This is a genomic window from Microbacterium sp. LMI12-1-1.1, assembly GCF_040676455.1.
In the GTDB taxonomy this organism is placed as follows: domain Bacteria; phylum Actinomycetota; class Actinomycetes; order Actinomycetales; family Microbacteriaceae; genus Microbacterium.
Map to the genome: position 1 here is coordinate 284,770 of NZ_JBEGIA010000001.1, position 57,671 is coordinate 342,440.

At 66.2% G+C, this 57,671-nt stretch carries 46 protein-coding genes (1 of these 46 running past the window's edge); 18 read left to right on the forward strand and 28 right to left on the reverse strand.

Annotated elements, in window-relative coordinates:
* Window positions 1-22: 22 nt before the first annotated feature.
* Window positions 23-1,534: a hypothetical protein gene (locus tag MRBLMI12_RS01315; protein WP_363353224.1), complete on the reverse strand. Its 1,512-nt coding sequence runs from the start codon at window positions 1,532-1,534 to the stop codon at window positions 23-25.
* Window positions 1,535-1,979: 445 nt separating this feature from the next.
* On the opposite strand from MRBLMI12_RS01315, the gene MRBLMI12_RS01320 reads away from it, so the two are divergent.
* Window positions 1,980-3,155, forward strand: coding sequence for a Mur ligase family protein (locus MRBLMI12_RS01320; RefSeq protein ID WP_363353226.1), 1,176 nt, complete (start codon window positions 1,980-1,982; stop codon window positions 3,153-3,155).
* Between the two features lie 63 nt (window positions 3,156-3,218).
* On the opposite strand, the gene MRBLMI12_RS01325 is transcribed toward MRBLMI12_RS01320, so the two are convergent.
* From MRBLMI12_RS01325 to MRBLMI12_RS01340, 4 genes are all read right to left on the reverse strand, one after another.
* The gene (locus tag MRBLMI12_RS01325) at window positions 3,219-3,449 is read right to left on the reverse strand and encodes a hypothetical protein (protein WP_363353228.1); all 231 of its coding nucleotides are present in this window, start codon (window positions 3,447-3,449) and stop codon (window positions 3,219-3,221) included.
* A 237-nt stretch (window positions 3,450-3,686) separates the two neighbouring features.
* Window positions 3,687-4,577, reverse strand: coding sequence for a hypothetical protein (locus MRBLMI12_RS01330; RefSeq protein WP_363353230.1), 891 nt, complete (start codon window positions 4,575-4,577; stop codon window positions 3,687-3,689).
* A gap of 878 nt (window positions 4,578-5,455) precedes the next feature.
* A complete protein-coding gene (locus MRBLMI12_RS01335; RefSeq protein WP_363353232.1) occupies window positions 5,456-5,926 on the reverse strand; it encodes an HIT family protein in 471 nt (156 codons plus the stop codon).
* Window positions 5,907-6,386, reverse strand: a complete 480-nt coding sequence (locus tag MRBLMI12_RS01340) for a TIR domain-containing protein (RefSeq protein WP_363353234.1) — start codon at window positions 6,384-6,386, stop codon at window positions 5,907-5,909. Before MRBLMI12_RS01340 ends, MRBLMI12_RS01335 begins: the two co-directional genes overlap by 20 nt.
* A 58-nt stretch (window positions 6,387-6,444) precedes the next feature.
* Here MRBLMI12_RS01340 and MRBLMI12_RS01345 point away from each other — a divergent pair, with 58 nt between their 5' ends.
* From MRBLMI12_RS01345 to MRBLMI12_RS01360, 4 genes are all read left to right on the forward strand, one after another.
* A complete protein-coding gene (locus MRBLMI12_RS01345) occupies window positions 6,445-6,885 on the forward strand; it encodes a GNAT family N-acetyltransferase (protein WP_363353236.1) in 441 nt (146 codons plus the stop codon).
* A 215-nt stretch (window positions 6,886-7,100) separates the two neighbouring features.
* The gene (locus MRBLMI12_RS01350) at window positions 7,101-7,856 is read left to right on the forward strand and encodes a GNAT family N-acetyltransferase (protein ID WP_363353238.1); all 756 of its coding nucleotides are present in this window, start codon (window positions 7,101-7,103) and stop codon (window positions 7,854-7,856) included.
* Window positions 7,857-7,913: 57 nt separating this feature from the next.
* Window positions 7,914-8,147 (forward strand): hypothetical protein, encoded by a 234-nt coding sequence (locus MRBLMI12_RS01355; RefSeq protein WP_363353240.1) that lies wholly within the window; start codon window positions 7,914-7,916, stop codon window positions 8,145-8,147.
* A gap of 36 nt (window positions 8,148-8,183) precedes the next feature.
* A complete protein-coding gene (locus MRBLMI12_RS01360; protein WP_363353242.1) occupies window positions 8,184-8,990 on the forward strand; it encodes a nuclease-related domain-containing protein in 807 nt (268 codons plus the stop codon).
* 138 nt (window positions 8,991-9,128) lie between these two features.
* On the opposite strand, the gene MRBLMI12_RS01365 is transcribed toward MRBLMI12_RS01360, so the two are convergent.
* Window positions 9,129-9,308 carry a helix-turn-helix domain-containing protein gene (locus MRBLMI12_RS01365; protein WP_301113677.1) on the reverse strand — a complete coding sequence of 60 codons (180 nt, stop codon included), beginning with the start codon at window positions 9,306-9,308 and terminating at the stop codon, window positions 9,129-9,131.
* A 116-nt stretch (window positions 9,309-9,424) separates the two neighbouring features.
* Between MRBLMI12_RS01365 and MRBLMI12_RS01370 the strand changes: the two genes are divergently transcribed.
* Window positions 9,425-10,039 (forward strand): hypothetical protein, encoded by a 615-nt coding sequence (locus MRBLMI12_RS01370; protein ID WP_363353244.1) that lies wholly within the window; start codon window positions 9,425-9,427, stop codon window positions 10,037-10,039.
* 707 nt (window positions 10,040-10,746) lie between these two features.
* Here MRBLMI12_RS01370 and MRBLMI12_RS01375 read toward each other — a convergent pair.
* From MRBLMI12_RS01375 to MRBLMI12_RS01415, 9 genes are all read right to left on the reverse strand, one after another.
* Window positions 10,747-14,475, reverse strand: a complete 3,729-nt coding sequence (locus MRBLMI12_RS01375) for a heparinase II/III family protein (RefSeq protein ID WP_363353246.1) — start codon at window positions 14,473-14,475, stop codon at window positions 10,747-10,749.
* Window positions 14,476-14,685: 210 nt separating this feature from the next.
* Entirely contained in the window at window positions 14,686-15,690 is a 1,005-nt protein-coding gene (locus tag MRBLMI12_RS01380; protein WP_363353248.1) for a LacI family DNA-binding transcriptional regulator, read from the reverse strand.
* Window positions 15,691-15,736: 46 nt separating this feature from the next.
* Entirely contained in the window at window positions 15,737-16,600 is an 864-nt protein-coding gene (locus MRBLMI12_RS01385) for a carbohydrate ABC transporter permease (RefSeq protein ID WP_363355697.1), read from the reverse strand.
* A 73-nt stretch (window positions 16,601-16,673) separates the two neighbouring features.
* Entirely contained in the window at window positions 16,674-17,633 is a 960-nt protein-coding gene (locus tag MRBLMI12_RS01390; RefSeq protein WP_363353250.1) for a carbohydrate ABC transporter permease, read from the reverse strand.
* 93 nt (window positions 17,634-17,726) lie between these two features.
* Entirely contained in the window at window positions 17,727-19,025 is a 1,299-nt protein-coding gene (locus MRBLMI12_RS01395; RefSeq protein WP_363353252.1) for an ABC transporter substrate-binding protein, read from the reverse strand.
* A 44-nt stretch (window positions 19,026-19,069) separates the two neighbouring features.
* Window positions 19,070-20,296 (reverse strand): polysaccharide pyruvyl transferase family protein, encoded by a 1,227-nt coding sequence (locus tag MRBLMI12_RS01400; protein WP_404907086.1) that lies wholly within the window; start codon window positions 20,294-20,296, stop codon window positions 19,070-19,072.
* Window positions 20,297-21,220: 924 nt separating this feature from the next.
* Entirely contained in the window at window positions 21,221-22,756 is a 1,536-nt protein-coding gene (locus MRBLMI12_RS01405; RefSeq protein ID WP_363353256.1) for a DUF5597 domain-containing protein, read from the reverse strand.
* Window positions 22,753-25,167, reverse strand: coding sequence for a glycoside hydrolase family 3 N-terminal domain-containing protein (locus MRBLMI12_RS01410; RefSeq protein WP_363353258.1), 2,415 nt, complete (start codon window positions 25,165-25,167; stop codon window positions 22,753-22,755). Before MRBLMI12_RS01410 ends, MRBLMI12_RS01405 begins: the two co-directional genes overlap by 4 nt.
* Entirely contained in the window at window positions 25,157-26,470 is a 1,314-nt protein-coding gene (locus MRBLMI12_RS01415; protein WP_363353260.1) for an MFS transporter, read from the reverse strand. The genes MRBLMI12_RS01410 and MRBLMI12_RS01415 overlap by 11 nt, the downstream gene beginning before the upstream one ends.
* 278 nt (window positions 26,471-26,748) lie before the next feature.
* On the opposite strand from MRBLMI12_RS01415, the gene MRBLMI12_RS01420 reads away from it, so the two are divergent.
* A complete protein-coding gene (locus tag MRBLMI12_RS01420; RefSeq protein ID WP_363353262.1) occupies window positions 26,749-29,187 on the forward strand; it encodes a glycoside hydrolase family 2 TIM barrel-domain containing protein in 2,439 nt (812 codons plus the stop codon).
* A gap of 33 nt (window positions 29,188-29,220) precedes the next feature.
* Here MRBLMI12_RS01420 and MRBLMI12_RS01425 read toward each other — a convergent pair whose 3' ends face one another.
* The 7 genes from MRBLMI12_RS01425 to MRBLMI12_RS01455 form a co-directional block, all read right to left on the reverse strand.
* Window positions 29,221-30,654: a DUF5605 domain-containing protein gene (locus tag MRBLMI12_RS01425; protein WP_363355699.1), complete on the reverse strand. Its 1,434-nt coding sequence runs from the start codon at window positions 30,652-30,654 to the stop codon at window positions 29,221-29,223.
* Between the two features lie 319 nt (window positions 30,655-30,973).
* Window positions 30,974-32,485: a glycoside hydrolase family 43 protein gene (locus tag MRBLMI12_RS01430; RefSeq protein WP_363353264.1), complete on the reverse strand. Its 1,512-nt coding sequence runs from the start codon at window positions 32,483-32,485 to the stop codon at window positions 30,974-30,976.
* Window positions 32,478-35,333 (reverse strand): alpha-L-rhamnosidase, encoded by a 2,856-nt coding sequence (locus tag MRBLMI12_RS01435; RefSeq protein WP_363353266.1) that lies wholly within the window; start codon window positions 35,331-35,333, stop codon window positions 32,478-32,480. The genes MRBLMI12_RS01430 and MRBLMI12_RS01435 overlap by 8 nt, the downstream gene beginning before the upstream one ends.
* A 38-nt stretch (window positions 35,334-35,371) precedes the next feature.
* A complete protein-coding gene (locus tag MRBLMI12_RS01440; RefSeq protein ID WP_363353268.1) occupies window positions 35,372-36,226 on the reverse strand; it encodes an ATP-binding cassette domain-containing protein in 855 nt (284 codons plus the stop codon).
* Window positions 36,219-38,015 carry a dipeptide/oligopeptide/nickel ABC transporter permease/ATP-binding protein gene (locus MRBLMI12_RS01445; RefSeq protein WP_363353270.1) on the reverse strand — a complete coding sequence of 599 codons (1,797 nt, stop codon included), beginning with the start codon at window positions 38,013-38,015 and terminating at the stop codon, window positions 36,219-36,221. Before MRBLMI12_RS01445 ends, MRBLMI12_RS01440 begins: the two co-directional genes overlap by 8 nt.
* The gene (locus MRBLMI12_RS01450) at window positions 38,012-38,953 is read right to left on the reverse strand and encodes an ABC transporter permease (protein WP_363353272.1); all 942 of its coding nucleotides are present in this window, start codon (window positions 38,951-38,953) and stop codon (window positions 38,012-38,014) included. The genes MRBLMI12_RS01445 and MRBLMI12_RS01450 overlap by 4 nt, the downstream gene beginning before the upstream one ends.
* A gap of 19 nt (window positions 38,954-38,972) precedes the next feature.
* Window positions 38,973-40,364 (reverse strand): ABC transporter substrate-binding protein, encoded by a 1,392-nt coding sequence (locus MRBLMI12_RS01455; RefSeq protein ID WP_363353274.1) that lies wholly within the window; start codon window positions 40,362-40,364, stop codon window positions 38,973-38,975.
* A gap of 446 nt (window positions 40,365-40,810) precedes the next feature.
* Here MRBLMI12_RS01455 and MRBLMI12_RS01460 point away from each other — a divergent pair, with 446 nt between their 5' ends.
* Window positions 40,811-41,851: a LacI family DNA-binding transcriptional regulator gene (locus MRBLMI12_RS01460; RefSeq protein WP_363353276.1), complete on the forward strand. Its 1,041-nt coding sequence runs from the start codon at window positions 40,811-40,813 to the stop codon at window positions 41,849-41,851.
* Between the two features lie 53 nt (window positions 41,852-41,904).
* Here MRBLMI12_RS01460 and MRBLMI12_RS01465 read toward each other — a convergent pair whose 3' ends face one another.
* Window positions 41,905-43,620: a PKD domain-containing protein gene (locus MRBLMI12_RS01465; protein WP_363353278.1), complete on the reverse strand. Its 1,716-nt coding sequence runs from the start codon at window positions 43,618-43,620 to the stop codon at window positions 41,905-41,907.
* Window positions 43,621-43,994: 374 nt separating this feature from the next.
* Window positions 43,995-44,597 (reverse strand): DUF998 domain-containing protein, encoded by a 603-nt coding sequence (locus MRBLMI12_RS01470; RefSeq protein ID WP_363353280.1) that lies wholly within the window; start codon window positions 44,595-44,597, stop codon window positions 43,995-43,997.
* Between the two features lie 297 nt (window positions 44,598-44,894).
* Here MRBLMI12_RS01470 and MRBLMI12_RS01475 point away from each other — a divergent pair, with 297 nt between their 5' ends.
* The 5 genes from MRBLMI12_RS01475 to MRBLMI12_RS01495 all read left to right on the forward strand — a co-directional run bounded on the left by MRBLMI12_RS01475 (window position 44,895) and on the right by MRBLMI12_RS01495 (window position 50,987).
* The gene (locus MRBLMI12_RS01475) at window positions 44,895-45,698 is read left to right on the forward strand and encodes an alpha/beta fold hydrolase (protein ID WP_363353282.1); all 804 of its coding nucleotides are present in this window, start codon (window positions 44,895-44,897) and stop codon (window positions 45,696-45,698) included.
* 193 nt (window positions 45,699-45,891) lie between these two features.
* Entirely contained in the window at window positions 45,892-46,269 is a 378-nt protein-coding gene (locus MRBLMI12_RS01480) for a YciI family protein (RefSeq protein WP_363353284.1), read from the forward strand.
* A 211-nt stretch (window positions 46,270-46,480) separates the two neighbouring features.
* Entirely contained in the window at window positions 46,481-47,086 is a 606-nt protein-coding gene (locus MRBLMI12_RS01485; protein WP_363353286.1) for a hypothetical protein, read from the forward strand.
* Between the two features lie 79 nt (window positions 47,087-47,165).
* On the forward strand, window positions 47,166-48,641 hold the full coding sequence (locus tag MRBLMI12_RS01490; RefSeq protein WP_363353288.1) for a DUF1254 domain-containing protein: 1,476 nt from the start codon (window positions 47,166-47,168) through the stop codon (window positions 48,639-48,641).
* 108 nt (window positions 48,642-48,749) lie between these two features.
* Window positions 48,750-50,987 (forward strand): helix-turn-helix transcriptional regulator, encoded by a 2,238-nt coding sequence (locus MRBLMI12_RS01495; protein ID WP_363353290.1) that lies wholly within the window; start codon window positions 48,750-48,752, stop codon window positions 50,985-50,987.
* A gap of 19 nt (window positions 50,988-51,006) precedes the next feature.
* Here MRBLMI12_RS01495 and MRBLMI12_RS01500 read toward each other — a convergent pair whose 3' ends face one another.
* Entirely contained in the window at window positions 51,007-51,408 is a 402-nt protein-coding gene (locus MRBLMI12_RS01500; protein WP_363353292.1) for a hypothetical protein, read from the reverse strand.
* Window positions 51,409-51,562: 154 nt separating this feature from the next.
* Between MRBLMI12_RS01500 and MRBLMI12_RS01505 the strand changes: the two genes are divergently transcribed.
* On the forward strand, window positions 51,563-52,021 hold the full coding sequence (locus MRBLMI12_RS01505; protein ID WP_363353294.1) for a DUF6325 family protein: 459 nt from the start codon (window positions 51,563-51,565) through the stop codon (window positions 52,019-52,021).
* A gap of 1 nt (window position 52,022) precedes the next feature.
* A complete protein-coding gene (locus MRBLMI12_RS01510; RefSeq protein WP_363353296.1) occupies window positions 52,023-52,226 on the forward strand; it encodes a hypothetical protein in 204 nt (67 codons plus the stop codon).
* A 58-nt stretch (window positions 52,227-52,284) separates the two neighbouring features.
* Here MRBLMI12_RS01510 and adhP read toward each other — a convergent pair whose 3' ends face one another.
* Window positions 52,285-53,346, reverse strand: a complete 1,062-nt coding sequence (adhP, locus tag MRBLMI12_RS01515) for an alcohol dehydrogenase AdhP (RefSeq protein WP_363353298.1) — start codon at window positions 53,344-53,346, stop codon at window positions 52,285-52,287.
* A 131-nt stretch (window positions 53,347-53,477) separates the two neighbouring features.
* Window positions 53,478-54,341: a GAP family protein gene (locus tag MRBLMI12_RS01520; protein WP_363353300.1), complete on the reverse strand. Its 864-nt coding sequence runs from the start codon at window positions 54,339-54,341 to the stop codon at window positions 53,478-53,480.
* A 115-nt stretch (window positions 54,342-54,456) separates the two neighbouring features.
* Here MRBLMI12_RS01520 and MRBLMI12_RS01525 point away from each other — a divergent pair, with 115 nt between their 5' ends.
* Window positions 54,457-55,851 (forward strand): glutamate decarboxylase, encoded by a 1,395-nt coding sequence (locus tag MRBLMI12_RS01525; RefSeq protein WP_363353302.1) that lies wholly within the window; start codon window positions 54,457-54,459, stop codon window positions 55,849-55,851.
* A gap of 155 nt (window positions 55,852-56,006) precedes the next feature.
* A complete protein-coding gene (locus MRBLMI12_RS01530) occupies window positions 56,007-56,459 on the forward strand; it encodes a pyridoxamine 5'-phosphate oxidase family protein (protein ID WP_363353304.1) in 453 nt (150 codons plus the stop codon).
* A gap of 19 nt (window positions 56,460-56,478) precedes the next feature.
* Here MRBLMI12_RS01530 and MRBLMI12_RS01535 read toward each other — a convergent pair whose 3' ends face one another.
* Window positions 56,479-57,018 (reverse strand): pyridoxamine 5'-phosphate oxidase family protein, encoded by a 540-nt coding sequence (locus MRBLMI12_RS01535; RefSeq protein ID WP_363353306.1) that lies wholly within the window; start codon window positions 57,016-57,018, stop codon window positions 56,479-56,481.
* 182 nt (window positions 57,019-57,200) lie between these two features.
* On the opposite strand from MRBLMI12_RS01535, the gene MRBLMI12_RS01540 reads away from it, so the two are divergent.
* Window positions 57,201-57,671, forward strand: the start of a protein-coding gene (locus tag MRBLMI12_RS01540; protein ID WP_363353308.1) for a GAF domain-containing protein. It continues 1,257 nt past the right edge of the window; the window shows 471 of its 1,728 coding nt (coding positions 1-471); the start codon lies at window positions 57,201-57,203; its stop codon lies beyond the right edge, outside the window.

The following is a 57,671-nucleotide window of genomic DNA, read 5'->3' on the forward strand; positions in this document are numbered from 1 at the left end:
AACTTCGGTCACCACATACGCCCTAGCCTCTTGCATCCGGGTAGTACGGCGGTTCTCCGCCGTCCGCGTTGTAGGCGGCACCTCCCGCATCAGGGTAGTACGGCGGTTCTCCGCCGTCAGGGTAGTAGGCGGCGCCTCCCGCGTCAGGGTAGTAGGGCGGTTCTTCGCCGTCGGCGTTGTAGGCGGCGCCTCCCCCGTCGGCGTTGTAGACGGCGCCTCCCCCGTCAGGGTAGTAAGTAGGCTCACCTTCACCTTGGTTCCACGCCGCAGCCATGGGATCCATCCGATGGACAAGCCCCTTCCAAAACTCCAACCGCCGGACGGGGGCACCTTCGTTCACCGAGAGTTCGACAACAGTGGTTCGCGGGTCGAAGTCGATCTCCCACGACCACCACGAGCCCGAAGCGGCGCTCTCGGGACGTGCGGCCGTCGAGATATCGATCGCTTCAGCATCAACGTAAGCCCTCAAGGTGACGGAGCGAGCCGGGGTCAGGCCGCGCAGCGCTATCCGTCCCGCGTATCGTCTGGATTCGAACACGAGCCCGAGTGCAGGATCGGGTTGGCCGAACGAGTTACCGAACTCGAGCAACATCCTTCCCACGTCCGTGACGGAGTCGAAGTACGAAAGATCTGGATTCTGTTTGGTGAGTACCGCCCATTCCTCACCCCAGTCGATTGACCACCTCCAGCCGGATCCCAGCCCTTCCTGTCTTAACTGCCACTTGCCGGCGTACCGCAGGGCTGCCGCCTGTATCGAATCCAGATCGCTCAAGGGCCGTTTGCTGGGCATCTGCATTACACCGGAGGTTTTTGCGGGTCCGAGCCAAACGCCTACGTTCTCAATCTGACGAAACCATCTCGGCCGCTGAGCGGACTCAGCAATGAGAATCGCCCGCAGAAGGATGGGGTTTCCCCCTGCGAGCATCGCGGATCTGTATGCCCAGTCGAAGGCCTCAACGCCCACGTCTCGAACCGCACGATCCGCGAGATAGTGTGGGCCGTCTGCTGGTGCGCTCGCTGGCCGCTCCTTGAGAAGCAGGTACAGAGTTCCGCCAAGCGCGGCCGTGAGCACCCCCGACCAGAGCGCGTTCAGGAGTTCCTTTGGGCTTGGCACGACGGGTGCCCACAGGGGCCAGATCAACCCCGACACCACGACCGCTGCGGTCAAGACGGATGCCATCCAGAGGTGATATCCAGTGTGATTCGCCTCGCCATTGCGCGAAACGACGTTCTTCACGACCACCCGTCCGTGCGTTAGACCAACGCTAAGGAGCCAGATCACCCCTGCCGCGATCCAGATGTATCCGTGAAGCCGATCCACCGTCACGAAAGTCGTTGCAGCCACGATCAGCGTCGGAACCAAGCGGAACGACGCGAATCTGAGCAGCGTCTCCTGCGATGTTAGGCCGAAGGTCTGAGTCATGCCGATGTAGCGCTCAGGCCACCGCCACTCGACCGCACGGTAGGCGCCCCAGAGTAGGCCGGAAGCCACAGCGGATACCCACAGGGAGTTCCAGAGTCCCTCGAATTGCACCGACCACTCCTTGCTATTCCACGACGGGTACCGAGACGGCATAGCAACGCCTTGACGCCACCCCACACCTCGGCCCGTCGTATCGAGAGCTACCTCGAGAGGACCGGTCGCCACGCCTAGCATCTTCGCTGCGTCCCAGCGGAATCTAGCGGTGGAGACCGCGCGTCGTCGGCATCCATCGGGGTGTGTCGCATGGCTCATTCCGGTGTGGCACCATACGGCACCCAAGGCGTTAGACAGTAATCATCTCGATCGCTGCTCGGACCGGCACGTGCACACCCTCGGGCCACCGGCTCCTTAGCGACCGTGTTCGCACACGCCCTGGACCCATCCGTGCATCACACGTGCTGCACAGATGGGGTGGTTTGCGAGCCCACGCGCGGTGGATCACATGTGGTGGGATGAATGCGCACGGCCGAGGCCGCCGAGACTCTCGAGGAGCAGAATGATCCAGCCCGTTACTACGCCCCAGGGCCGCCCGCTCATCTCGGCTGTCACAGGCACCAATGGAAAGACCAGTGTCGCGACTGCAACTCTGCAGCTGATGAAACTTACAGGTTGGCGAGCCGCCAGCTACGACTCGACCGGGATCACCGACGTTCACGGCGTGCTGCACGAAGCGAAAACGCGCCGATCCGCGGACTACTTGCCGGACCTCATCGGCTCCCAGGCGCGCGCAGGGGCACAAGCGATCTCGATCGAGGCGTTCGTCGGGATTCTTGCCGACGGACTCTTCGAGCGGGTGGCGGTCGATACCGCCGTCTCCACGGGCTTCGAACGCGACCACTTAGATGTGCACGGCAGCGTCGACGCCTACTGGAACGCAAAGCTCAGATTGTTTGACGAGTATCTCCGACCTGACGGCATCGCAATCCTAGCGAGCGATTCCGCGCAGGGTAGCCTCGTTCGAGCAGTCGTCGAGAGGCGTGGAGCCCGCCTAGTCACGGTCGGTGATGGTGGAGAAGTTCAACTCCTCGGGGCGGAAGAGATCGACGGCCAGCTTCGCGGTCGGTTAGCAATCGGCGCCGTGTCTTACCCTGTCACACTCCCCACGGTGCACTCCATTGCAGTTACAAATCTCCTCCTCGCCGCCGCCGCCGTGACAGGAATCGGCGCGGAGCCGGAGGCCGTGGCGGATGCGCTCAGGAATGTCACCCCGCCTCCGGGCCGGCTCCAAGTCATTGCCGAGCGCGCCGGCATCACCGCCATGGTCGATACCGCACACAATCCCGGAGCGCTTCGTATAGCCCTCCTGGCTGTCCGTGCGCGCACGCCGGGACGCCTCCTGCTGGTGATCGGAGCCGGTGGTGAGCGAGATCGCGGAAAGCGGCGCGAGATGGGGCAGATCGCACAGAGCCTCGCTGATCTCGTCGTGTTGACGGATGACAACCCGCGACGCGAGCCGCCGGAACGGATCAGGCGCGAGGTGCGCGCAGGAGCTCCGGATAGCATCGAGATTCCCCTGCGAAAAGACGCAATCCTCGCCGCTCTACAGATGGCTCGCCCGGGCGACACCGTGCTCGTGGCAGGGAAAGGCGACGAGAGTAGCCAGCTGGTAGGGACGCAGCGTCTACCACACGATGACCGCGACGTCATTCGAACTGCAATGTCCAAGGCTTGACCCCGAAGCCGCGGCAGACGAGCGCGGCGCCCACACCGTGTGGACGCCGCGCTTGCGGGTCAATTAGGAGCGCCCGCCGTCGGGGTCGTATCCGCCGTCCGGGTCGTGTCCGCCGTCCGGGTCGTGTCCGCCGTCCGGGTCGTATCCACCATCGGGGTCGTATCCACCATCGGGGTCGTATCCACCATCGGGGTCGTATCCACCATCGGGGTCGTATCCACCATCGGGGTCGTATCCACCATCGGGGTCGTATCCACCATCGGGATCATACCCCGGGTCAATCTCGCCACTCATAACAACGCCTCTCTAATCGTGTGTCGGCGACACCCTATCGGCTCAACGCGGGTCCTGGGGCCTGTGCAATTCGGGAGCAGAGCATGGCGACAAGGCCGCCCTGTTACGTCAGCGAGATGCAGCTCGTTCGTCAGCGGGACACCATCAAGGGCCGATGTCGCGTGCGGGTGCAACGCGGCGGATGGGGGCGGACCGGATGCGGTTCATTCCACTGGTCAAGTCGGAGGTGAGCGGACACTAGCCCACTCCATCGTCCGCTGACGCGCTCATGCCAAAGTACTCGGCATCATCCTTTAGGAATCCTCGTTCGACGCGTCTGAAGGTAGCGCCCACCTGTCGGTCAATCAGCGCCAGTAGGTTCCACACGTCGCGGCGCTGTCCTTTATCCTCAACCATCAGCACGAGCGGCAACTCCTCAATCTCTGCCAGCCGAACAGGACGCGAGAACCGCATGACGGCTACGGGGTCACCGTCCTGAATTGTGCGATCCGGAGCTATCCATTCCGGCTCGCAACCGTCGTCGACCCCGTCCGCTTTGGTCTCGTATGACACCTTCAGCGCATAGCTCGTCTTGTCTGCGGCAACGGCGCGCATCTCAATCGCAGAACGATGCTTGTCCTGGATGTCAAGGTCGTGAAGCGTTAGTCCGATGGCGTCGTTGACCCGAGCACCGTGATAGGGCTGAACACTCTGCATACGGTCTAGTACGTCCTCAGGAACGCTTGACAGCGACGTACTCGCTAGCTTGTCGAACTCGGTGCGAGAACGAGTCAGCGGAAAGTAGATGCGCTTCTCATGCCGTGGATGCGGACGTTTGCCATCGAGGTGAGCCATCGACCACGCGAGAGAATCCAGAGCCGAACGATAGTTATGGACGATGTCACCGAAACTGAGGGACCACTCATATGTCGGCGGCTGATTCGCTATCGTCGCGAAGAAGGTGACCGTTCGACGATCCGCCGAGTACTCGGCCCGCGTCTCGGCGGCCAGGCTGCCTCGCCAGAGATTGTAATCGTTTGCAAGGCGCTGATGCATTCGAACTGCGTGCCCCCACTTTAAGTAGGGCCAGACTGGATAGTCGCGTCCAGCCCTAAGCTCTCGCTGCGGTGGGATGGGATCAGTCGTCATGGAGGCGACGATATCGCTCTCCTTTGCGCCCTCCCACACGGTTACGCCAGGCCAACGAGCGGGTCTGGGAGCGCTCAGGCTGCGCAAGCACTCGAGCCCGGAGGTCCCCGCCAGGACGTCGTTACTGCCCGATAGGCGAAGGCCCTGGGGCTAGACCCGGGTGTCAGTGCGGTAGCTGCGTCCCATGCCGGAGGAGTTCGCCGGACTCGGAATGCACGCGTGATCACGCGCAATGACAACGGTTGCCAACCGAACGGCGGTCCCGCAGCGTATCAGCCTCGCTCAAGCGCGTCGCCTCGCTGGGGTGACCGGCCCCGCCGGCACAGGCAAGACGACGATGCTGGGTTATCGCCGCGAGTGCCCCGACTTTGCAAGAGTCAACGCGACTCCAGAGTTACTAAGCGGTATGGCCAGCGCCATCAAGTCGGACTTGCTCGTGGCACTCTCAGCAGGGCATGGTTGTCGTCGTGTCCACAGCTGACTATTCCCCGGAGGATCGACGAAAGCACTTGGAGATGATCCAAGCGGCAATCAGCCGTATGGCGTCGTCATCTGCCACATCGAAGGGCTGGCTGCTTCCCGTGGCTACCGCTGCATTCGGCTACTCATTGGTGCAAGGAAGCATCCTAGTTGGTCTCTTGGGTTGCGTTGCTGTCGTCGTGTTCGCCATCCTGGATGCTCACTACTTGCGACTTGAGCGTGCCTTTCGTGAGCTCTTCAAAGCCGTCGCCGCTGGTACGGCACGCGACTACGACATGAACCCCGGTCGGTACATCGGGGTCAAGAGTGCCTCACCCAGTTCGTCTTGCCGTTGGGGTGCGGTCATCTGGTCATGGTCAATCGCGGGATTCCACGGACTCCTTCTGGCTGCGGGAGTTTTAGTTGTGGGAATTGCTGGCATTCGGCGGCTTGCCGAGGTTTTGGTCAGCGTCTCTCAAACGCTGCAATGTGGCATCTTTGGCTGACTCCGAGAAATTCGTAGTCGCTGGCCAGATCTCATCGAACGCGTCGCGGCCCCACCGTGGCACGACATGCACATGCACGTGAGGGACGGTTTGCTCGGCCGCCCGTCCGTTCGACTGGATAATATTGAGGCCCTCTGGTTGCAGGGTCGAGTAAACCAGATTCGACACACGAAGGGCTCCGGCGCCCAGGTCTCGCGCTTCCATCTCGGTAAGGTCCATGAATCGCGGCACGTGACGAAGTGGCACGACCATCGTGTGGCCGAGCGTCGCTGGTTCGGTCGGGAAGAATGCGACATACTCGCCGGTTCGAAGGACCTCACGCGCTGTAGGATCCTCTTCGCGCACTATCGCGCAGAACGGGCAATCACGATCGGACGTATCCACGCGCTACCCAGCTGGACAGGTTCGCCCGGATATCGTTATAGACGTCGGCGCTCGTGCGCCCCGTGGGTGTGAAAATGGGTAAGTACTCGGACAAAGCGTGCCCATCTTTAGTCTTGATCTGCGCGAAGGGGTTCGCGCCCCGGGGATCAGGCGAGAGATTCAGTGGTGCAAGCCTATTGATCTCGATGCCGAGAAGCGGCCGCTTCTCGTTCCAAGCCTTAATGATTTCGTGATTGACCCAGCGGCGGCCAGCGGTCTCAGCGCCGATCAGGACTACCACGGCAGACTTATTCTTCATCTGCGCATCGATCCACTCCTCGACAGCGGCGTTCCCGCGCCCCCGAACCGTTTCCCATTCCTGCGAATTGAGAAGCGTCTGGCCTCCAACCGCTCCCATCTGCATGATCTGCTGCACGCGTGCGGCATCACGTTCGTAGTGAAAGCTGTAGAAGACGGCCATTCATACTCCTGGAGATCGGACTTCAGATACGGGTCAGACGCTAGGGCATCAGATGTGTATGGGACAAGCGTTCTCCGCTGAGGCAGTCGTTGTTTCACCGATCACGAGCAGGTCGGGCGGCGATAAGGTGCGCGTGCCCAAGCACGCTTGGAGCTGGCATCCTTGCGCCATGGAGCGATTTGAGGTCCACACGAACACCGCGAACGCAGAGGAGCTTGCCTACGTCGAAGCCGAGTGCTTCGACGAGACTCCCGCTGGCGGCGTACGCAAGGCCGAACTTAGGGCCGACCTCTACCGCGACCGCACTCTGTATGTCGGCTTCATCGAGACCAATGAGGAATGGCGCGGCACCGGCGTCGCTAGCCGGCTTCTCTTGCACGTAATCGACCTGCTCAAACCGACGACCGTTGCGGCGCAGACGGTCAATACCACCGCCGACGCGCTGTTTGCTTCAGTAAAGCGCGCCACCGGTGCCGGCGTCCGCTTCGACATCGACTGACGTGTCCCACCGGTGTCGGAGCCGGATTCGGACCATTCTGCGAGGCTGGCACCCGCTGCGTAGGCGGCTGCTCGGTCATTGTCGAAAGCCATCATGGCGCGCAGGATGGAACGGATGGCGCGCTGCCGGCACCGCCTTCGTGCGCCGCGCGGTACGGGCTCGTCCGCCGCCACGTGGGCAGCATCTGTATCGGTGGGATGCGGGACGATAGGCGCGTGTCATTCAGTTATCGCCCCAAGCCGGCAGCGCCAACCGATCTTCCCTCCGTCCTCGCGCTGGCCCGAGCGGAGTTCGATGACGCGAGCGCCGTGACCGCTCGTGAGCTTGCGGAGTGGGTCGCGGACAAGACGCCCACAATGGTCGTTCATGATGACACAGGGGAGGTAATTGGCTACGCCCGCGCAAAGCCGAATGCGGCGTTCGGCGTATCTCGATCGGCCGGCCAGACTGCCATATTGGCTCACGTCACGGTCGTCCCCGAGTACCGCCGCCTCGGGATCGCGCGATCACTTCAGGATCGAACGATTCGGACGCTGGGGATGCTCGGCTTCAGTCGAGTGTTCGCGCAGGTGCCGACCGACTTGGCGCCCTGGTACACCGCTCTTGGTTGGACGGTTCACCCACCAGGCGAGGTCGTCGCCTGGGTCGAACCGCCCAACGTCCAGGATGATGCGCTCATGCCCAGCGCCACACCGAGGACCTACTCACCCATCTTGTGCATACAGCTTCTCTCGGACTATCCAGTGCTCGCCGAGCGTTGGATCGGCGATCCGCGACCTCTCTTGAACTGGACTCTTGATGGACGCGTCAGTTCAGAAATGCTCCAACCACGCGTTGGAGAGGCGCTGGCTGTATTACTCGCCCGCCAGCCAGGGCTGGCCGAGCGATTGCCAAACGCGCTATGCGACGCCGTCATCGATGCCGGTCCCGACAGCCCACTGGCGATGACCCTGATTGCGCTTGGACGCTGAGGAGGGCCGATCGCGCATCGCTCGCCTGAGAATCCGGCTGTGCGGTGTATGCGGACCATGATCGTCAGCATGTGGGTGGGAGTTGAGCGGGGTGATGGACATGAGTGCCGCGGGTGCTGGCAGCTGCAGGAGGGCACGTTCGAGAACGAGCTCGAGGAGATTGTCGCCCATGAGGATCCACGCGGGAGGTTCATCGTTATCACGAATGCGCGCGGCGGCACCGAGCGTTATGCGATCGACGACCCGATGACGAAGATGTACTTAGAAACTCGCGGCCTCGACTGGCGATAACGCACTTCCGGCGAACCGGGCTGGTACGTTCGCGTCGTGACGCTGGAACTGGGGCCAGACGACAAACGCATGCGGTTGCGGTACGCCGGGACGTGCCGGCTCTGCGCCCGACAGCTCTCCGCCGGAGAGGAAGCGGTCTACGAGCGGGGCTCGAAGACCGTCCGCTGTGTCGACTGCGCGGTCGGGGCGATGGAGTCCGACCCGGGCTCGGCGGGCGTGTCCGCGCGACGCGAATACGAGCGCCGTCGAGACAACCGGGAACAACGGATCCGTACCGACCATCCAAAGCTCGGCGGGCTGATCCTCGCGCTCACCGATGACCCGCAGAGCACGAGAGCGTGGGAACGCGGCGCCCTCGGTGAAGAGCTCCTGGCGCGCCGTCTCGCCGACCTGCCCGACACTTTCCGGGTCTTGCACGACCGCCGCATCCGAGGCACCCGCGCGAACATCGACCACATTGTGATCGGCCCGACCGGGGCTTGGGTGATCGACGCGAAGCGGTACGTGGGCAAGCGTCCCGCCCTGCGGGTGGAAGGAGGCATCATCCGGCCGCGCGTCGAGTCTCTGCGCATCGGCGGACGAGACGGAACCAAGCTGGTCCAAGGAGTGCAGTCGCAGGTCGAACGAGTGGCTGCGGCGCTCGGAGAAGCGGCACCTCCGGTGACCGGCGTGCTGTGCTTTCTCGAAGCCGACTGGCCGCTGATCGGCGGCTCCTTCAGCGTCGATGGTGTCGATGTTCTGTGGCCGCGCCTGCTTGTCCAGCGCGTGACGGATGCGACGCCGCAGCTCCTCGACGTCGACCTCATCCACACTCAACTTGCCAGCGCCTTTCCCAGCGTGTAGAGCGGCCACCCGGCTGTAGCGAGCGCGTTGAGCCATGCCCAACGAGGGATCGCCTCCCGCTCACCGCACGCTTGGGGATTGCGCCGTGCGCCTGCCCGCTGCGTAGACGTTTGGCTACACGCCGTCCGTGGCGCGCTATCAGGCGTCGACGCCGAAGGCACGCAGCAGCGGCACGCGGGGAATCATCCGGCGCGGGCCGAGCTGGATCGTGGGGATGGTCCCGCTCTCGATGCCGAGCTTGATAGTGCGGTAGTCGACGCCGACGAGCTTTGCGGCGTCCTTCATCGTCAGTGCGAGCGAGTTCGCGGACTTGTTCATTGCCTTCTCCTTCCCGTGAGCAATGCGTGACATCGCTTGCGCACACCGTACTCCCTCTGTGAGCAAAGCGCGACATGAATTGCTCAGAACCTCCGAGTCGTGGGACACTCGCCGTTGTGAGCGAGCTCTTCCTCGAAGCGATCGACCCCGAACGAATCCATGTCGGAGACGGCGTCCACATGCCGTCAAGATGGGACGCCGTCGCGACCGGCGAGCTCGACAATCTGGGTGCGATCCGTGTGGGCGTGGTCTACGACCAGCAGCTACGACGGTCGGTCGCCGCATCCGTCCGTGTGGATCGACTGGGCGAGGGCGAGGAAGTCACCGCCGCGTTGCTGCGGGATGTGAGCGTGCTGCAGATCGTCCAGCGGTCCGCACTCCGCGTGGTGACGGTTCAACGGAGCGAAGGGGAGCCGATGTTCCTGAGCGAGTACTTCGCCGACGTGCGGGCTCAAGCACCCGATCGAGAGTTCGGCGACACGGTCCTCGAGGCCGTGAGGCTGTACCGGATCGCGACAACGGTGAACATCGCGCCGCTCAAGCTCGTCTCGGACCAGCTGGGCGTGAGCGTCAGCACGGCGACGCGGATGATGGCGCGGGCTCGCGGTGCCGGTCTCGCGGAGGACCTCATCACCCGCGAGACGTACAACCGAATGCGCGCCGACGAAGAGGAGCGGACCCGCCCGCACCAGCTCCCGGGCTCTCCGTCCGGCCCCTCGCTAGGACGCTGACGTCAACGAACCGCATCAAACTGCATCTGTGCACATTGCCAAGCAAGTCGTGTTCGTGGGCGCAAATCGCGCAAAATCGTCCCCTTCACGGCATGGTCAATACCGTCTTGCCCGCATTCGTTTCTGGCATGGGTCGGAGAGCCGCTCCACGTCTGGCAACTCTTGCCCGCATTTTGGCCGCATTCCATTCGCCGTTGGCTGTTTTCGGACGTCGCGCAATGCGGTTCGACTCTCGAAAACCCGCGTAATTCCGCGGAAGTTGTCGTTCCATGTCGCGATGCAGAATGCTCAAAACGTGTTCGAGTCCCTCCAGGGGCATTGCGCTTTTGGATGTGAACCGACTGCGCAATGAACGACTATTCACGCCTTTGCTGCGTCGCGCGGCACCGGCGCGCAGCCCGTCCCGACCTAGCGCGATATTGCTGGCGCCAGGTACACGCCGCGGTGCGACGGAACTGCGAGGACGCGTAGCGCACGTTCAGGGACTGCCGACTGCACGCGCTGTTCGCGCGCCGCACGCTGTAGCTCTGTCTGGGAAGCTCGGACTGAGTCGTAGATCGTAACCTCAGTGCTACCGCGGAGCACCGTGGTTACGAAGTGCTCGCGCGATGCCGCGCCCGTGCGACCGATGGTGATCGCCTCCTTGTGGTTCAACTTTCGTCGCGTCTCCACGAGACGAGTCCTCGTGGTGTCAACTCGTCGAGGCGTCACCCGATCTGCTGCCACGGCCCGTCGGAGTCGCCCGGCGCCTGGTTTCTGGTCCACCACTTCGCCTCGTAACGGTGGTCGTGATACTCCACGACATCACCGGCGATGAAGATTCTGGAGGGCCGCCACAAATCCGTGCCGTCGGCCGAGATGCCGATCTCCTGCCACGGGCCGTACGGGTCGCCCGGTTCCTGGTTCTGCGTTCGCCAGGAGGCGAACCACCACGAACCGCCCTTGGTGACCAGGTCGCCCTCCCGGTACTCGGTGGAAGCGTCCCACTGCGGGGGCGTCGGCACGGCGTCGATGGGGTCGCTGCCGCACGACCGCGCGACCGTGAGGTCCTCGAACTCCGCCTCCGTCGAGGCATAGAGTCCGACGCCACCGCTGCGGACGACGGTGTCGCGCCCTTCCATGATCTGCTCGCCGTTCAGCGTCACCGTGATGCGGTCCCCGTGGACGGCCGCGCCCAGGCGGACCGGTCCGGTAAGCCGGTCGCTGAGCGCGGTGGTCGCCACGGTGACGGGTCCCGACCGGTGCGCCTCGCGGATGATGCTCGCGTACTGGGTGCCCTGGTTTGTCCGACCGACGTGGATGCGGTACCCGTAGGCGTCCGTGGTGTCGCGCAGCGAGACGCCGGCGGTGCCGACGCCGGAGAGCGTGAGCTCGGACTCGACGACGAAGTCGCACGCCTCCGAGAACCGATCCGGCAGGGTCGACGCGGCGAGGACATGTGCCCGACCGTCGACCGGTGACAGGGTGAGGCGGCCGTTGCCGACGGACACATCGCCTCCGATTCCCCGCCAGTTCGACTGGTCGAGCGCCTCCGCGATCGTGACGTCGTCGAACGTCGCGGCCCGACCGTTCGCCACGAGGGCGGCTCCGCCGTTCGGGAGCTGGGTGTCGTTCGCCGAAACTGACACGTCACCGACGCCGGCCGACACGTGCCGTCCGACGGCGGACACCGCCATTGTGTACGCCGCGCCGGGGGCGAGCTCCAGGGCGGCCTCCGCGAGCAGGGTCGTGGTCCCGTTGTAGACCTTGACGAGCCGCAGCATCGAACCGGTCGAAGTCGGCACGACGTCAGCGCGGTAGTGGTTGAGCGGCGACTGGTAGCGGAACGCCAGGCCGGTTCGACCGGCCGACTGCTCCTCAGGCCCAGGCGCAATGTCCGCCGACACGGTCACGTCGTTCGGTACGTCCTGCTGCACCGCAAGCGCCTCGGTGTCCCCAGTCGCGGTCAGTGCGAGGTGCGGATTCGACGGCTCGCCGCCGAGCTCCCAAATGCCCTGCAGCGGCACCCAGCCCCCGAGCCCGTTCTCGAAGCCGTAGACCGCGCGGTCCAGGGTCGCGTCGTCGAAGTGCTCGTCGAGCACCGGCATCGTGGCGACCGTCGGCTCGAGCGCCACCGTGACGAGATCGCCCGCGCGGGTGAATGCGGTTGGGATGTTGTTCACGGTCACCAGCGCCGCGTCCGGCGCGGCGAACGTGAGGGTCCCTGTGAAAGGGTCTCCGAGCGACACCCTGGCGGTCCCGCCATGCAGCTCCACGCTGACGTCGGACACGACCCCGGACGCGTCGACGACGATATCCCCGTCATCGACCAACGACGTCCCGCGGGTGAGCGCAACCCGCGTGAGCCCGCCGCCCTCGGCACGCTCGAGGTACGCGGTCTCGGCGTCGGTCGTGGCAGCCCCGAACGCCCGGGACGACGGCGTCTCCTCGCGCGAGAGGTAGAACCGGCCGGTACCGTCCGGCAGGGCGATCTCGAGCGCGGTCGCGACGGAGTGGTCGACGCCGGGTAGAGCGATGCGAGTCGCCGCCACCGATGGGGCAGCGCCGGCCGGTCCCGGGAACAGGACAGTGTCCAGCCCGGTGGAGCCGGTAGCGGACCAGTCGTACGACAGGTATTCGACCTCCGTGAGGATGTCCTCGCCCACGCGCACAGCGCCGTTGTCGTGGACGCTCGGCGAGAGGTCGGCACCGGACGCGGGCACAGGCATGAGTTGCACGCCCGAGACCGGCGCGACACCGGCCGTGGTGTCGAAACCGACGGTCGCGACGTTCGTGTCCGGGTCGACAGAGACCGGATCACCCGGGAAGTGCCAGAGTTGGCGGTAGTCGTGCGCGGCCGTGTCTCCGGTGAGGTCGTCGGAGACCACCCAGAACCCGGGCTTGACGAAGTAGACGACCCGGTCGTGCGCGACCGGCTGGTAGCCCATAGCCCGGCCGCGGTAGACGTCGAGGCCCGCATTGGACCGCCAGAGCGACATCGCACGGGTGGCTCCCGCGGCCTGCGGTTCCCGGTCGACCTCGATCGTGTTGTGCGCCTCGGTCGTGCGGCGCATCCAGTCGTTCGTCGGAGTCGCGCTGTAATCGGCAGCGCCTGGGTCGACGATCAGCGGACGCCCATACGCCGCCATGACGATGCTGAGGTCGTCCGGGTGCCGGTGCGAAGCTGTGTAACTGCTGTTGTGGTTGTTGATCAGCAGATAGCGGGCGTCTGCGTCCCACCCCGAGCGCTGCACGGCGAAGCTGATGGGGTAGAGCGTCGACCCCAGAGTCGGTGTGGTCCCCTGGGCCCGGCCCGAGGCGACCCACGTGAAGTCGGGCCAGGCGTTTCGCGCACCGGTCGCCCGGATGGCGCTCGCACCGGCGTCGACGTTCGGGGTGTCGCCGATCAGCGCGGCGTTGAGGTCCGGCTGCCGGGTCGCGAACAGCACGTCCGCGATCCAGTCCGCAGCCTGGATCAGCGCCTCGGGAAGCTTCCGCCCGTTGGCATCGGCGATGCGGATCATGGTGTTGATGAGGTCCGCCACGTAGGCCTGGTAGTTGAACGTCGGCTCGCGGTAGACGCCGTCGCCCTGGAGGTACGCGCGGAGGAACCGCTCGACGGCCCTCACCGCGAACGTCTCCCAGCCGAGGGCGTCCTTGAACTCGGGCAGGTACACCCCAGCGGCGAACATCGACCGCGCCATCGACACATACCAGTTGTTCCCGACGTGCGTCTGCAGCACGGATGCAAGGAAGCCGCTCGTCGCATGAACCGCTGTCAGGTAGGCCACGAGGTCGGCCGCGTCGATGCTCGGCTCGGCGCGGAACACGGAGAACGAGCTGACGAGCTGGGCGAGCCGCTTGGCGGCCGACAGGTTGCGGTTCTGAGGCCAGCTCGGGTTGTCCGCGACGAAGTCCAGCGAGATGTCCATCCACGCCGCCGCGTACGCCGCGCGCTTGTCGGGGTCGCTCTCCCGCAGGTATGCGCTCGCCAGCGTCGGCATGAACGTGAAGTCGCTCATCAGGGTCTGCGCGCCGCCGGGGGCCGCGTCGGTCCCACCCCACAGGTCCGCCCAGTCAACGTCGATCCTGTGCTCGGACGCGTCGTAGAAGTCGCGGGTCTCGTCGCCGAACCGGAAGATGCCGGCCACGAGCTCGTCGGCGGTGGCGTCGCCGCCTCCGCCCCCCGAAGACGGGAACTCGACGCCCGTCCGCGTCGCGTAGTACTCCTTCAGCGCATCGGCAGCGCCGGCGTCGTCGCCGGCCGCCAGCTCCGCCGCGACGCCGGCCAGCTCCGGACGCGTGAGGTCCAGGAGCTGGCCGAGTTCCGACGCGTCCGACGCGGCAGCCGGCACCGACGACACGCCGGTCAACGCCAGGGCCAGCGTGACTGCCGCAACGGTGGCCGCCTGGGCGCGACGGCTGGGGCTCCGTCGGCGGGACAAGGACTGCTGCATCTCCGTGACTCCTCTGTCAATCGGCGGGCGTGGCCCCAGGCGGGCGGGCCGTCGCTTCAGCTCGTGAGCGAACATAGTCGCTGACGTATCGTTACGTCAACATGCAAGCTACGGATTGCCCACAACTAAGAGGCATGGTCGGCGCGGTCAGGAAGTCGCGCCACTGCCGCAGAACCCGCCGGCCCAGCGCTCAGCGAGCACCCGGAGACGTCAACCGGTCGGAGGCTTCACACTCTCGCGCGGAATGACGTACGGCGGCGGTTCGGAGATGACTCCACGTTGTGGAGCCTCTCCCGAGAGCAGGGCGGACACCTGCTCGACGGCCCGAATCCCCACCTCTCGCATCGGCAGGTGGACTGTCGTCAGCCGTGGCCGAACCAACTCAGCGATCTCGGCGTCGTGCACTCCGACCACCGAGAGTTCCCGGGGAACATCGATTCCTCCATCGGCTGCGGCTGCCAGCAACCCCAGCGCCGAGACGACGTTGTTGACCACGATCGCCGTCGGCATCGCATCGCCAGATTGAAGCATCGCCAGTCCTGCAGCTCCGGCCTGAGCGCCGTAGCCGGTGAACAGAGGGGGACGAGGGACCAACCCCGCGCGCGTCAAGGCGCTGACATACCCGTCATGCCGTGGGTTCACCGGATGGATGTCTTGACCCCCGACGAACGCGATGTTCGTGTGTCCAGCCTCGATGAGGTGCTCAGTCGCCACTCGTCCCGCCGCTGTCTCGTCCGCGGAGACCCACGCGCCATCGTGGTTTGACTGATACTCCACCAGCACGACCGGAGTCGGGTGTGAACGGAGCGAACTCATCACCGCCTCATCGAGCAATTCGCCTGTCCGCAGCACGATCGCATCGACAGAGCCCTGGCCCAGCAGTCGCGCGAGGAAACGGCTGCCGGACTTCATCCACATCGTGTCGCCGAGCATGATCGCCCATCCACGTTCCTCGGCGGCTTCGTAGATCCCCTCCAGCAGTTCCTTGTACACCGGATTCTCGAGGTTCTCCACGACGACTGCGATCGTCCCGGCGTGCCGACGGCGCAACGCACGGGCGGCATCGTTGGGCACATACGCCAACTCGGCAACCGCTGCTTCGACGCGGGTTCGAGTGTCGGCACTCATTCGGGTGTGAGTGGTTCCGTTGAGCACCGCAGAGACCGTGGATACAGATACCCCGGCTAGGCGGGCGATGTCCTTCTGCGTCGCCATCTTGCTCACTCTAGCGGCGATAGGAGGTCACTTTTGGCAAGGACGGCTACTTCAGACCGGTCGTGGCGATCCCGCGTACGAGGAATCGCTGGCCCAGGAGGAACATCACGAAGAGAGGGACAAGCGAAAGGATCGACATCGCGAACATCGCGCCCCACGACGATTCGCCTGTGGAGTCGAGGAAGGCACGCAGGGCGATGGGGACGGTGTAGAGGTCCGGATCGGTGAGGAAGATCAGCTGAGAGAAGAAGTCGTTCCACGTCCAGATGAACGTGAAGATCGCCGTCGTCGCGAGCGCAGGGGCTGCCAGCGGAAGCATGATGTTGACGAAGATCCGTGCATGGCCCGCGCCGTCGATTCGGGCAGCCTCGTCGAGTTCCTTGGGGACACCACGGAAGAACTGAACCATCAGGAAGATGAAGAAGGAATCGGTGGCCAGTAGCTTCGGGACGATCAAGGGCAGGAAGGTGTTAAGCCATCCCAACTGAGAGAAGAGCACGTACTGGGGCACGATGATCACGTGGATCGGCAGCATGATCGTGATCAGCATGACCGCGAACCACAACCTCCGGAGCGGGAAGTTCAGCCTCGCGAAGGCATAGGCCGCCAACGAGCAGGACACCAGATTGCCCACGATCGAGCCCGCCACTACCAAAAAGGAATTGATCAGATAGTGGCTGAACGGGTGGCTCAGGGCGTTCCAACCCTGTTCGTAATTCTCCGTCGTGAAATCGGTGGGAATCAGGCCGGGCTCGCTGAAGATGAGCGCATCAGGCTTGAACGACGAGGCCAGCATCCACAGCAGCGGATAGATCATCAATAGGCCAACCGTGATGAGGACGGCATGCTTTGTCAGCGCCCGCAGCCGCACCCATCCCTGCCGAGCACGGCCATGGCGCCGCTGCACCATGGAGCCGGTCACGGTTGCAGGGGAATCAGTCACGGTTGCAGCGGAATCGCTCACGGTTGCAGGAGACATGAGTTCAGTCATCGTGGAAGACCCAATACTTTGAGGCGAAGAAGTTGAGCGCAGTCATAGCCCCGATGATGAGCACCAAGAGCCACGCCATCGCCGAGGCGTAACCCATATTGAAGTTGGCGAAACCCTGGAGGTAGAGGTACAGCGTGTAGAACAGGGTCGAATCAACGGGTCCGCCAGTTCCCCCAGAGACAATGAATGCTTGAGTGAAGGACTGGAAGGCATTGATGGTTTGAAGAACGAGGTTGAAGAAGACCACCGGAGTCAGCATGGGGAATGTGATGCTGATGAACTGGCGGAACTTGGACGCACCGTCAAGGCTCGCCGCCTCGTAGTACATCTCCGGAATCTGGCGAAGTCCGGCGAGGAAAATCACCATGGGCGAGCCGAACGTCCAGACATTCAGGACCATCAGGGTGCCAAGCGCGTAGTCGGGGTCGGACACCCAGCCCTGCGTGCCGATCTGTATAAGTGGCTGAATACCGTTGAACCACGCAATCGCTTGATTGAGCACGCCGTCGGTGCCGAACAGCTGCCGCCACAGGATCGCGATCGCCACCGAAGCACCGAGCAGCGATGGCAGATAGAAGACCGAACGATAGAACGACAGACCGCGCACGCCCCTGTCCAGCACCATCGCCAGCCCGAGCGCGGCTGCGAGTTGCAACGGTACCGAGACGAGCACATACGTGAAGGTGACCTGAAGCGACTGCGCCAGCCGCTGATCCTGGAATAGGCGCGTGTAGTTCTCCAGCCCGATGAATTTCGGATCCTGGAACAGGTCGTAGTTCGTGAAGGACAGGTACAGCGATGCCAGCAACGGGCCGACGACGATCACCGCCAGACCGATGAACCAGGGCAAAAGGAACACGGCCGCGGCCTTGCCATCTCCTCGGCTGCGGGGTGCCTTGGCGGCCGTCGCGGCTGCCTTGCGGAGTTTCGAGGACCCACGTACGACTGCCATGTCACACCTCCTTCGATGTCGCGTCGAACATTGTCATTCCCCTAGCACCCTGAGTCATTTGCTGTCGTGGATGAGTCGCGGGATCGCGCTTCGTCAGCCGGCGTCGGAGACACTCTGGTTGAGCTCGGCCGTGAACTGCTCGGCAGCCTCGACGGGCGAGATCCGATCGAAGAGCATGTCCTCGGCATAACGCCGTAGCATCTGCTCGGCGGTGTCGGCGCCAGGCGGGGGTGCCATCGGCGCAGCCTCTGATGCGTTCTCCTGGACGATGGCCACGAAGTCCGCCATCATCTGCTGCTCGGGTGAGAGGTTGGACCTGATGTGCTCCACGACCTCCTGGTTCGCCGGAAGGCCACGCTCGGCCTGCAGGATGTCAGCGGCATCCAGGTTGCCTTGAAGACAGTTCAGCATCTGCGCCGCCTCCACCGGGTGCTCAGAATTGGAGGTGATCGCCCAGCTCATCGAACGGAAAGTCTGGCCCGTTTCGCCGTCGTCGTGGACTGGCAACTGGAGCAACTCGAATTCAGACCCGGTGGCTGCGACGAGAGCGGTGATCTCGTTGATCGGCCGCACCGCCATCAATGCCTTGCCGGTGCCGATCATGGTCTGCTCAACACCTCCGCCCTGGTGCTCGATCGAGACGGAGGCAGGCGCAGACCCCTCGGATTCCTGCAGGTCATAGCCGTACTCCAGGAACGAGGAGATCACTTCGGTGTCCACTCCCACTCCGGTCTCGCTGAAGAGTCCGTCCGAGTGCCCGAGCTGTCGTGCCCAGATGCCCAGCAGGCGGATGTCCTCGCTCGGCTGCTGCAGTCCCCAGATCGCGCCGTCGGATGCTTTGTAGACGCTGCTGGCGTACTCGAACAAGTCCTCCCACGTCCAGTTTTCGTCGTCCGGGCGCTCGAGTCCGTATTGCTCCATGAGCCCGACGTTGAGCACGATCCCCGAGGCGTTGACTGTGATCGGAACCGCGTAGTTCTTACCATCGACCGAGTCCTGGTTCAGCACGCCAGGTGCGATGGCCGAGCTGTCGATGTGCTCCTTGACGGTGGCGATGTCCACCAGCCCCCCGCGCTGGCCGTAGGACGTGACGTGTCCACTCGTCACCTGAATGATGTCGGGCGCATCGCTGGCGGCGAACTGGGTGGCGAGACGGTCGTCATAACCCTGGCTTGCGAACTCCGCTGAGGTGGTGACATTGCCGAGGGCCGATTCACACACCTTCAGAGCAGCTTGAGTCTGCTCGTGGCGCCCTTCCGCACCCCACCAGGCAACGCGGATTTCCACGGGCCCTGCCGGCGCTGCCGTATCTTCGCCCTGGGCCAGGTTCTCCGCTTGACCGCACGCGGCAAGGGTCAGCAGCACTGCTGAGCTCGCGGCGACAATCGTCATGCCACGGCGTAGACGCTCTGCCCCGCGCGGCCTCATTGGGTTTCTCATCGTGTACCTCCGGTCAGTTCGCCAACGAGTGCCGACTCAAAGGGTGGGGTCGGTTCGCCGAACAGGATTGTCTTGGCCATCTGCCGAAGTCGTCTGCGAGCAACGGCATTCACCCTCGCGGAGGTGTCACTCCACCGCTGCGGGTCGTCAATGATGCTGACGACGGTAGCTTCCGCCGCCACCTCAGCGCCGGGACGTACTTCGATGAGCAAGTCCGAGCCGCCCAGGTCGTCATACATGCGCCCCTTGACCGTCTCAGTGGGCTGGCGCAGATACACGGTCGGTACTGCATGTGCCGACGCGATGATCGGCGAATGGCATTCCATGCTGATCACCGCCCGACTAATGGAATACACGGCGCTCGCTTCCGCGAGGGACCAAAATCGGTCCAGGACTCTCACGCGAGGCGCGACATCCGCGGGCAGTAGGGGAAGGAGATCAGTGCGTGAGTAGGCGGGGACGTAGGACATCTCCGGGACGACGACGGCGATCGAGTTGGTGCGACGAACCCAGGCCACGATGGCTGCAACGATGGCGCCCAAGTCGGCCTGAGACGTCGCCGCGTTGATCGCATCCCGACGCAGGCTCTCCGGCGTAGCCGCCTCGCCGCGCATCTGAGCGTACGGCGCGTAACGCAGGCGCGGCACGAAGCATGCGAAGTCGTCATCGCCTAGACCCAGCTCCTCGCGGAATGGGTCGATCGTGCTGCGATCGGCATAGTCATAGGCGAAGGTGCAGTCGGGGCCGAACTCCAGCGTCTCAGCCTGAATCCGCTGACCACGCAGGTAAGTCAGCGAAATCGAATCCCTGGCGAAGATGAACTCGGCGGAGTCGAGAGGCTCCCGCCCCGCCTCATCGAGGAAGCCTTCGGGAAGGAGCTCGGCCACTGCCTGCAATTCAGTCAGTGTGCCCCAGGTCGGAGGGGACACCAGATCGACCGTCACGCCGGCGTATCCGTGCGGCCTTCCCGAGCTGCGCGACCAATGCGCGAACTCTGCTTGGCGATTCACCACATCAGCCGCCGAACCGTGCACCAGCACGTCGGCAGAGTTCCACGCCCTTTCGAGTTCAGGCGTCGTGAGCTCGCCACTGCTGGTGCATTCGCCGCGGGCGATCGCCACCTGAGGAAACGCCCGGCGCACCAGCGCTTCTTCTCTCGCGCCGAGCGCAACCGGCCACAAAGTGATCTCCGCGCCCGGATCCGCCTCGAGCAATGCCGCCATCGCTCCAGGCGAGTGAGCGACATCGCCGATGTTGACATCCTGCCAAGACGAGCGAAGTAGCACCCTCCGCGAGTTCGGGGAACCCATGCACACTCTCCCTTGCGGCCCCAACGCCGACTGATTCGAACGACCTCGATGACGTATCGTTGCGTCACGCTAACATCGCCCGCCGACGCAGTCAACAATGCAGCGCTCGATTGATCGCCAGAATCCCCGATTCAGCATTGCCCCAGGCATCTCGTACCACCGGGATTCCGCGAATTTCCGCTGATCTCGGCCACGCGCGACAATCACCAAATTGCCCGATGCGATTCATCGGCAACCGGGGCTGCGTCGGGGTCCGCGGGCTTTCACCTCATGGGCTTCGTCGGTTGCCGAGTCCGATGCATCACCCTTATCTCCGAGCGTGCCGCGACCGCGGGGGCGTAACGCCTTGCTTTCGCGATCCGAATCCGACCGAGGTTGTCGACAGTTGGGATGGCATCAAGATCGGACGCGCCCGCGCCCTCGGCGGTCAGCGGTTCTGCGTCCTGGACGCCGGGAAGTCGGTTCAGGTGTTCGGCCTCGCCGACACCCTCATCATCGAACACCCCCTGGCCAAACCCGGCACAACCTACGTCAGCAACCGCCGACCCCGCGGCCGCAGCACCCCCACCACCGGACTGTCAGAGATGTCCTGATGCAGAAACGTCAGCGATGTCCTGATGCATCACAAGCTGCGTGCGTCCCGACGCAACGCGGCTTGCCCACAGTTCGCCCACACTTCGTTCAAAACGGCCTGATTCGGGCTGATCGAACCGAAAGCTGAAGCCCCGAAGAACCGCGGAACTACGCGGAAGTTGGACCGAGACGGATCCTTCTCATTTCCGCCCCATGGATTCGATCCCTCCACGGCACCGTTCGTTTCGCGCCTGACCAGGACGTTCACTCGAAGCGGTAGAACTCCAGGTCCACGATGCCGGTGAATCGCGTGTCGAAGGGAACGACACCCTGTCCGCGACCGGAGTACAGGCGATGGAAGCGCACCCCGCTGCCGCCGCCGACCTCGTCGCCGTTGAGTACTCGGTGGACCTCGAGCTGTCGGGTTCGCTCGATCACCGAGGCCAGCCCTACGGAACCGGTCGTCGTCTCAGCGGGCTGCAGCACAAACCCCCGGCCTGCCACTCGCACCGAGCCCTCGATGCCAACGGCGATGCCGTAACCGATCTCGCCGTCATCGAGCATGCCGTGAGGATCATCCAGCGACGCGACGAGATCAAAGCCTCCGATCGTCATGTGCGAGACGGGATGGGCGCGATCGACGAAGAACCCGCGGATGTCATCGGAGTGAGCGATGGCGATTGTGGGCCGCATCGCCGACAGCAGCCCGTATGCGTCCACAATCTCGTCGTAGTCCGGCGCGCCCGGGTGCAAGGAGTCGAGACCGAAAGGTGCAACGAGCTCGGCGCCGTGTTCACCAATCGCTCGGAACATGTGAGCGATGCCCAGCTGATCCCGCCTCATCTCAGGTATGACCAGGCGATCGGAAGCTGCGGCGTATGCGCGGCACGTCGCGTCGAAGTCGCCGAAGTAGATGTCCGGCGAGAAGAAGTCGATGGATGGCGCAAGCGCCCGCCAGAGGGAAAGCAGGTGAGGGACCGGCCCGCCGCTCGGGTAGCCGCCGGGCTCCATACCGCCGGCGACAAGCTGGTCGGCCGGTGTCATCGGATTCACCGCGTCGAGCCAAGCGTTGACGTAGAGGGGAACGTCCAGTTCCGCACGTCCGCGTGCTGCGACCTCCTCGATATGCGTTGCGTACCCCCACGCCATGAGAACCTCATCCGCCTCGGATCCGAAGACTTCCCTCCAAGAGCCCGCCGTTCGCGAGCCTTCTGCCTCCCACGCCGAGAGCAGGCGCCCGCCCCCGTCGCGCGCAGCGGCAATCACGGCATCAGGCACGTCCCGGTTCCAGTGCGTCTCGGCCACATCGCTCTCGTCGCGACGAGCACCCAGAAGCCCCGGTTCGTTCTCGACTTGCACGAAGGGGACAACGTGCGCCACTCCGGATTCGCGTATATGCGCGAGGACCCGTGCGAACGCGGTGGCATCGGCCGCCGCGATCGCCCCACCGAACGGCGAGATGTGGTGCATCGCCCGCTCCGCCGATCGCGCGCGTGGAAAACGCGCACCATCTCGCTTGACCCAGCCCGGGACGTACGTAGACGCCCCGTTCTTCCAGGCACCGAACCACAGCGGGATCCATCGCAGCCCCTCCGTCTCGGCCGCTTCCAGTGCAGTGTCGACGAGCGAGAGATCGAAGTCACCCTCGCGCGGCTCGACCGTCTCCCACGAGATCGGCGCGAGCACGGAGTCGGCGCCGATATCGCGGACACGGCGGAATGCCTCGCGGATCGAAGCAGGGCTGCTTGCGCTTGAGTTGTGTACTTCTCCACCGAGGAAAAGCTGTCGCGATGCAGTCATAGAGAGCCTCCGTCGTTCACGACCGCCGATTCCGACAGGAAGGTCCGTTCGGAGCTCCTCAGCCGACGGCGGGGTCCGGTGACGTCCACCACCGTCTCGAGCGGTCGCGACTCGGCGTCAAAGCTCACCCATACGTTCACCGGCGACGGCTCGACGACGAACTCGCCTCCGATGTCCGTGTACCCGAGTTGCGCGGCATCCAGCGTGAACGTCACCCGCCGCGCCTCCCCCGCATCGAGCGAGACCCGCGCGAATCCCGCGAGCTGCTGAGCGGGGCGCGTGGCCCCGACGGTGTTCACGTGCGCGTAGAGCTGCACGACCGTGTCTCCGCTGCGCACGCCCGCATTCTCCACGGTCGCCGCGATCCGCACCGATCCGGTGGTCGTCATCTCGGCATCCGCCACCAGGTCTGACAGCACGAACTCGGTGTAACTGAGTCCATGTCCGAACGTATAGAGAGGTGTCGCCGACATGTCGAGGTAGTGGCGGTCGACATCGGGCGGCAGCGGGTTGCGGTACCCGGTGCCGGCGCGCTGGTGGTGGTAGACGGGGATCTGACCCGTATGACGCGGGATGCTGTACGGCAGATTTCCGCTCGGGTTCACCTCTCCGAACAGCACGTCGGCTACAGCCGCCGGACCGAAGGGGCCGCCGTATGACGCCACCACGATCGCAGCGGCATCCTGGATCACCTGGGGCAGCGTGTACGCGCGACCCTGCACGAGTACGACCACGACGGGTTTGCCTGTCGCGGCGACGGCCTCAGCGAGGCGCACCTGTGCCGGGGGTAGCGCGATGTCAGCGGAGTCGCTCGCCTCGCCCTCGGTGCGCTCGCCATTGAACCAGAGACTCGCACCGCCGAGCGCGAGCACGACGACATCGGATGCCGCCGCCGCGGCCACGGCATCCGCGATCGCATCCTCTCCGAGGTCGGTCGTCAGAGTGCTGCCCGCCGCGACGTGGGTGGCGAGCGCGTGACGGTCGACCTCGTCGATGAGCGAGGTCGCGTCCAGCCTGTCGCGCACGAAGTCCTCGATCGGCATCGACGGGAACAGGCTGTTGTTCCATGCGGCCATGCCCGGATCGATCCCGACCATGTTGCCCATGCCGCCGCCCGACATGAAGGTGGTCATGTCGCGGAACGCGGGGTAGCTGTACGTAGGGAACTGCAGCTTCACGGCATCGGCGTGGGGACCGATCACCGCCACGTTCGTGGCACCGGATGCAAGAGGCAGCAACCCGTCGTTCTTGACGAGGACGACCGAGCGGCGCGCGAGCTCGCGCGAGAGCCTGCGGCCTTCGGCTGCCACCTCGGCAATCTCGATGCGCTCCGCGGGGTAAGGGTTCTCGAACAGCCCGAGCCGGAACTTCGCGGTGAGGATGCGTCGCACCGAGCGGTCGACGTATGCGATGTCGACGCGACCGGCTTCGACCTCGCCGACGAGCGCGTCGCCGTAGCCATACGGAACGGGGAACTCGGTGTCGAGTCCGGCGGCGATCGTCAGGCGACCTGCATCGGCGGGCGAGGCAGCGGCCCGCTGGCGGGTGTGGATGTGCTCCAGCGTCATGTAGTCGCTCGAGACGAACCCGTCGAAGCCGAGCGTGTCGCGCAACAAGGTGGTGAGCACGTCCGGGTTCGCCGCGGCCGGAACACCGTCCACGTCGGAGTAAGAGTTCATGACCGACCCGAGGCCGGCCAACTGGATCGCAGCCTCGAACGGGTACGCGAAGAGGTCACGCGTGCGCCGGGGACCCCCCTCGTACGAGGAGAGGTTCATGCCGCCTGTCGGCAGGCCGTAGCCGACGAAGTGCTTCGCGGTGGCGATGGCGCCCGTGCGGAGATCCTCACCCTGAAGACCGCGGGTGTATGCGACGCTGAGCGCTGCCACGAGGTACGGATCCTCGCCGTAGGTCTCGTGCACCCGCCCCCAACGCGGATCCAGGGCGATGTCCATGTTGGGCGACAACGCCTGCCGCACGCCGACCCGGAGCATCTGCTTTCGGATCGTGTCGGCCATCTCCTGCACGAGGTCCGGGCTCCAGGTGGCCGCGAGCCCGATCGATGTGGGGAAGACCATATGTCCACCGGCGAGCAGTCCGTTCAGCGCCTCGATGTGCAGGAGCAGCGGGATGCCGAGACGCGTGCCCTCGATGGCGGTGCGCTGCAGGTCCCCGACGATGCGCGCCATCGTCGCGGGGTCGTCGACCCCGAAGTTGGAGATGTGGCCGGGCGCCTTCTCCAGCCACTCGTCGCGCACCGCCGGAGCGGAGCCGTCGGCGAGCACCAGGTACCAGGGCGGCACGGAGACGAGCTGATGCGCCTTATCACGCAACGTCATCTCGGCGAGGAGGCGGTCGGCACGCTCCGGGGCGCTGAGCGCGGTGTCGAGGTGGGCTGACTCAGGAGACACTGTGAACCTCCGTGTGGCTCGGGGACGGGTGTGGGTCGGTACCTGCGTGCGATGTCGAGGCTCGGGGCGTGAGGAGCAGCAGGATCAGTCCCGCCACGGGGAGCACGGCAGCCACCCAGGGCAGGGCACCGAGCCCCCATGCTCCGACCACGAGCGCGCCGAGGGCGGCGCCGCCGCCGATCGCGACGTTGAACGCGGTGGTCTGCAGTGCGGCTGCGGTCGCACGCTGGTTGGGTGGTGCGATTCTCATCATTCGGGCCTGCAGCAGGATGGGGACGACAGCGAACGCCATCGCCTGCAGGAGTGCGGTGACGACGAGAGCACCGATCCCCCACGCGGCCGCGAGCGGGAACAGCGCGCTCAGAACCGCGAACAACCCGACCGCCACCGGCACCGCGCCGTTCGGGAATCTGTCGGCGATCCTGCCCACGGCAGACACCGCGACAAATGCCGCGAGGCCCGTGCCGAAGAGGAAGGCAGGGATCGCCGCCGACGGGACGGCGGCGACTTCGCCGAGCCACACGACCGAGTAAGTGCCGTATGTGGTCTGTCCGATCACGACGAGCAGGATGATCGCGCACACGAGCAGGATGCCCCGGAGTGCCGACTGCGTCGAGGACTCTTGCGCTGACGCACCGCGCGGTGCCGGCGGACGCGGTGTCACGGCGGGTAGCAGCAGCGCGACCAGGACTACGACGAGCACTGCAACAGCCGCAAGGCTTCCAAAGGCGACTCGCCACCCGAACGCCTGACCCAGCGCATTGCCGAGCGGCACTCCCAGCACGCCGGCGACCGAACCACCCGCCGCCGTGATCGCCGTCGCGCGTCCCAGTTGCGACGAGGGCACGAGATCCGCCGCGTATGCCGCAGCCACCGACCAGAACAGCCCGTGCGCCACCCCGCCTGCCCCGCGAGCGATGAGGAGCATCTCGAACGTGGGTGCCAGGGCGGTCAGGCTCGTCGCCGCTGCGATCCCGACGAGGGCGATGATCGCGAGCGGCTTGCGCGGCATCCGTCGAGTGAGGACGGCGAGCGGGGTCGTGGTGAGGATCACGGCTCCGGCGAACACGGTGATGAGCTGCCCGACATCGGTGACCGGGCGGTCGAACGTCTCGGCGATGTTCGGCACGAGGCCGCCGGGCAGGAACTCGGTCGACATCGAGACGAAAATGGCGGCCGCGAGAACCAGGAGCCCGAGCCGCGGAAACGGCGAACCAGGAGTTCTGTGTGTCGGACGGGGTACGGGGTGGCGGCGATACCGCCGGCTCGCTGCCCGTTTCGTGGCACGACTGTCGTGCGACATGGCTGATGCCTTCTCAGACCCTTGCGCGCTGCCGGATATCCCAGGCGCACCAACGCCGCGAACGGTGGGGATCTCGAGACTACGAGGAGACGGCTGTCCGAGCCTTGCTCGTGGCGACTATTGCGCAACCCGGCACGGCTGATGTTGCCGGTCGGGCGGGCACGCAGTAGGCAGGACGTGAGGATCGATCCAGACGCACGGCCGCGTTTCCCGCCGATCCTGACAGTTGTAGCGTGCGGCAGGGGTCGCTCCCGCACGTGACGCGCGAACGGAGCAGCATGAACAAGTACCTGTTCAACGACGACTGGTCGGTCCGCCGCAAGGTGAGCGGTTTCGTAGACCTCATGGGCGGTGCGGCTTCCCAGAAAGTCACGCTCCCCCACGACGCCATGATCGGATTCACCCGGTCCTCCGATGTCCCCGGCGGCCCATCATCGGCGTTCTTTCCCGGCGGCGAGGTCGAATACACAAAGCGCTTTGACGTTCCGGTCGAGTGGCGCGAGCGACGGGTGACCATCGAGTTCGAAGGCGTGTACCGCGACGCCATGGTCTACGTGAACGGCGAGTTCGCGGGCCAATGGAAGTACGGGTACAGCGTCTTCCGCGTCTCCCTCGATGCCCACCTCCGCTACGGGCAGGAGAACGTCGTCCGGGTCGAGGCGCGAGCGAACCAGGACTCCCGGTGGTACACCGGTCTCGGCATCTACCGCGACGTCCATCTCGTGGTCACGCCGCTGGCTCACATCGTCGATGACGAGATCCGCATCACCACGCCGGATGTCGACGACGAGCGTGCCGTCGTCGAATCCGCCATCCTGGTGCGCAACGAGAGCGTGGTCACTCGCCGACTGTCGCTCGAGGTCGAGGTGCGCGACGACACCGGGGCGATCGTGGCGCGTGATCGCGGACCTGTCACGATCCGCCCGAATGCGACGACGACGATTCGCAATCGGCTCTACGTCGACGCCCCCCAGCGGTGGGGCGTCGATCACCCGCACCTCTACGACTTCCGCGCACGGCTGCGCGATGAAGAGAGCGACGACGCGCATGACGTGAACACGTCGTTCGGCATCCGCACGATCCGTATCGACCCGCGCCATGGACTCCGGATCAACGACGAGCCGATCAAGCTCCGCGGCGCGTGCATCCATCACGACAACGGCCCATTGGGTGCCGCCACCATCCGGCGGGCGGAGGAGCGTCGCATCGAACTTCTGAAGGCGGCCGGGTTCAACGCCATCCGCAGCTCGCACTGCCCCGCGAGTCCAGCGATGCTCGATGCATGTGACCGGCTCGGCGTGCTCGTGTTCGACGAGACATTCGATGCGTGGGCCGAGATGAACAAGCCCTACGATTACACACTCGATTTCCCGGAGTGGTGGGAACGCGACGTCGACGCGATGATCAAGAAGGACTTCAACCACCCGAGCGTGATCCTGTATTGCATCGGCAATGAGATCCACGAGTACGGGTCGGGTTTCGGGGGTTCGCTGGCGCGCGACATCGCCGAGCGGATCCGCCTCAGCGATGAGACCCGCTTCATCACCACCGCTGTGAGCAGCTTCTGGGCCGTGGCGGGTGAGGTCATCGACGACCTGAAGAACCGCCTCGCGGACGCGACGGCCCGCGGCGTCAACGACGTCATGAACGAGATGACGGAGTTCTTCGACGAGGTCACCGTGTCCGATGTCGTCACGGTCCGCACGGCAGAGGCGCACGCCGCGGCGGACATCGCCGGCCTGAACTACGCCGAGGCACGCTACGCGCCAGACGCCGTCGTCTTTCCGAATCGAGTCGTGCTCGGCACCGAGACCAACCCACGCGTGACCGCCCAGTCGTGGGCGGATACGGTCGCGCACGATCACGTGATCGGCGGGTTCACCTGGACGGGTTGGGACTACCTCGGGGAGGTCGGGCTCGGGCGCACCGACTACACCGACGATCCCGAGGTTCGCGGCGGCGGCGACCCCGATTTCCCCTGGCTCACCGCGTGGGCGGGAGATCTCGACATCACGGGCTTCCGGCGGCCCCAGTCCTACTACCGGGAGATCGTCTACGGACTGCGTCGCGAGCCCTTCATCGCGGTGCTGAGACCGCAGCACTACGGCCGTCGAAGGCTCGAGATGCAGTGGGCCTGGAGCGACGCCGTGGCGAGCTGGACCTGGGAGCTTCCGGGCGGAGCGCGTGCTGAGGTCGAGGTCTACAGCGACGCGGATGAGGTGGAGCTTGTGTTGAACGGGCGTTCCCTCGGACGGTCGGCTGCGGGGCCGGCGGCCGACTTCCGCGCCCGCTTCGATGTCGGGTACGAGCCGGGAGAACTCGTCGCGATCGCCTACCGTGACGGCATCCCGAGCGAGCGCACCTCGCTGGTGACGGCATCCGACCGAGTGCTCGTCGCGTCCGCAGATCGGTCCCGCATCCAAGCCGACCCAGGCGACCTGGCCTACATCAGCATCGAGTTCCGCGACGGGCGCGATGTCTTGAACAGCTCCGAAGACGCCCTCGTCCACGTGTCGGTGGACGGCCCGGGCGAGCTCGTCGCCCTCGGCTCGGCGCGGCCGGCGACGGAGGAGCGATTCGATTCGACCAGCTGCACCACCTTCGATGGGCGCGCGCTCGCCATCGTACGGCCGACCGGCGAGGGCCAGATTACGGTCACGGTACGCTCCCCCGGCCTGGCCGATGCGCATGCCGCGGTCGCCGTCGGGGAGATGTGACGGCAGCGGATCCGAGCGTGGATCCGCTGCCGGTCAGTCGGCTGCTCGCACCCGCACAGCGACGTAAGGGCGGGCGGGGAGATCGACGCGCACGTCGCTTTCGTGGATGCCGGGCAACTCCTCTATCGTCATACCCCAGGTGTCGATGATGTCGATCTTCGCCCGCATCCCCTGAGGCACCCGCACGGTGCGAAACTTCGGCCGGGCGTCGCTGAAGTACGTCAGCGCGTAGCCGTCTCCCCCGCCGGTGGCGAAGTCCCAGTCGCTCGGCAGCGGCGCGATCCGTCCATCCGGGGCGGCCTCGATCAGCTCGCGCAGGAACGCGAGTCGAGGAAGGCTCTCACCCCGGAGCGTGCCTCCCTTCGCCCAGAAGATCACCTCGTCGTCTGACCAGAAGGTCTCGCCGTGCGTGAGGAACGCGCCCTGCAGCGTCGCCTCCCAGAACCTGCGGACTACCTCCTCGGCGGTGAGGTTCCCCCACCCCTGGTCGATGTCGCCCTCGTAGCCGAACTCGTCGACGACGATCGGCTTGTCCCATCGGTTGCGCCACTTCGCCACCGACTGCGCCATCTCCCGCCCGCCGCCTTGGATGCTGGCATGCGTGGCCCACTCGGCCGTGTAGTCGAAGATCTCCACCCAGTTGTGGATCGACAGCGGATGCCCCACCGGGTCGTTGGCGACCACCAGCCCGGCGAGCCGGTCCCAGTCCTCGCGACGCATCGCGGTGAGGAGGTCGTACTCGTTCGCCATCGACCACCAGACGTTCGGGAATGCCGACAGGCGGCGTACCACGTACGACACGTATCGGTCGTCGGCGGCGGCGCCGAGCCTGGCGAATCCCCACCGGTCATAGGGGTGGAAGAGAATCACGTCCGCGTCGATCCCGAGATCCGCGAGTTCGTCGATGCGCCGTTCGAGATGACTGAAGTACTCCAGATCGAAGCGAGTCGTGTCGAAGGCGCCACCCTCGGCACGCGGGAACACGAACCGCTCGGGTTCGTTCGAGTTGAACAGGAACGACTTGGGAAACAGCCCCATTCGCAGCTTGTTGAACGGCGCGGTCGCCAGCGAGCGCAGCGTCTGCTCCTGCAGCGCCGTCGGTTGGTGCGTCCAGGCGTACGACGTTGTGCCGACGGGGACGAACGGCGTGCCATCGGCCCGCACGAACCCGCGTCCACTCACGCGGACCGGCCCCGCGGCAACTGATTCGTCGACATCGACCACGCCGCGCACACCATCGAGCGAGCGCGCCGTCGACTGCGTCGTGAAAGTCCAGCGGCCGGCACGTGGGGGCAGGAAGCGCAGTCGGTACACGCCGTCGCCGTCGTAGAAGCCCCCGATGTGGAAGGCGGTGGTGTCATCGAGCGTGAATGTCGCGGCGAGTTCGACGTCGACGAACGGATTGCCGTGCGACGGACCTCGCAGAACGATTTCGACCCGCTCGTTCCTGGCCGCGGCATTCGGCATCTCCACGGTGGCGGATCCCCGTGAGACGTTCGCACCCTCATAGTCGAGGGAAGCGGTGATGGCAGGGTCCTGTGGCGGGAGGGGACTGAGGTCCTCGAACTGGGCGACGGCCTCGAGGACCGTTGCCCTGCGTGGATCACCCTCGCCGAGGATCAACGTTGCCAGCGAGCCGAAGGGAAAATCAGCAAGCTGTGTGAGCATCGGCGATGCCAGCAGATCGGGAGCGATCACCCCGATGGCGTGTTTCGCGTCAGGCTGCTGGAGAACCGCGGAAGCTGGGGTCTGTGGGTCGATGTGGCGCATGGTTCCTCGAAGCGAGTCAATCGGGCAGTGGCTGGTAGGTCACGGACACGACACGCCCGTCACGCGACGGCGCGCCGAGTGCGAGCATCCGGCCGGTGAAGCCGGCGGCGACCTCGGTGGAGAAGTAGCGGCCGTCGAGTCGGGCGATCTCGATCGCTTCGCCGTCGCGAACGACCGAGAGCACGACGTCGTCGGGGCCGGCGTAGCCGAATGGCACCGGTGCCGTCTGTGGAGGCGTCGTCGAGACGCGCAAGGTCGCCGTGTCGCCGGTGATCTCGACTGCGCCGACCCGCTGACGGATGTCGCCGATCTGCACGATCGCCTGAGCGCGGTCGTTCTCGAAGATGACCCCGCACCAGTGGCGGTCGTCCAGCCGCAGCCCGACCGTGCCGGACCGCTCCACGATGGCGTCAGCCTGCCACGCGAAGTCCGCGACGCGTGTGCACAGCACATCGGCCGCCGATCCCCACCGACGGAATCTGAGGCCGCCCTCCGGAGCCCGTTCGACGACGGCGTCGGGTTCGCTGCCCGCCGCGACCCATCGAGGGTCGAGGTCGGCGCCGATGAAGTGCTCCACGAAGCCGGAGGGCTTGTCCGGGATCTCGAATCGTGCCTCATCGAACACTGGCCACCCGTCGACCCAGTCGACGCCGGCCAGGAACGTCTCACGGCCGAGCACATGAAAGCCCGGCGTGGACCCGCGCGGGCGCGCACCCAGATAGACGGCTGCCCATCCACCGTCCGGAGTCTGAACGAGGTCGGCATGACCGACGTTCTGCACCGGATGGGAGCTGCTTCGGTGGGTGAAGACCGGATTCAGGCTGCAGGATTCGAAAGGGCCGCGCGGACTCGGTCCCCGCGCGATGGTCACGCAGTGCCCCCGCTCAGTGCCGCCCTCGGCGAGCATGATGTACCAATAGTCGCCGATGCGGTAGAGGTGAGGACCCTCTGCCATCGGCATCCCACTCCCCTGCCACACCGCATAGTGCGGCTCGAGGAGGCGACCCGTCTCCAGGTCGATCGGCGCCTGGCGGATCCCTTGGCCACCGACCGTGAAGTCGAGAACATGCCAGGTGAGGTAGCAGGCGCCGTCATCGTCCCAGCACAGATCGGGATCGATGCCGATGGCCTCAGGAACGAACACGGGGTCACTCCACGGCCCTGCGGGATCGGTCGCGTGGACGATCAACTGTCCTGACTCGAAGTCGCTGACGTTCGTGGTGATGAACCAGAAGCGCCCGTCACGGTGACGAAGCGTCGAACCATAGATTCCCGTGGAGGGTCCGGAGGTGCCGGCCCGGAACTGCGATCGTCGCGTGAGGATGTTGCCGATCTGGCTCCAGGTCACCAGGTCCCGGCTGTGAAAGATCGGGGCACCCGGGAAGTATTCGAAGCTCGAGTGCGCGAGGTAATAGTCGTCACCCACGCGGCAGATCGTGGGATCGGGATGAAACCCCGGGATGATCGGATGCAGTTCCGCGCTGAGACTCTTCGTCAGCGAAGTCGATGCGGCCACTCGTTCAGACATGAAGGGCAGCGTCTTCGAGCTGGGCGGACAGCGGCCGGATGGGCGCAGGGGCGGCTGCCGCATAGTTCGCGACGAGCCCGGCGAGCGCCGCCTTCGTCGACTCGGACGGCCAGATGCGCGTCCAAACCGCATCAGCGATCTCCGCGACGGGCCGATCACGGAACGGCGCGAGCAATCGCGCGAGCTGCGTCTCCGACGTGACGAGCCTGTTGTCGACCGCGAAGCGCGTCAACTCCTCCCACGCGTCCTCGTCATCCAGGAAGTCCCTCACCGTGTTGAGCGCCTTCTCCCCCGCGGACGGTTCCGTGAACTGCCAACGGTGACGGCCGTGCCCGACCGTCCTGACTGTGGCGTCTCCCGGAAGCTCGACCTCCGCACGGGCGCCCACTGGGACTTCCAGATCGAGCGTGACGACGCCATCCGCTCGCGACCAACTCACTGCGGCATCGCCGTACGGCGTGCGGTGACGCGCTGAGCAATGATCCAGTGCTGACGGGAAGATGGGGCGAACCGAGATAGCCCGGTAGCCGGGGGCTGCGGCGGCCAGCCCCGCGACGCGGCGGTGGACCCAGTCCACCACGCTTCCGAGTGCGTAGTGATTGAACGAGGTCATCCCGTTCGAATTGATCGTGCCGTCGGGAAGCAGGCTGTCCCAGCGCTCCCAGATGGTCGTCGCGCCGACGGTGATCGGATACAGCCAGGACGGTGACTGTGTTTGCAAGAGGAGACGGACCGCCAGATCCTCGAATCCCGCGTTCGTCAGCGCGTCGCAGATGAGCGGCGTTCCGACGAATCCGGTCGCGATCCGGAAGCTGCTCGCCCGCACCAGGTCCGCCAGTCGCTCGCCGGCAGTCGCACGCTGTCGTGCGTCGGGCAGCAGGTCCCACTCCAGCGCCATTGCGTAGACGGTCTGAGCGTCCGAGACGATTCGGCCCGACGGAGCGACGAACTCGGCATTGAACGCAGCGCGTACCCGCTCGGCGAGGCGGCCGTAGCACTGCGCCGCATCCGCGTCACCCAACGCCTCGGCAGCTTGCGCGACGATGTCGGCCGAGCGGGCGAAGTGCGCAGTCGCAACGACATCCGCATCTGACTTCGCGTTGAACGGGTCGTCGGCGGGGGCGGCGGGGTCGAGCCAGTCGCCGTACTGCACCCCTCCCCGCCAGATCAGATCATCCCCGGCGATAGAGGCGACATGGTCGACCCATGCGCGCATGCTCGCGAACTGCCGCCCGAGAATCCCGCGGTCGCCGGCCTGCTGCCACAGCACCCACGGCACCACCGTCGCTGCATCACCCCAGGCCGCCGTCGGAATGGTCGTCACCTCGGATCGAAGGATGTCTGGCACGACGTGCGGTACTCGTCCTGAAGGATCCTGTTCTGCCGCGAGATCTGCGAGCCAGGATGTCAGGAACCCGCCGGTATCGAAGAGGTAGGTGGCAGTGGGTGAGAAGACTTGGATGTCGCCCGTCCACCCGAGGCGTTCGTCTCTTTGCGGGCAATCGGTCGGAACGTCGAGGAAGTTCCCTCTCATGCCCCAGACCACGTTGCGATGCAGGTGGTTCAGCATCTCGTGACTCGACTCGAACCAGCCGATGCGAGTCAGGTCACTGCCGATGACGATCGCCTCGACGTCTTCACGCCGGATCTCGTCGAGCCCGTCGACTTCGGCATAGCGGAAGCCATGAAAGGTGAGCGATGGTTCGAGGATCTCGTGACCGGTCCCCGCCAGGTAGTACGTGTCCGTCGCTTTGGCGCTGCGAAGCGGGCCCACGCCGAGTTCGCCGGCGTCGAGCACCTCGGCGTGCCGGATGACGACCTCATCGCCGGGCTTCGATGACGGCACGCGCAGCCGCACCCAGCCGACGAGGTTCTGGCCGAAGTCGATCAGAAGCTTGCCGCTGGGAGATCGCCAGATCTGTTGCGCGGGAACGGACTCTGTGACCCGCATCGGTGGTCCGTCTTCGCCCACGAGCACGGCGAGGTCCGCGTCGACGATCTCGACGGCGTGGTCGAAGGGTGCGGCAGGGTCATGTCGGAGGTCGGTCGTCTGCCCGTCGTAGATGTCGTCCATCAGAATCCCGGACGCCCGAGCACCCCACGATTCATCGGTGGCGAGCACGTGGACGTTGCCGTCGTCGGTGGTCACTTCCAGCTGCCCGAGGAAAGCGAGCCGATGGCCGTAGTGCGCTCGCTGGCCGAGGAAGCCCAACCGGCCGCGCCACCAGCCGTTGCCGAGGGTCACGTCGATCGTGTTCTCGCCCTCTCTGATGAGCGACGTCACGTCATAGGCGCGGACGCGAAGCCGGTGCTCGTATGACGTCCATCCGGGGGCGAGCACGGTGTCGTCGATGGGGTTCCCGTTCAGGCGCGCGGAGAGCAGGCCGTGTGCGGTGGCGAAGAGCCGCGCCTTCACCACGCGCCCAGAGACCTGGAGCGCGCCCCGCAACTGCGGAGCGGGTTGCCGGAGCCCGCCGAGCCCGACCGGGCTGATGAACCGAGCCTTCCAGTCGGTCGGCGCGATCAGGCCGGCCTCCGCCTGTGCCGGCTCACTCCAGGGACTCCAGTCGCTGCCCCGCACACGGAGCCGCAGCGTCACCGATTCGCGGGCGTCGAGCGGAGCGGACGGCCAGGGCACCAGCACCTGATCCGTCGATTCCACCACCCATCGTTCGGTGTCGTCATCGCGTCGGTGGATCTCGACCTCGTATGCGGTCTGCCGGTAGTCCTCGGGCGCGTGCGGCACGGTCCAGCTCAGCCGAGGCCGGACCGTCGTGAGGCCGAGAGCCGGACCGCCGTCGGTGCGGTGCTCGAATCGAGGTGCGGTCGGCGCCGAGAGGGGAGTCATGTGTGTCCTGAGGTGTGTGAGAGAGGTGTCCGCCGTGATCAGGCGGAAGCGGCCGAGCTGCCGGCCGCATCGGAGGACAGCGCCGGGCCGAATAGCCGGAGGCGCTCATCGCGGCGCGCTCGTTGCCGCGGCGGGTCGGCGATGGGTGCCGACATCTGCAGCCGACGTGTGTACGGATGCTGAGGTTTGGTCGCGACCTGGTGTGCGTCCCCGATCTCCACGATGCGGCCGCCCTGCAGCACAGCGATGCGGTCGCTGATGGCATGGACGACGCCGAGGTCGTGACTGATGAACAGGTAGGCGACTCCCGTCTCCTTCTGCAGTTCATCGAGGAGCGCCAGCACCCGAGCCTGTGTCGTCACGTCGAGCGCGCTGGTGGGTTCATCGCACACGATCACGGATGGATCGAGCGCGAGCGCCCGTGCGATCGCGATGCGCTGACGTTGGCCGCCGGAGAACTCGCGCGGATACCGAGAACCGGCATCGGACGGAAGTCCGACGGCATCCAGCAGCTCACGAACCCGCGTACGGCCCTGGGCGACTCCGGCGGCGCGGAGCGGCTCGACGAGGATGGTCTCCACCGTCATCGAGGGATTCAGTGACGAGTAGGGGTCCTGGAAGATGACCTGGATGTCGCGGGCGACCTGGCGACGCCGCGCCCGGGAGATGTTGCTGATCTCCTGCCCGCGGAAGGAGATCGTGCCCTCCGTGACAGGGGCCAGGCCCAGGATCGCTCGGCCGATCGTCGTCTTCCCCGATCCGGACTCCCCGACGAGGCTCACCGTCTCTCCGGCATTGAGGGCCAGCGAGACGTCCTCGATCACCGTCTTCCCGCCGCGCCGGCCGCCGTAGCGGACGACCAGATTGTTGATCTCGAGCAGCGACTCACTCATCACCGGTCACCTCCATCAGCTCGACCTTGCGCGACGATTCCAGGAGGTCGCGTGTGTAGGGGTGTGCGGGGGCGGCGAAGAGCGTGTCGACGTCGTTGCTCTCGACGATCCGCCCATCCTTCATGACGCTCACCCGGTCGCAGATGTCTGCCACCACCCCGAGATTGTGCGTGACGATGATCATGGCGAGGCCCCGCTCCAGGCTCAGCTCGCGCAGCAGCTCGAGTACCTCCGCCTGCACGGTGACATCGAGCGCGGTGGTCGGTTCGTCCGCCACGATCAGTTCGGGAGACGAAGCCACGGCGCCGCAGATCAGCACGCGCTGCGCCATTCCACCCGAGATCTCGTGCGGATACAGCCGCATCACGCGGTCGGGGTCGTCGATGCCGACGCGTGTGAGCAGGTCCACGAGCGCCGTACGCGCGCGGGACTTGGAGACGCCCGTGGCCGCGCGCAGACCGTAGATGAGCTGCGCGCCGATCGTGAAGGACGGGTCGAGATTCGACATGGGCTCTTGCGGCACATAGGCGATCTGCCGTCCTCGGGCTTTTCGGATGCGAGCTTTGTCGGCGAGCAGATCCTTGCCCTGGAAGAAGACGCTGCCGCCGAGGACGACCGCTTCGCGTGGCAGGATGCCGACCACCGAGAACGCGATCTGGGACTTGCCGGAGCCGGACTCGCCGACCAGTCCGTGGATCTCGCCGCGCCTGACATCCAGATCGACTCCATGAACTACCGCACCCACGTCGTCCGCAGAGACGGGGTATCCGACCCGGAGTCCGCGCACCGCGAGGACGACATCCTGAGGCGGTGTCAGGTCGTTCACGCCAGCCACGCGCTCGTCCTGTGCGACGCGCGCCAGGGAACGACGCCGCGACGGCTTGAGCGAGGCGCTGCGGTTGGAGGCTTGCAGCGTGTCACGCAGCGCGTTGCCCAGGAGTACGAACGCGAGGATCGTCACACTGATGATTACGGCAGGGAAGAAGATGTTCGCCGGCACCAGGTAGATGTTCTCGAATGCCTCCTGAAGGACGCGGCCCCAGGACGGCTCGTTGGGGCTGCCGAGGCCGATGAAGTCGACTCCCGCGAGCAGGGCGACGGCCGTGGCGAGAACGAACGAGCTCTGCACGATGACCGGCGCGCGCACGGCCGAGAGGACGTGGCGTCCGACGATGCGTAAGTCGGAGAGCCCGACGACCTTGGCCGCATCCACGTAGAGCTCCGACCGCACGCTGATCACAACGGATCGCACCAGTCGGTAGAAGCTGGGGGTGACGATGACGCCGAACGCCGTCATTGCCGCGGGGATGTTCGGGCCGGTGAGCGAGTAGAGCGAGATGATCACCGCGATCCCGGGAAGCGACATGATCAAGTCCGAGATGAAGTTGGCGACCGCTTCCGTCTTGCCCCGGTAAAAACCGGCGACGAGCCCTGACGTGAGGCCGAGGACGAGCGAGACGCCCAGCACGAGCACGCAGGCGAGAAGCGTCGCCTGGGTGCCCCACATCAGCCGCGACAGGATGTCCCGGCCGGACTGGTCCGTACCGAAGAGATGTCCCTCGGTGAAGGGTGGCACGTTCGCCGCAGCCAGATCGGTGGCATTGGGTGGGTATGGTGCGAGCCACGGAACCGTCACTGCCACGAAGACGAGGATCGCCAGGACCACGTAGCCGAACACCGCGAACGGGTTCTTGAGCAGCGAACGGAACGTGTTGCGCCGAACGCCTTTGCGTGCGAGCACCGCCGTGCCGTCGGCGGCCGGGTCGATTTCGTGCTGGTCGACGGTCATCGGATCCTCGACTTCGGGTTGAGAACGCCGATGAGCAGGTCGGCGAGGAAGTTGATGACGAGGACGAGGATCATTGTGAAGACCACCGTGCCCATCACCATGGGGACGTCGCCGGCCTGAGCTGACGACACGATGAGCTGGCCGATGCCGGGGAGGGCGAAGACCTGCTCGATGAACAGCGCAGCGCCGAGAAGTCCGAGCGTTGTGAGGCTGAGGACCACGAGGCCGGGCCCGGCGGCATTGCGAAGGACGTGGCGGAACAGAAGCGGTCCTTCCTTGATGCCCCGCGATCGCAGCGTGCGCACGTAGTCCTGCGACAGCGCGTCGAGAACGGACCCACGGAACTGCTGCGCCGACGAGGCGATCGTGCCGACGAGGAGCGCGGTGACCGGCAGGGTGAGCGACCACAGCCACCCTTGGACACCGTCGGCTATCGGTATGTACCCGGTCGCTGGATAGAGCGGAATCGCGATGGCGAATGCGAACACGAGCCCGATCGCGAGGATGAACCCGGGAACAGCAGCACCCAGCACGGAGAGGAACTGCACGACCCGATCCACCCAGCCCCCATAGAGAGCGGCAGTAACGCCGAGCACCACGCTGAGGATGGCTGTCAAGGTCATCGTGATGACGATGAGCGACAGTGTGACCGGGATGCGCGTCGACAGGGCATCCGTCACCGATTGCCCGGTGAGGAAGGACGCCCCCAGGTCGCCCTGAACTACCCCGGACAGGTAGTCGAGGTACTGGACGATGAGGGGACGCGTGAGCCCCAGCTCTTCCGCCTTGGCCGCAACCTGCTCATCGGAGGCGCTGAGCCCGAGAACCGAGCGAGCGATTCCGATGCCGTCGGTGAACGTGACCGTGAAGGTGATGAAACCGACGATGACGAACAGCCCGGCGGCGCGGACGAGGTTGATGGCGATGTAGCGAAGCATTGCTGGGGCTCACCGTCTCCTAGTTCTTCTGGAAGTCCCGCAGCAGCGGGTGCAGGGCGGAGAAGTCAGACATCGTCGGGATGCTGACATCCGGGCTGTACAGGTAGAACCCGTCCGGGTATGCCATCGGCACGAACCAGGCCTGGTCGATGACGTACTGGTTGATCTCCTGCTGCGCTGCGACGCGCTCTTCGTCCGAGCCCGTCAGGATGGTCTGCCAGAGCCCGTCAATGGTCTCGTCCGGCTGATGCGACACGTTCCAGATGCCGTCGGGCAGGATGTAGTCCTTGATGTCCTGCAGCGACTCGCCGTAGTTGCCGAGCTGCCACAGTGGCACCGGGTACGTCCCGCTCAGCAGCTCCGTGATCGCGTCGGGACCGGTCAGGTTGACCTGCTCGACCGTGATGTTGAGCTGCGCGAGCTGCTCCGTCACGTATGGGAACAGCAGGTCGTGGTTCTGCCCTTCGAAGAACGGGATCTGAAGAGTGAATCCGTCGGCGTACCCTGCCTCCGCCATGAGCGCCTTTGCGGCCTCGACGTCGTAGGGGTAGGGGTCCTCGGTGATGTCCTCGAGGTAGGCGCTGCTGCCCGGCCGGAAGATCTGATAAGCCGGATCGGCGTACCCGCGGTAGAGGTCGTTCGCGACGGCGTCGCGGTCGAAGACCATGTTCATCGCCTGGCGCACCCGGACGTCCCCGAGAGCAGGGATGCTCTCCCCCAGGTGATCGGTGATGAGGAGGCGGGTGGTCGTGCCGCGAAGCGTGACCGCCTCGAGCCCTGACTTCTCTGCCTCGTCGATGGTCGCCGCGCTGCCCAGGATGCCGTCGATCTGGCCGGTCTTCAACGCGTTCAGGCCGGCGGTGGCATCTGTGAACACCTTCAGTACGAGCGTCTCGTACGGGTAGGTGTCGCTGTCGAAGTAGTCCGGGTTCTTGGTCAGCGTGTACGACGATCCCTGCGTGCTCTTGCTGGGCTCGTAGATGTACGGACCACTGCCGACCACGGTGGTGTCCTGCTCATCACCGGCGTAGTACTCGGCGGACGAGACCTGCGCTTCGCACAGGATCAGGTCGAGCGTCGGCGTCGGCTGTGGCCAGGTGATCGTCATGTTGTAGTCGTCGACGACGTCGAAGGTGAGGTCCGCGAAACGGGCGTTGTTCTCACCTGCGAATTCGTAGGCCGCCTGGACGTCCTCGGTCGTGAGGTCGCTGCCATCCGAGAAGGTGATGTCGTCGCGGAGCGTGATGGTGGCGGCACTCTTGTCCGCGTTGTACTCCCACTCCTCGGCGATCTGAGCGGACGGCTTGCCGAACTCGTCGCAAATCAGCAGGGTGTCCCACGCGGCGTCCGCGAACCAGCCCTGATAGGTGGGCTGGATACCGACGCTGAGGCCGGGGATATCGGAGGTCATGCCGAGGGTGAGCGTTTCGCCCTTCCCACCAGTGGCGGAACCGCCACCGCCTCCGGGGGCGCAGGCTGTGAGCGCGAGTGCCGCAACCAGCGCGGGAACTGCGACGGCTACGGCTGCGCGTCGACGTGTGGATCGCATTGCAACTCCTTTGTTGAATCTCTTGGCCCGGGCGGTGCTGCCCGTCTGACGGAAGACCATGACGTTCGGATCGTCCGCCAGCGACGTTAGGCGCGGCCCTGGAGCGCAGCAATCGCATCGCCGATTATTGCGCAACGCGGTGGACGGTAGATTTCACACCCCGCGCTACCGACTCCGAGCCTTCCGGTCCGGCAGTCGGTCGTGCAAGCCGCTCGCCGACCGGCATCCGGGCGTCGCTGCCTTGCGTCCGCCGAGGTCGCATGCGTTACGATCGGCCGCGACATGCAGTTGCGCAAAATAGGGGAATCGTGGACGACAAGCGAGGCCAGGCGGTCACTCTCCGGGACGTGGCGGAAGCCGCCGGCGTGTCAGTCGCCACCGCGTCTCGCGCCCTGACGGGACGCGGCGACCTCTCCCGGCGCACGCGGGAGCGGGTCGCTGTTGCCGCCCGCGAGTTGGGATACGACCGAGCCGACGCGACGCGCGGTCGCCCGACGACTCTCGATCCGCGCCTCATCGAATTCGTGCTGGGCAGCTTCGACGACGCGTGGACGAATGCGATGACGACGGGCGCGCGTGAAGCAGCCTTCCGGCTCGGATTCGATCTCGTACTCACCCTGGAACGCGCCGACCCGACGGACGACTGGCCAACACGGGTCGCAACACGCCGGCCATCCGGAGTGATCATCGGGATCATCCGGCCCACAACGCGCCAGCTGGACGAATTGCGGGGTCTGCGGATTCCCATCGTTCTTCTCGAGCCTCGATCTGATCCCGAGGGTGCCCTCGCGAGTGTGGGGACGACCGATTGGCAAGGCGGCTATGACGCTGGAGCGCACCTGGCCGGTGCGGGCTACGACCGCTACGTCATCGTCACGGGTGAACCGAGGTACCGATTCGGGCGAGCTCGAGAGGAAGGGTTCCGGCAGGCGATCGCGGACGCCACCGGAAAGGAAGTGACCCGAATCAATTCAGAGTGGACAGACGCACCCCTCACCGAGGGGATGCTGCGCGCGATCGCTGAGGATCGACGGTCGGTAGGCGTGTTCGCCTGCAACGACGAAATGGCCTTCGCTGTCTATCGAGCAGCGGCACAGCTCGGCCGAAGCATCCCGGACGACATCGGTGTCGTGGGCTTCAACGACGAACCCCGTGCCGCGCATGCCCATCCCCCGCTGACCTCTGTACGCCAGCCACTACGGGAGATGGCGGCGCGAGCGGTCGAACTCGTCGCCGAGCTGCGCCGACATGAGGATGATTCCTTCGAGCGGATCGAGCTCCCGAGCGAACTCATCGTGCGCAGATCCACGAGGGTTGTTCTGGGGAAGGACAATCCCGCGGAACGGTGAAGCGGCTCGGGCGCGGATGGATGCCCTGGCGTCGGGCATCCATCCGCGGACCTCTACTGAGTGACGAGCACGCGCACGCGGTCGATGTTCTGCAACAGCGCGTACTTCGCGCCAACGTTGCCGTCGCGCTCCGCCGTGACCCGGACGCTCACGAAGTAGGTACCGGGTTGGGTGAACGTGTGGGTGGTCGCGAGTGCCACGATCTGCCGCGGCGTCCGCACGATGCCGGGGACATAGGTGCCGTCGCCTTCGAAATCCCAATCGGCGGCGACGATCTTGCCGCCGCCGAGCGGGGCGCGTGCGGCTGCGACGAGACTCACCGGCTTGCCGACCTTCGCCTTGATGATCCCGTCGCCGAGCGACACGAAGTCGACGGTGGGCTGGATCCCGCCGCGAACGACCGCGAGCGGCGACACTTCGATCTGCGAGTCCTTGATGGAATAGCGTGTCGATGCGGGTGCCGGCACGCCGTCCTCGGCCCAGCGGGCGACGTCGCGCAGAGCCTGCTCGACTTCGCCGTACCAGTCCACGAGTGTGGCTGCTCGAGTGCCGGTCGGTGCAGCATCCTGGTGGTCGGCGTGGTCGGTGAAGTAGACCCGGTAGTTCCCAGATGCGGCAGACCCCAGGGCCGCCTCGACGCGCTTGCGATACCAGTCCGTGTGCAGCGGCAGGGCGTCGCTGTCATACAGGTTGGACACCACGATGACCTTGCCGTTGATCGTCCCGTCGAAGGCAGCGTTGCCTGAGACGGCGCCGGAGAATCCGGGCTCCCCGACCGCACGCTGCGGGTACAGCGGTGTGCCGTCGGGCTTGCGGAACTGATCGAGCGCGATCCAGCCGGTGTTCGCAGCGGGGAGCTGGTAGCGGTACGCGAAGCGCTTGGCGATGTTCCAGCGGTGCCCGACGGTGTCACCCATCTCGGCCAATTCAGCCCGGACGCGCTCTCCAAACGGGCTGTTCTCGGCGCCGAGGTACCCGGACAAGTTCCAGAAGTCGTCGACGTACGTGGGGTCGTAGGCGAGCGGGCTATCAGAGGCGAGTCCGGCGCCGTAGTACTGCGGGTCTCGGCCGAGCAGGTAGTCGGGGTTCTCCCACGCCTTCCACGGAATGCCGAGCTTGTGCAGCTCAGTGAGCATCGCGCTCTCCGCCGCGTCCAGCGTCGCGTACGGATTGCCGCTGCCCCCGGGCAGGAGCGCGTCGCGGATCGCAGCGGCCTTGTCGCCGAGTATCAGCTCTGCCGCCGAGCGTCCGTTGAAGTTGTAGCTGGTCGGTGTCGGCACCGCCTGCACCATCGGAACGAATCCCTGCCACACCCCGTCAGTGTTCTCCGCAGCGCCCACGGTCTGGAACGACCCGCCGCTCGGGCCGTAGAGGTAGCCGAAGATCTCGCGGTCGCTGCCGTAGTAGGCGGCCGCAACGGTCTCTGCGAACTTCGCTGCCGCGGCCGCGTGTCGATAGCCGAGAGAAACGGAACCGTTCCCGGCCTGCACAGCGTAGCCGCCACTCGCCAGAGCGAACCCAATGGCGCGATCGCTCGCACGAGCCGTGCTCTGGTCTGCCGCAAACGTCGTCGGGTACGTGTACTGGAAGAACCGTCCGTCCCACTGAGCCTTGTCCGCATCTGCGTGGAGGTAGATCGTGAACTGGATGTTGGTTCCCTCGAAGTGGCCGGACACCCGGTGGTGCGGCACTGGCACGGTCTCGTCGGTCTCGGCGTCGATGACTGGATATGCGTAGGTCTGGTCGATGCAGTCGGCGGTTACCTGCATGGGCGCACTCGGCGCCGGCTGAACGCACGGCGCTGGTTCGGCGGCGGCCGGCACCGCGGGCAGTAGCACTGCGGTCAGCGCGATCGCGGCACCGAGCCCCAACGGCGCACGGCGAGCAAGAGATGGTCTGGGCACGGTGGCTCCTCCAGCGTCTTCGATGGCTGCCTTCACGACCGTCGTGGCGGCAGAGCTCGCACCTCCATCACCTCTGAGGGATGCGAACAGCGACCGACGCTAAGCCGGGCAGCACGACGGACACAACAGAGCACGCGACTATTGCGCAAGGTGGGGACTGCTGCACGAGCAGGTGACAGGTTGACCTGCCCCACCTAACCGTGCAGCAGTCCCGTCGGCCTTCCCGACGGCGCTCAGCATCACACGACGGACAGAACGCCGATAGCGGCGAGCACCACCCATGCCAGGTAGGCGAGGAGGCAGAACCTGTCCGGCCATCCGATTCGGATCTCAGGCGAACCGCCCTGCCTGTGCGCGGGGGCAGCGGCACTGAGGAACCACACCAGACCGGCCAACGGAACAACGGACGCGATCGCCAGCATCCATCCGAGCTCGGTCACCACCCCAACGCCCGCGAACAGTGCGGCAGGGGGAAAGCCGGCGAGGAGGATGATGCCCAGTACCGTGTGCGCCCTGCCCACGGGCGTGGCCTGAGCACGCGGAGTCATGATCGGATCGGCGTCGATGAACGCTGCACCGAGCGCGCCCAGTGCGACAGCGGCAAGGCCGATGGTCCACGCGCCGCCGAACGGCCACAAGGCGACGCACGTCGCGGCAGGGCTGATCGCCATCGTGACGAAGGCGAGGCGCATGACCCACCCGTATCGCCCGACGGAGTACTCGCTGATCATCCGCCAGGACGGGTCGTACTCGGGCTCGAGGACATGAAGCACCGCGATCAGCCCCACCGTGATCCCGCCGGCGACGAGCGCCGTCACGGCGGCGATGACAGCGACACTCACTATTCGACGGCCATACCTGCAGCGACCACGGGCACCCTCCCTGCGCGGCACTCTATCCCGGCAGGTGTCTCGCGGTCCCCGGCTAGGCCCGCTTGGACCTCCGCGTCATTCTGGGATGACGACGGACTGTGTACCGAGGGCGACCCCGCGCTTCCGGCGGGTTCGGAACGTCAGGTGGCCGTGAGGTCGGCGATCTGGTCGCGCGCGAGACCGGAGTGCCATTTCCTCGCTGGCTCGTTCTCCGTGACGCAAGCAACATCGTGGACGAGCTGACAGATGACGGCGTACTGTCGCCGTATGCCGGAGGTCGTGGTCGGCGGGGTGCACATCGCTTATCAGCGCCGCGGTCGCGGGGCACCGCTCGTCATATTCCACGGGGCGTTCGAGGACTCGCGGATGTGGGACGAGGAACTCAAGCGGCTCAGCCTACAACTTGACGTGATTGCGTGGGATGCACCGGGGTGCGGAGCATCTGGAGATATCCCCACCACGTGGCATGCCGGGGACTGGGCAGACGCCGCTTCCGGGTTCATTACGGCTCTGGGACTGACAACGCCCGCAGTCGCGGGCTTCTCTCTCGGGTCGGTGATCGCGCTGCTTCTCGCACGCGACCATCCCACCTCTGTGGGCCGGCTCGTGCTCGTCGGCGCCTACGCGGGGTGGGGCGGGTCCCTCGCCCCCGACGCGCTTGCGGAGCGCATCGCGGCGGTGCGATTCACAATGGAGCACCCCGCCGCGGAGTGGGCAGACGAGTTTCTCGATTCCGTCCTCGCGCCCGACGCGGGCCCGGAGCATCGCGCCCACGCTCGCAGCCTCCTCGAGGACTGGCGGCCCGCCACCACTGCGGCACTGCTTCCCGTGATGACGCAAGACCTGCGGCCGGGTCTGGCGAAGATCCGAACGCCGACGGTCATCGTGCGCGGCACTGCCGACGCCCGCAGTCCTCGGAGTGCCTCATTGGAGTTGTGTGACCTCCTTCCCGAAGCCCGACTCGTGGAGGTCGCCGGAGCCGGGCACGACTGCACCGGTCCTGAGCTCGATGCGGTGCTGGTGAGGGCGTCGCAGGAGGCGCATGCAACGGCGGACCCGCCCGACGGCTGACCACGGGCCGAGCAGACAGAGTCAGCGCGCGCCGAGCGCGGATACATCTCGACGGCGCCGTCGCGCGAACGGCAGCAGCATCCCTCGCCGAAAGGGCACCGTCGATTTCGGAGCCGATGTCGATCTCGAGCCCGCCCGTTCGACGCACGAAGTGAAGGCGGCGCTGAAGGCGCCCACGACGAAAGGATCCAGCATGACGCAGTACTTCCTGACCGTGCCCCACGACTCGGCGAGCGAGCCGACGATGGAGTCGATGCAGGAGTTCGATCCTGCTGAGCTCGCCGCCGTCATGGTGGCGGTCGACGGCTTCAACACCGCACTGAAAGACGCGGGCGCGCTCTTGTTCGCCGGCGGACTCAACCCGCCATCCACTGCGAAGACCGTCGACGTGAGCTCAGGCGAGCCGCGGGTACTCGACGAGCCGTTCGTCGTGGCGCCGTCGTATGTCGGCGGGTTCTGGGTGATCGACGCAGCCGACGACGCCACCGCCGTCGAATGGGCGACGAAGGCCGCGACCGCCTTGCAGTCCCGCATCGAGGTGCGAGCACTTCAGGAGGCACCCGACGCGTAGAGCCCGGTCGGCAGCCCTGACACGTCGCGGTCCGCCACCTCCGAACCGGAGGCGGCGGACCCTTCGCGTTCGGCGAGCACAGCCCTCGACCGGCTTGTGAGTGCGCTGGATGGTTGAGAATACTGGGGCGATGCTCCCCCACTTCTCCGATGGCGCCACGGCGGACGAGGCGCGGGCAATACTCCTCGCTGCCGGCTGGAACGAGGTCGGCGTGGGCGACTGGGCGTGGGTGCACGCCTCGCCCGACGACAGTGTGGTTGCACGAGTGACCCCCTTCGACCCGGCCTTCCACCTCTTCGCGGAGGCCTGCCTGGAAGGGTGGACGAACCCGTTCCTCGTCCGCGTGGACGAACTGGTTCCGCTTCGCCACAAGGGGTACGTCGTGGTCATGGAGCGGCTTCACGCGGCGGACGAAGATCGCGCGCAACGACTCGCGGCGGCTCTGACCATCGATCAGGAGGGCCCATCGGCGCAGCCGGCGACTTCGGACGCCGGGCTTGCTGCCGACTCGGACGTCATTGCTCTCCGGACTCGCGTCGAGGAGCTCGTCGCCGAGGGCGACCGTCGCTTTCGTCTCTGGGGAGGTGCAGACATCCGACCCGCGAACATCCTGCAGACCCTCGACGGTCAGCTTCGCGTCACCGATCCTGTCTTCGTCCGGGGCCTGGACATCTTCGAAGCCATCCGCGACGGCCACGCCGACCGGCTCGGGGACTTCTCGCGCACTGACCTCCACGATTTTCTGTCCATTCCGGTGTTTCCTCCCGGCCCGGAAACGGACGCCCTCCGTCACAAAGTCGATGCCCTCCTGAGCTAGCCGCGTTCCGCAATCGAGCTGCCACGCGTCACGCGAAAAGGGTGATGGCCTTTCGCATTCGTCCTGCCACACTCGCGGCATGACGACTCACGAGGGGGATTTGGCGAGCATGACGATCGAGGCAACAACAGGACTGGGCCTGACGGCGAAAGAACTCGCGGAGGAATTGGCGCACGTCTCCACGCCCGACGTGCTTTCGACGCCCTTCGGAGAATTCGAGTTCTTCGACGGGGTTCCGAAACCCCAATCGGTGCAATCGATCTTCGACGGACTCGACCTCGTCCGCGGCATCACCGCATTCCTGAACACCGTTCCCGGCGCATCGCTGGTCGCGATGCGGCGCGGACTGCGCGCGGCCGGGGTCGACTCCCCCGGCAAGATCGGCTACACCGATCCGCGGTGCACCTCGACGCCCATCTTCCTCACCCCGAACACGGAGACCACCTACGGCGTGACGTTCCTCGACCTGAAGGCGTGGGGGCCGACCGTCATCGAAGCGCCGCCGCAGTCGCTGTGCGTCGTCGACGACTTCTGGTTCCGCTACGTCGCCGACATGGGGATCGCCGGCCCCGACCGGGGTGCAGGCGGCAAATTCCTCTTCCTGCCCCCGGGCTACGACGGCGAGCGACCTGACGGCTACTACACGTATGAGTCGCCGACGTTCACGAACTTCGTCGTGATCCGGGCCCTCGGTGGGGTGCCGGCCATCAAGAAGTCCCGCATCTACCGGCTCAGCGACGCCGCGGCTGCGCCCGAGAACACGTTCGTGAACATCGGCGAGCAGGCCATCAACACCGTCCACGCCAACGACTTCTCGTTCTTCGAAGAGGTCGCCCAGCTCGTCGCGGAAGAGCCGGCCACGGCACTCGACCCGGAGCGCGCGGGCACTCTGCGCGCGCTCGGCATCGTGCATGGCACGCCCTTCGCACCCGACGAGCACCTTCGCGGCATCCTCGACAACGCGGCTCAGATCGGCGCGGCGATGGCGCGGGCAACCGCGTACGCCGCCCGAAACCCGGAGTCGTTCCGCTGGGAGGGATCGTCGTGGAAGAACGGCTTCGTCGGCGGCAGCTATGAGTTCCTGAACGACGGCGCCCGCAACCTCGACGCGCGCACTCTGTTCCACTACGTGGCCACGGTGATCACCCCGGCTATGGCGCACGCGCAGGTCGGCGCGGGCTCGGCCTACATCTACACCGCGGAAGACGCCGACGGCGCACTGCTCGATGGCGCCGCGACCTACAGCCTGACGATCCCCGCGAACGCTCCGGCCAAGAACTTCTGGGCGATCGACGCGTATGACACCCAGACCCGGTCGCTGCTGCAGTCCACCGCCTACCCCGCCGTGTCGAGCCTGGCGGAGGACATCCAGGCGGAGGATGACGGATCCCACGTGCTCTGGTTCGGACCTACCGCGCCGGCCGGCAAGGAGTCCAACTGGATCCGCACCCTGCCTGGCAAATCATGGTGGCCCATCCTGCGGCTCTACGGCCCGCTCGAGCCGTGGTTCGACATGACATGGCGCTTGCCCGAGATCACCCGCGTGCAGGGCTGAGGCGGTCGCCGCTCCCACCTGACCCGTCCCGCTCGCGGCACGACGCTCGGCCGTCACATATCGCGAGCGGGACGGCTGCCCACCACACGCCCTGGCTAGGATGCACCCGTGTCCGAATCGAGCCATGAGGCCGCGTCATCCGTGCGAAGCCTCAGCAGCCATCTGCTGTCGACGAAGACATCGATCAGACCGCGACGCGCGGGCGCGGTCAGCCGGCGCGACGTGATCGACCGCGCGCGCGAGAGCGGCGCGAGCGTCGTCGCCGTCACCGCACCGGCCGGCTACGGCAAGTCGACGATGCTCGCGGAATGGGCGGCCGTCGAGAGCCGGCCCGTGGCCTGGGCGACCGTCGACGAGTTCGACGACGACCCGGTGGCGCTGCTCACGCTGCTCGCCACGGCGGGCGGCCAGATCTCCCCGCGAGCGCGCGAGGTCTCGGAGGCGATGGGCGCCATGGGCGTAGGGGTTCTCGGTCGGTCCGCGCCGATGCTGGCGGAGGCGCTCGCCCAGGCGCCGGCACCGTTCGTGCTGTTCGTCGACGACGTGCATGCCGCGTCATCCGACGCGTGCCATGATGCGCTCGAACTCGTGCTGACCGGCATCCCGGCGGGATCGCAGATCGTGCTCGCGAGCCGGCGCGAGCAGCCGTACCTGGCGCGGCTTCGCGCAGACGGCGCGATGTTCGAGCTCGGCTCCGACGACCTCCGCATCGATGAGGAGGGCGCTCGTCGCATCTTCAAGGGCGCGAGCGTCACCGTGTCCGACGAGGCGCTGGCTGTCGCCGTCGATCGCTGTGAGGGATGGGCGACCGGCCTCTACCTCTGTGCGCTGGCGACACGGGCCGGCTCGGATGTCGTGGCGATCACCGGCGGCGAGCGCTTCGTGGCGGACTACCTGTACGGCGAGGGTCTCGCCGGCCTCTCCGACGCGCTGCGGGACTTCCTCCGGCGTACCGCGGTGCTCGACCAGATGTCGGGCCCGCTGTGCGATGCGATGCTGCAGACAGATGACTCGCACGCTCTCCTGCGCGATCTCGAGGCCCGGGGGGTCTTCCTCGTCGCGCTCGACGGCGAGCGCCGCTGGTTCCGCTATCACGCGCTGTTCCGCGAGTTCCTGCTGACGGAGCTGTCTCGGGTCGAGGCGTCCCGCATCGTCGGGCTGCATCTCCGCGCGGCGGAGTGGTTCGAACAGGCGGGACTGCCCGAGCGTGCGATCGAGCACCTGCTGGCCGCCGGTGAACGCACGCACGCCGGCGTGCTGGTCGCCCAGCTGGCGATGCCGGCCTACCAGAGCGGTCGCATCGCCGTGCTCGACCGATGGCTCGCCGCGCTCGGGCCGGCGACGATCGAAGCCTCGTCGGGCCTGATGGGCATCGCCGCGTGGACGGCCCTCCTTGCCGGTCAGTCCCCCGCCGCCGAGGAGCGCGCTGCCACGCTCGAACGCGCGCGGCTGGATTTCGCTACCGCGGACGAGGCGCTCGCGTTCGAGTCGTCGCGCGCGATGATCCGGATCGCGATGTGTCTCAGCGGTCCCTCTCGGCTTCTCACGGATGCCGAGCTCGCCGTGGCCAGTGAGCCCCTGTGGAGCCCGTGGCGGGCGCCGGCGCTGTACCTGCTCGGAACCGCGCTCGTACTCGTCGGCGACACGCCCGGCGCAGAGGGCGCGTTCACGGCATCCGTCGAGCGGGCCGCGCAGGCGGGCAACACCGCCGCCCTCCTGCTCAGCGAATCGGAGCTGGCGGTGATCGCCCTGGACGGCGGGACGATCGAGGATGCCGCCCACCATGCCCGCGCCGCGATGAGCGTGGTCGACGACAACCACCTCGACGGCTATCCGACCGCGACCCTCGCCCTGGCGGTCAGTGCACGTGTCGCGCTGCGGCAGGGCGATGCCGCGGCATCCCATCGCCTGCTCGCCCGCGCGATGCGGGCGCGCATCCACTGCAACCATGTGATGCCGTTCGTCGCCGTACGTGCCCGGCTGCAGCTGGCCAAGGTGTTCGCAGGGCTGGGCGATGCTGCTGCAGCGCGCCAGCTGCTCAAGGAGGCCGACGACCTGCTGCAGCGCTGCCCGCAGGTCGCGGCACTCGGCGCCGAGGTGACGGAGTTCCGGCAGTCCCTGGGCGACGGCTCCGGCACCGTGCTGGGACTCCCGCTCACACCCGCGGAGATGCGGCTCCTCCCCTACCTGCAGACGCACCTCATGATCGCCGAGATCGGCCAGCGCCTGTTCATCTCGCGGAACACGGCCAGCACCGAGGTGAAGTCGATCTACCGCAAGCTCGGCGCGACCACGCGTTCGGCGGCCGTGGAGCGCGCGATCGAGCTGGGGCTGCTGGGCGGCTGATCCGGCCACGGGTGCCCGCTCAGTAGAGGTCCAACTCGACGCCCAGTGCCGAGGCGACCTTCGATGACGCCTTGACGATGCACGCGCGCCCGACGAGCGGCATGACGCTGTCCAGCACTCCGACGACCTCCGACGCCTGCGCGCCGGCCGCGATGGCCTCATCGACTTCGCGGTGGATGGATGCCTCGGCCGCCGACACGGCGATGAGCGCACCGAGCCGCACGAGCGCCCGGGTCTTCGCGTCCACCAGGGAGTCACCGGTCGCGGCGCGATCCTCCGGACCGGGGGCATCGATGCTCAGTCGCCGGAGGTGCTCCGCGTAGTCCATATCGACCCTCTCGGTCGCGTCCTTCGTGCCGCCGCCGTGGAGCGGCGGGGCATCCGTGTCCAGTGAAGCAACGGGCGGTCGGCTCGGCGTCACACGATCCGTGTGATCTCTGGCGGATGCCGTAAGGCGCCGTCGCCGCCCCGGTCACCGCCGTCGCGCGATCGCGCCTGCCGAAGATCACTCACCGTGGGTGAGTCGGTCGGCCGCGGCATCCGTCACCGTGGAGATCCCAGAGGAAGGACATCCCATGACCGACCGCACCCTCGATGAACTCGGCCCCGTCGACTTCATCGTCGTCGAGTTCCCACCCGGACACGCCAGCTTCACCGGCGAGATGGCGGCGGAGCTGCTCGCCCTCGTCGATGCCGGAACCATCCGCGTCATCGACATCCTCGTGCTCACGAAGGACGCCGACGGCTCCATCGAAGCGCTGGAGCTGTCGGAGCTCGACGATCTCGGTCCACTGGTGCGCCTCGAGGCGGAACTCGCCGAACTCCTCGCCGCGGACGACGTCGCGCATCTCGCGGCCGCCATGGACCCGGGCACGGTCGCCGGCGTACTCGTCTACGAGAACCTGTGGAGCGCGGGCTTCGCGTCGGCTGCGCGGCGCGCGGGCGGCCAGCTCATCGCCAACGGCCGCATCCCGATCCAGTCCATCATCGCCTCGATCGAGGCCGACGAGACCGCCATCCCGATAGGAGCCTGACATGCTCGGACGAAGAGTAGGACGCGTAGGAGTCATCGGGGCTCCCGTGGCCAAGGCCGCTGTCATCGGCGCGGCCGTCACACCTGGGCCCTCGCCGGTCGCGAAGGCCGCGGTCGTCGGGGCGGCCGTCACTCCCGGCCGCTCGCCCGTCGCCACGGCGGCTGTCGTGGGCGCCGTCGCGACGCCCCGGCGACGCCGGATCTGAAACAACCCGGGCGCCTCGTAGCGAGGCGCCCGGGCTCACCTCGTGCTGAGCGTCGCCGTCATCGCTCCGCGATGTGAGCGTGAGCGGCGCCGGCAGCGACATCCGCCGTGTCGTAGGTGAAGACGAGCCGCGCCGGAACGGTGCCGGCAAGGACTTCGTCGACGGACGCGTTGACCTCGTCGAGCTCGCGTGTCTGCGTGATCACGCGTGTGCGGCCGGCCGCGTGGAGGTCGAACACCTCGACGAGGTCCTGTCGCGTTCCCACGATGGAGCCGATCACGCTGATGCCCTTGAGCACCGTGTCGAAGATCGGAATCGTCAACGTGCCGTCGGCCGGCAGCGACACCAGCACCAATCGGCCGCCGCGGTTGAGGGCGTCGAACGCCTGCCGGAAGACGGTCGGTGCAACCGCGAGCATCACGGCGGCGTCTGCTCCGCCGAGGTCACGGATCGCCTGCACCGGATCGGTGGTCTTCGCATTCACGACGTGGTCGGCGCCCAGTTCGGACGCGAGCGCGAGCTTCTCCTCGGTGACATCGACCGCGATCACCTTCGCGCCGACGAGGCGCGCGTACTGCACGGCGAGATGACCGAGGCCGCCGACACCGAAGACCGCGACGGTCTCTCCCGGAATGATCCGGGCGTTCTTGATCGCCGCATACGTCGTGACGCCCGCGCACGTCAGCGGAGCGGCATCCAGTGGAGTGACGGCATCGGGAACCGGAACCGCGAAGCGCGCATCGGCCAGCATGTACTCGGCATAGCCGCCGTCCACGCCGTAGCCGTTGTTGTACTGCTGCTCGCAGAGGTTCTCGCGACCGTCGATGCAGTAGCGGCACTCGCCGCACGCGTGACCGAGCCACGGCATCGCCACGCGCTGTCCGAGCGTTCGACCGGTGACGCCGTCACCGAGCTGCTCGATGATGCCCACGCCCTCGTGCCCCGGCACGAGCGGCAGCGGCGGCTTGACCGGCCAGTCTCCATGCATCGCATGGATGTCGGTGTGGCAGAGCCCGCAGGCCTCGAGCCGCACCAGGACCTGTCCGTGCCCTGGCTCGGGAATCGGCCGCTCCTCGATCTGCGCGGCTGCTCCGAACTCTCGGACGACTGCTGCCCTCATGACTGTCTCCTCCATCGAATCGGTACGTCCTCCAGTCTTCGCCGCCGCATCGGACGCTGCCGGGACGTAAGTCCCGCAGGCTCGCCGGGCGCGAGAGGCGACAAGCACCACGATGCGTGGCCGACGACGAGCTACAGCCGGGAGATGCCCATGCCGACGATGAGAAGGCCGATCACCACGAGGATCGCGCTGGTCAGCAGCCCGCCATTGGTCTCCATCCACTGATGCGCCGCAACCAGGCGCGGCTGCATCCGGGTCGGTGAGGCGGCCGTCACGATGATCGGAAACGCCACGGTGGACGCCGCAACCACGGTGTAGATGATCACCGGGATGATCGCGACACGGACGGAGCCTGCGTCGGCATAAAGGGTCAGGCCGGCGGCCAGGGCGAGCACGACGCCCTTGGGACGGAGATTGAGGATGAAGCCCAGCCCCAGCGCCGACCAGGCGCCCATCTGCGCCTCGGCGCGCATCCACTTCGGAGTCGTCGCCGCCACCCCGCTGCGGCGCCGACGGAACCACGAGAGCACGCCGAGCAGCATCGCCGCGACTCCCAGCACGATCTCCACGATGGCGACGGCGGTGTCGGGCTGCCGGTCGGTGCGCGAGGTGGGGAGCACGCTCGCGAACAGCGCCGCAATGGAGACCGTCAGCACGATGCCGACGACCCAGCCGATGAGAAACGGCACCGCCGAGCGGGACCGGTTCGGAGACAGCAGGATGAGGATCGTCGTCACGATGGGGACGGAGCTGATGGCGACCGCGGTCGCGATGATCAGCAGGTGACCGATAGTCGACACGACCGCCCTTCCCAGCCCTGGTCCGTGAGACAGGCCCCTCACCGAAGTGAAGCACAGATGGACAATGAAATGCCGCCTGGGAATTGTCATCACCCGTTCGTGGTGAAGTGTCACGACTATCCGAGAGCATTTCTCATCGCCCTGAATTGCCTCGCGCAGTTTCATTGACAGCGGATCGAAGCCGGGAGTAGGCATGGTCCGTACCGTCGTCGACGAACCTCGCCAAGAGTCCGCCGCCGACTGAATCGGACCCTGGGGGGTCCACGACGGCAGGGGAACCTGAAGATGGCTAACGGCGGAGAGCACGAAGATGCTGCATAAGAAGGATGACGTCCGCGACGAGCTGCTCGATGAGGTCTTCGCCTCAGGAGACCTCTCGGTGTCGCTGCCGAAGTACCGCATGCCCGAGAAGGAGCACCTCGCACGCCACGCGTACCAGGTCGTCGTCGACGAACTGATGCTCGACGGGAACTCGCGTCAGAACCTCGCGACGTTCTGTCAGACCTGGCTCGAGCCCGAGATCCGGTCGATCATGGCCGACACCCTCGACAAGAACATGGTCGACAAGGACGAGTATCCGCAGACGGCCGAGATCGAGGCGCGCTGCGTGCACATCCTCGCCGACCTCTGGAACTCGCCCGAGGCGCAGAACACGCTCGGCACGTCGACCACCGGCTCGAGCGAGGCTGCGATGCTCGGCGGCATGGCGCTGCTGTGGAACTGGCGTGCCCGGCAGCGCGAAGCGGGCAAGCCCACCGACAAGCCGAACCTCATCTGCGGTCCGGTGCAGGTCTGCTGGCACAAGTTCGCCCGGTACTGGGATGTCGAACTGCGTGAGATCCCGATGGAGGGCGACCGCTTCATCATGAACGCCGACGAGGTGATCAAGCGGGTCGACGAGAACACCATCGGCGTCGTCCCGACACTCGGGGTCACGTTCACCGGCCAGTACGAGCCCGTGCACGACGTGAGCGACGCACTCGACAAGCTGCAGGCCGACACCGGGCTCGACATCCCGATCCACGTCGACGGCGCGAGCGGCGGCTTCATCGCCCCGTTCACCGTGCCCGAGCTGGTGTGGGACTTCCGCCTGCCGCGCGTGAAGTCCATCAACACGTCGGGACACAAGTTCGGCCTGGCTCCGCTCGGAGTGGGATGGATCGTGTGGCGGGATGCCGCGGAGCTGCCCGAGGACCTGATCTTCAACGTCAACTACCTCGGTGGCAACATGCCGACGTTCGCCCTGAACTTCTCGCGTCCCGGCGGTCAGATCGTCGCGCAGTACTACAACTTCCTGCGGCTCGGACGCGAGGGGTACCGCAAGGTGCACGAGTCGTGCCACGACACGTCGATGTACCTCGCGGAGGAGATCCGCAAGCTCGGCCACTTCGACATCATCAACAACGGCGGCGCCGAGTCCGGCATCCCGGCGGTGTCGTGGAAGCTCAAGGAGGGCGTCGATCATCCGTTCACGCTATTCGACCTCGCCGACCGGCTGCGCACGCGCGGCTGGCAGGTGCCCGCGTACACCATGCCGGCCGATCGACAGGACCTTCCCGTGCAGCGGATCCTGGTGCGGCAGGGCTTCGGGCGTGATGAGGCGTCGCTTCTCATGGCCGACTACCGTGCGGCGATCGAGCACTTCGACAAGCACCCGATCGTGAACTCGATGACCGAAGAGGAAGCCGGCAGCTTCCACCACTGACGGACGTCTTGCCTGGCGGACGCCCGAGCGCGTCCGCCAGGCGACCACCCCGACTCCACGATCCGCGGGACCTTGGGCCCCCTCGTCCGCGGCGGCATGGGATTCGCTGAGGCTGGGGCCGCGATGCGGCGATCAGACCGTGTGGAGGTGACGTCATGGGCCGGACGAGCGACGACGCGATTTCGACGCTGACCGAAGAGGAGTGCTGGGATCTCCTGGCACGGCACGAACTGGGCCGGCTCGCCGTGGCGGTGAACAGCGAGCCCGACATCTTCCCCATCAACTACGTGGTCGACGGGCCCCGCGTGCTTTTTCGCACTGCTCCCGGCTCGAAGCTCGCCGAGCTCTCGGCCAACCCTCGCGTCGCGTTCGAAGTCGACGAGCACGACGACACCTTCGGCGCCAGCGTCGTGCTGAAGGGCGTGGCCACGCGACTCGAGCTGCAGCGTGAGATCGACCTCGCCGATGCTCTCCCCCTCACCCCCTGGACACCTACGCTCAAGTACCGCTGGGTGCGGATCACGCCGGTCTCGATCACAGGTCGACGTTTCGATCGCGGACCCGAGCCGGACCGCTACGCCGCGTCAGCGGGCGACGCCTGGACCTGACGCTGGAGAGCGGCTGAGATCACCGAGGGAAGCTTCGACCGCTCACGGACTCCGGCACGAGCCGGATGAAGTCGTCCTTCTCCGTCGGACTGTTGGAGGCGAGCTCGAGAACACCGCTCGCCTCGATGTCGGCATCCGTGTCCATCCGGTGGGCGTCGGCATGAACGACCACACTCCAATGGGCACTCGCCGTCTCGCCGTCGATCTCGAAGGCGACCGAGGGATGCTTCGCGATGCTTCTGAGCTTCGATCCGGGCGCGGACCTGATGAAGACACTGCCGTCATGGACGAGGTAGTTCACGGGGAAGACGTCCGGACGTCCGTCACGGCCTTCGATCGCGAGCCTGCCGATCTGCGTCGTCTCCAGCAGTCGCCAGCAGTGCGCGGCCTCAAGATGCTCCACCTTCTCCGCACCGCTCGCCAGCTCCTCCGGCCGGCTGGCGAGGTACGGATTGGGGACACCGGAGCCGGGCCCCTCCGGGCCGTCCGCGGGCGGCTGGACATGGCGCGCATGCCCGGGCGCACGGGGATCGATGACCGGGGGCTCATTGCCGACCATAGTGTCGGTCCTTCCTGATTCTGTCTCCAGTGAATCGCGGCCCACGCGCTCCCACAGGGTCGAAGGTCCCGGGCACGCGTATGGTCCCGTCGACGCAGATCCTCCTGGTCGCGCGCACGGGCACTGGCGGCCCGGCGCGCCCGGCTCTACGTTTGCCGTAACGGCAGTGGAGGAGGACCACAGTGGCCGAGCCCGGCTCGCTGTCATTTCCCGACGGACCCCGCGCTGAGCTCGAAGACGCGATCAGCGCCTTGGTCGCGCAGAGCGCGAAGGTGATGAGGACGCAGGGCCGCCTGCGGGCACTGCTGCGCGCCAATCAGGCCGTCGTCGAGCAGAGCGACCTCACGCTCGTGCTCCGCAGCATCGTCGAAGCCGCCGTCGAGCTGGTCGATGCGCGGTACGGAGCGATGGGCGTCATCAGTCCCGAGCGCGACGCGCTGGAGCAGTTCATCTATGTCGGCCTGTCGGAAGAGGATGCCGCGGCGATCGGGCATCTGCCTGAGGGGCGCGGCCTTCTCGGTGCGCTGATCACCGACTCCCGGCCGATTCTCCTGGCGGAGATGGAGGGCGATCCCCGCGCAGCAGGCTTTCCGCCCCATCATCCCCCGATGCACTCGTTCCTCGGTGTGGCCGTCCGCGTCGGCGATGAGGTC

Bases quoted from the DNA above. Each gene is read 5' to 3' on its own strand.
- MRBLMI12_RS01320 (WP_363353226.1), top strand. From the start codon at position 1,980: ATGATCCAGCCCGTTACTACGCCCCAGGGCCGCCCGCTCATCTCGGCT.
- MRBLMI12_RS01325 (WP_363353228.1), bottom strand. From the start codon at position 3,449: ATGAGTGGCGAGATTGACCCGGGGTATGATCCCGATGGTGGATACGAC.
- MRBLMI12_RS01330 (WP_363353230.1), bottom strand. From the start codon at position 4,577: ATGACGACTGATCCCATCCCACCGCAGCGAGAGCTTAGGGCTGGACGC.
- MRBLMI12_RS01340 (WP_363353234.1), bottom strand. From the start codon at position 6,386: ATGGCCGTCTTCTACAGCTTTCACTACGAACGTGATGCCGCACGCGTG.
- MRBLMI12_RS01345 (WP_363353236.1), top strand. From the start codon at position 6,445: ATGGGACAAGCGTTCTCCGCTGAGGCAGTCGTTGTTTCACCGATCACG.
- MRBLMI12_RS01355 (WP_363353240.1), top strand. From the start codon at position 7,914: ATGATCGTCAGCATGTGGGTGGGAGTTGAGCGGGGTGATGGACATGAG.
- MRBLMI12_RS01365 (WP_301113677.1), bottom strand. From the start codon at position 9,308: ATGAACAAGTCCGCGAACTCGCTCGCACTGACGATGAAGGACGCCGCA.
- MRBLMI12_RS01375 (WP_363353246.1), bottom strand. From the start codon at position 14,475: ATGCAGCAGTCCTTGTCCCGCCGACGGAGCCCCAGCCGTCGCGCCCAG.
- MRBLMI12_RS01380 (WP_363353248.1), bottom strand. From the start codon at position 15,690: ATGGCGACGCAGAAGGACATCGCCCGCCTAGCCGGGGTATCTGTATCC.
- MRBLMI12_RS01385 (WP_363355697.1), bottom strand. From the start codon at position 16,600: ATGGTGCAGCGGCGCCATGGCCGTGCTCGGCAGGGATGGGTGCGGCTG.
- MRBLMI12_RS01390 (WP_363353250.1), bottom strand. From the start codon at position 17,633: ATGGCAGTCGTACGTGGGTCCTCGAAACTCCGCAAGGCAGCCGCGACG.
- MRBLMI12_RS01395 (WP_363353252.1), bottom strand. From the start codon at position 19,025: ATGACGATTGTCGCCGCGAGCTCAGCAGTGCTGCTGACCCTTGCCGCG.
- MRBLMI12_RS01400 (WP_404907086.1), bottom strand. From the start codon at position 20,296: ATGGCGGCATTGCTCGAGGCGGATCCGGGCGCGGAGATCACTTTGTGG.
- MRBLMI12_RS01405 (WP_363353256.1), bottom strand. From the start codon at position 22,756: ATGACTGCATCGCGACAGCTTTTCCTCGGTGGAGAAGTACACAACTCA.
- MRBLMI12_RS01415 (WP_363353260.1), bottom strand. From the start codon at position 26,470: ATGTCGCACGACAGTCGTGCCACGAAACGGGCAGCGAGCCGGCGGTAT.
- MRBLMI12_RS01420 (WP_363353262.1), top strand. From the start codon at position 26,749: ATGAACAAGTACCTGTTCAACGACGACTGGTCGGTCCGCCGCAAGGTG.
- MRBLMI12_RS01425 (WP_363355699.1), bottom strand. From the start codon at position 30,654: ATGCCGAATGCCGCGGCCAGGAACGAGCGGGTCGAAATCGTTCTGCGA.
- MRBLMI12_RS01430 (WP_363353264.1), bottom strand. From the start codon at position 32,485: ATGTCTGAACGAGTGGCCGCATCGACTTCGCTGACGAAGAGTCTCAGC.
- MRBLMI12_RS01435 (WP_363353266.1), bottom strand. From the start codon at position 35,333: ATGACTCCCCTCTCGGCGCCGACCGCACCTCGATTCGAGCACCGCACC.
- MRBLMI12_RS01440 (WP_363353268.1), bottom strand. From the start codon at position 36,226: ATGAGTGAGTCGCTGCTCGAGATCAACAATCTGGTCGTCCGCTACGGC.
- MRBLMI12_RS01445 (WP_363353270.1), bottom strand. From the start codon at position 38,015: ATGACCGTCGACCAGCACGAAATCGACCCGGCCGCCGACGGCACGGCG.
- MRBLMI12_RS01450 (WP_363353272.1), bottom strand. From the start codon at position 38,953: ATGCTTCGCTACATCGCCATCAACCTCGTCCGCGCCGCCGGGCTGTTC.
- MRBLMI12_RS01455 (WP_363353274.1), bottom strand. From the start codon at position 40,364: ATGACCTCCGATATCCCCGGCCTCAGCGTCGGTATCCAGCCCACCTAT.
- MRBLMI12_RS01465 (WP_363353278.1), bottom strand. From the start codon at position 43,620: ATGCAGGTAACCGCCGACTGCATCGACCAGACCTACGCATATCCAGTC.
- MRBLMI12_RS01475 (WP_363353282.1), top strand. From the start codon at position 44,895: ATGCCGGAGGTCGTGGTCGGCGGGGTGCACATCGCTTATCAGCGCCGC.
- MRBLMI12_RS01480 (WP_363353284.1), top strand. From the start codon at position 45,892: ATGACGCAGTACTTCCTGACCGTGCCCCACGACTCGGCGAGCGAGCCG.
- MRBLMI12_RS01490 (WP_363353288.1), top strand. From the start codon at position 47,166: ATGACGACTCACGAGGGGGATTTGGCGAGCATGACGATCGAGGCAACA.
- MRBLMI12_RS01505 (WP_363353294.1), top strand. From the start codon at position 51,563: ATGACCGACCGCACCCTCGATGAACTCGGCCCCGTCGACTTCATCGTC.
- MRBLMI12_RS01510 (WP_363353296.1), top strand. From the start codon at position 52,023: ATGCTCGGACGAAGAGTAGGACGCGTAGGAGTCATCGGGGCTCCCGTG.
- adhP (WP_363353298.1), bottom strand. From the start codon at position 53,346: ATGAGGGCAGCAGTCGTCCGAGAGTTCGGAGCAGCCGCGCAGATCGAG.
- MRBLMI12_RS01520 (WP_363353300.1), bottom strand. From the start codon at position 54,341: ATGCCTACTCCCGGCTTCGATCCGCTGTCAATGAAACTGCGCGAGGCA.
- MRBLMI12_RS01525 (WP_363353302.1), top strand. From the start codon at position 54,457: ATGCTGCATAAGAAGGATGACGTCCGCGACGAGCTGCTCGATGAGGTC.
- MRBLMI12_RS01530 (WP_363353304.1), top strand. From the start codon at position 56,007: ATGGGCCGGACGAGCGACGACGCGATTTCGACGCTGACCGAAGAGGAG.
- MRBLMI12_RS01535 (WP_363353306.1), bottom strand. From the start codon at position 57,018: ATGGTCGGCAATGAGCCCCCGGTCATCGATCCCCGTGCGCCCGGGCAT.